The organism is Terriglobia bacterium (assembly GCA_036496425.1).
Taxonomy (GTDB): Bacteria; Acidobacteriota; Terriglobia; order 20CM-2-55-15; family 20CM-2-55-15; genus 20CM-2-55-15.
Genome location: DASXLG010000277.1, coordinates 1 through 57,671, shown reverse-complemented (window position 1 = coordinate 57,671; position 57,671 = coordinate 1). Strand labels below are relative to the sequence as shown.

Below are 57,671 nucleotides of genomic sequence, written 5' to 3'. Positions count from 1 at the left end.
ACTCGATTGCGACCTATCTTCAGAGCGTCTACCCTTCAGATCTGTCCCAGAACTTCGCCTGCCAGTTCAGACTCGTCTCCAGCACCGAAATCGCCACCGAGGAGCAGACTGAACTCGATAAGACGGTCTCCATCTTTCTGCATCGCGTGACCGTCAACGAAAATTTTCGCGCCGCGGGACGATTGCAAAACGCACCCACGAAGCAGCCGGCGATTTTCCTCGACCTCCATTATCTGTTCACTTATTGGGGCACCAGCGCGCAGGCCGAGCAAACGATCCTCGGCTGGACGCTACAGCAGTTGCAGACCGCCCCGATTCTCGACCGCTCCGTGCTGTCGTCGGATGGCGGCTGGGATGCGACCGAAAGCGTTCAACTCGTGCTGGCGGATCTCAGCCTCGAAGATATTTTGCGTATCTGGGATGCGTTAGGCCCGAAGTACCGGTTGAGTGTCGCTTATGTGGCTCGAGTGGTGCGGATTGATCGCACGGTGACTCCGGCTTCCCCTGTGGTCGCTACAAGATTCACATATGAACAGAACGAGGATGCGCAATGACGCCGGGAATTTTGGAATCGGTCGACCGGCGCGTATTGGGCGGATTCATTTTCGTCGACGCGATCACGAACAGCTCAATAGAGAACCCATTGCCGGTAACCAGCGCGCAGTTGGCGGTGAAGGTGAATCGAAGCGGCGTGTATGCGATCTTCAACGGGCCCGGCTTTACGGCGCTGACGAATCAATTCATTCCAGCCACACCCTGGCCGGCGGCGCAAACTCTCGAAATTTCCGTCTCCGATCCGAGCTTGCGCTATCTCGCCCGGCGGGCGCAGATTCAAGCGCCGCAAAGTCTGGCGGGCGTATTCACGCCGCAGCAGGTGCCCTTGTACCCGGGTCCGTCCGGCCCGGTCGAATTGAATTGGGCCGTGGTGCGGGTGTCTGTCGCTTCGAACGCCGGCGTTCCCTTGCCGTGGGCTGTCGTGCGCGTCCTGCTTGCCGATAACAGCGTCGCCGCAACCGGCATGACCGATACGCGCGGTGAAGCGCTGCTGGCCGTAACGGGACTCGGCATCCAAGTGACCAGCACGGCAACCGATCCTGTAACGGAGTCGGCTACTTCCGTTACGGTCCAGGCGTGGTTCGACCCGGGCATGCTGACGCAGCCGCAGGGTTGGATTCCGAATCCGGACGTCATGTTGGGAAATCTATCAAATCCGTCGTTTAAGACGGGTACGCAGACGGGCGCATTGGAGGCCCGGGAAACGCTTTACGCGCAGATCACGATTTCAGTTTGACTACTAAGGAGAACATATGGCGCAGTACCTCGCTCCGGGAGTTTATGTTGAAGAAGTCAGCTTTCGTGCTCCTTCCATCGAAGGCGTAGGCACCAGCACCGCGGCCTTTGCGGGGCTTACGCTCACAGGCCCCGTTAACCAGACTCCGGAATTGCTGACCAGTTTCGGCGATTTCCAGAACATTTATGGTGGATACGACAATCTCTCAATCAAAGGCGCCACGGATGTCCAGAACACGAATTATCTGGCGTTGAGTGTAAAGGGGTTTTTCGACAACGGCGGATCCGAGTTGTACGTGTCCCGCGTGTTCGTGCCGTCATCCACGACGGACGCCGGTGTGGCGTCGTGCGGAACTCCTGCGGACAACAACGTTACGGTGGCAGCGCGCTTTCCAGGCGCGTTCGGGAGTCAGACGGTAACAGTGGTTGTGAAAGCGGTGAAGACGCAGAATGTCGGCGGACTGCCGGCCGGTTCACTCATCGCGACGATTCCGCCGGGCGGCGCTTCGATTGCCGTGCTTAGCGCTGCGGCGGCCTCTGGCGACACGGACATAACGATCGGTTCTCCGTATACCGGCGCGGTTCCCGGCGCCGTGCTTGTCGACAGCGAAATCATGAACGTAACTGCGGTCGATGCCGCGAAAACCAAACTGACCGTCACCCGCGGCGCGGTTGGGACCACGGCTGCTGCGCACGGAAACGGTGCGGCAGTGTTCGCGCCTGTCGCGTCGGTCGCCGCCGCCATCAGCGCGGCAGACACCTCGGTCACGCTGTCCGCACCGATTCCGGGGGGCAACCCGCCCACGATCCAAATCGAAGACGAAATCGTGACGGTGACAGGCTCGGACGCGACGGGCACGAAGTTGACCATCACGCGCGGTTCGGCCGGTTCAACTGCCGCGGCGCACGGGGTAAACGCCCCGGTCTTCGCTCCGGCAAGCATAACCTTCTATACCAACGGCACCGGCGCCGCCTTTATGAACGGCACGAATCCGCTGGCCACCCCCCTGCCGGCGAATCTCTACACACTCACGATGCGCGTTACCGCGAATGGTGCATCGGACTCGCCGCAGGTCTTCGACGGGCTCGGTTTCGATCCCGCGCATCCGAACTTTCTGGGCGCGGCGCTCGGCGCCACCCCACCAAGGCACATCGACGCGCTGCAGAATCAGATCGCCTTCAGCATCGGCAGCACGTTGAATCCGGTAACGCTGTACGAAGCAATCTTCGGTAACGCAGGTTCGCCGCTGGCAAACGGACAAAAGACCTACGCTCTGACGGGAGGGGACGACGGCATCGAGCCGGAGTCGACCGATTACGATAACGCCCTGGCTTATTTTACCGCGCTGGAGGATGTGGCGATCGTCGCCGCTCCCGGATCGGGAGTGTTCGACGCGAGCCAGGACATTATCAATTCTCTCATCACGCATGTGAGCCAGCAGCGCGCCTATCGCATTGCGATTCTGGAGACGCCGCCGAACCAGCTTGCATCCGACAATGAAGATGTCCGGGCGCAGATTGATACCAGCTACGCTGCCCTGTATGTGCCCTGGGTGATCGTGCCCAATCCGCTGGCGCGCTCCGGATCGTCGATTCCCGCCGAGATCGCAATACCACCGTCGGGCTACTTGGCTGGGATTTATGCGCGCAGCGACCAGCAGAACGGAGTCGCCAAAGCTCCTGCAAACGAGGTCGTTCTGGGCGCCTCGCGCTTCGAGCGCAACATCACCTTCAATGAACAGCAACTGCTGAATCCGCTCGGCATCAACTGCCTGCGCTACTTTCCCAATCGCGGATATCGCGTGTGGGGCGCGCGCACGGTCAGCTCCGATACCGAGTTCATGTATGTCAACGTCCGGCGTTACCTGATCTATCTCGAACACTCCATCGACAACAGTACGCAATGGGCGGTTTTCGAGAACAACGGTCCGGCGCTCTGGTCGCGAGTAAAAGAAGCGATCGACTCGTTCCTCTACAACGAATGGAAAGAGGGCAACCTGCTCGGCGATTCCGCGGCCCAGGCTTTTTTTGTGCGCTGCGACCGGACGACGATGACCCAAAACGACCTCGACAACGGACGCATGATCTGCCTGATCGGCGTCGCACTGCTGAAGCCGGCCGAGTTCGTTATTTTCCGAATCGGGCAGAAGACCGCAGACGCGCAAAGTTAACGAACTTTCAAGAACAGGAGAACCGCGATGGCGAGAACCGCACCGTATCCTTCTTATAACTACATCGTTAATCTCAACGGGCCCCGCGATCCGGAGAAACTGCTGGGCGGTTTCTCCGACGTATCGGGGCTGAGCACGGAAATTCATATTTCCGAATATCGCGACGGCAATGAAGCCGAATCACATGTGCGCAAGATCCCAGGCTCACACAAGGTCGGCGACGTGACGCTCAAACGCGGCGTCGTCGATTCCTCCGACCTCTGGGACTGGATCACGCAAACAGAGACAACGGGAATCCTGGCACAGCGTGACGTGATTATCACCTTGCGCGACGAAGCCGCGAATCCGGTGCAGTCATGGAAGCTGCGTAACGTCGTCCCGATGAAGTACACCGGACCGACGCTGGCCGGCAAGGGCGGCGGCGAAGTCGCGATGGAAGAACTGGTGCTCTGTGCCGAGGGCTTCGAGATCGATCCAGCATCGTAACGTGCAGGGACCCGGCAGGTAGGACTCGACAAGAGAAGTCATGAGCCGAATCGTATTCGAAAAAGAACGCCCCATCGCACAGGTGGATCCGGCGCGCGCCGACGTCGCTTGTTTTGTCGGGCTCGCGCGCTATCTGCCGGGTACGACAATTCCCGCGGCCCAGGCGATTCCTCCAGCAATCATGGACTGGCTGAACCTGCAGGGCTGGGTGACCGGGCCGTTCGCCCGCTCGCTTTCCCCCATTTTCGATGTTCCCATTCCAATCGAAAGTTACCTGGCATTTACGTCGTTGTTCGACGCCGGCGGCAGCACGGCGAGTTTCGGAACGGATTATCTCGCGGCATCGGTACGGACGTTTTTCGCGCAAGGAGGCAAGCGCTGCTACATCGTTCGGATGGGCGATCCCGTCGCTCCGTCGGATACGCCAGCGATGAAAGCGGCAACGCTCAGCGTTCTGCTCCCCACTACGGGCGCCGAACTGGACGATCAGCGAAGCTGGCACGGCGCCGGACACTTATCCGGCCTGCCGGATGTTTCCTTCCTTGCAATTCCCGATCTGCCCGTGTTGAGCGCATCCGCGCCGGCCGGCGCACAGGGTCAGGAGCCGGTCTCCCCAGCAGGCCCGGTTCAATTCGAGGAATGCTCGAACGAAGACGTCACGGTTACACCGCCGCTTCAATATAACGCTGCCGCTCCGCGTCTCACACTGGACGACTACACGCGCTGGGCGCTGGCTGTGCAGTCGGTTCTGCAATTTCTTTCGCAAGGCCAGCTGCGCGAAATGTTGCTGGTCGCCGCGTTCCCGATGCCGCAAGACACCGGCGTCGCGGCTGCGCAGGAGAATCCGTCGGCCAGCCTTACTCAGGACATCCATGGTGTCATCGCCGCCGTGATGCCCGAGCCGGCGGGCGACGGTGAAACCGGTCTCGACATCGGAATCTCCAGCGCATTTTTGCAACTCGCTTACCCATGGCTGAAGACAACCAGTTCTCAGGTCCTCCTCGAAGAACTGGAATCGCCGGACGGCGCGCTCGTGGGCATTCTGGCGCGCAATGCGCTCACCCGAGGAACCTTCACGAGCGCGGTCAGAATACAACCGTCGGAAATCTACGATGTCTCCGCCATCCTGCCCGCCCAGGAAACACGAGTATCCGCCACGCCGCTGGTGTGGGGTGACAATTCAACCAAGCCGCTGGTCGAACGCATCAGCCTCTTCGGGCCCTCGCCAAGCGGGCTTGCCTTGCTTTCGGACGTGACGGCCTATGCAGGCGAAAGTTACCGGCCGGGCCGCATTCATCGGCTGGTCGCGGTGATTCTCCGCGCCTCGCGCACGCTCGGCGAGCAGATTGTTTTTCAAGCGAACGGCCCTTTGTTATGGGCGCGCGTGCAAAGTTTCCTGCTCCAGCTCATGACGCGGCTGTGGCAGTTGAACGCGCTGGACGGCGCAACGATTCAGGATGCGTTTTCGGTTCGCTGCGACAGCAGCACAATGACACAGAACGATCTCGATAACGGAAGGCTGGTCGCCCTGGTGACGTTCAATGCCGCCTCGACCATCGAGTTGATTCGCGTGACGCTTGCCCTCGAAACCAGCGGCACCAGTTCACAGGCAAATGTCGTCTTGCAGGAGATAAGCTGATGCCGCTGGTTCCCTTGAACATTTTCAACTTTCAAGTGGACTTCAAGTCCGAGTCGGTCGGTTCGACGAAGCCCGGTGGCCCCGTCAACATTTGCAAGGGCGCCTTCGCCGAGTGCACAGGACTTGAAGCGACCATGGAAGCCAAGGCAATCAAGGAGGGTGGCACGAACTACGGCGTTCCTCAGCGCGCAGGCCCGATCACTTTCGCCACCGTCGTACTGAAGCGCGGCGTCAGCACCAATCGGAATCTCTGGCAGGTTTTTAATACGATCAGCGCCGGGAAATATGCCGCGCGCTTGCAGGTGACCATCACGCTGTTGGATGGCAAGGGAAAACCTTTGATCGGTTGGCAGCTCGATCGCGCGATGCCCACCAAATTCAAGTTTGCAGACTTGAACTCAAAAGGAACCGAAGTTGGAATCGAGGAACTGCACCTCGTGCATGAGGGGCTGTCTGCGGTTCCCGTGAAGTGAACACTTATGGATAACCCGATTCCTGTTACCCAGAAAGCAAAACTGAAGTCTCTCGGTCCGGACCGAACCGAAGTCACAGTGCACTTCAATCCGGCTTCGCTCGTCTATACGATCGAGAATTCGACCAAACAGCAGGCCGCCGACCCGAAGCGGCGGCAATTCGCCGCGCAGTTCTCAGGCAAACTGACGATGGATCTGCAATTTGACACGACTGGCACCGGTGTGGACGTGCGCCAGACAACGAACAAAGTCGCCATGTTTATGCAGGCATCGGCAAACGCCGGAAAAAATCAGAGCAGCGGGAACGCGCAGGCGCAACCGGTACTGAGTTTCCAATGGGGCTCGTATGAATTCAAGGGCATCATGGAGAGCTTTAAAGAGACGATCGATTTCTTTTCCGCCGACGGCGTGCCGCTGCGGGCATTGGTCAGCATCGGTCTGGCCCGGCAGGATCACGTGTTCGACGAGGGTGCCAAGTTTTCAAAGGCTAAAGTCGCCGGTACCCTTGGCACTCCCGGCAGTGTTGTCCCGACCGGTCGCAATAACAATCTTACGTCTTTGTCGACCTTGGGAGGCGATCCGGATGCGGCCCGGCAACTTGGCGCCGACAACGGACTCGACAGTCTGCGCTTCACTGCCGGTGCGTCCTTGAATGTCAGCGCCGGCATTCAACTGAACGCGGCAGCGGACTTTTCGGCCTCGGCATCTGCATCGGCAAGTGCGGGCGCCGGCTTATCGATCGGCGGAAGCGCAGGAGGAGGCCTGTCGCTGGGAGCGGGCGCAGGAGTCGCTGCGACGGCCAGTTTACAAATCTCGGCGGGCGTGGGCGGAGGCGCGTTGTTCGGCGGCCCGGCATCAGCAGGCATTCCCGCAACCGCAAACGCATTCGCTGGACTTGAAGTCGGCCGCGCAACCATGAGTACGACAACGGGACTGAATCCACTGCGAATGCTTCCGGCAACTGTCAGCACCGACGTTTCTACCGGCGTGAACGCCAGCTTCAGCCTGGGCGGCGCGGCGAATGCTGGCTCGGGCTTCTCCACAGACGTCGGAACGTCATTCAATTTCAGCGACCGCCTGGTTTTCGATGACGACTAAATTTGTGACCACGAAATTAAGGAGCGCGCGATGGCAGTAACGATCGACGACATGGAAATTGATGTAAAAAGCGGCGGAACCGCTTCGGCTGCCCAGGCCCCCGCGGCGGCTTCAGCGAAAGAACCGGTCGATCTGCGGCAACAGATGGCGATGCTCTCCGAACGCTCGCAGAGGTTAACAACGGAATAGGCCATGCCCGAACAAGCGCTCACTCAGGACGCAGTTTATAGCGCCATACCCACTGTCCAGGTGGATGGGCAATTCAATGACGTCATCGCCAATCAACTTCTCGGCATGGAAATGCGCGAGCGGGAAGGCGGGATGTCGTCGCTCGAGTTGCGCCTGAGTAATTTCGGATCTTTTCAGGGCGGGCTTGCCGATCTGGCGTTCGAGGACGGACAGATTTTAAAGCTGGGAACGCAGCTCAAGGTTTTTGCGGGCAACGTCAATTCGCCCACCGAAATCTTCCGCGGCAAAATCACTGCGCTTGAGGGACGCTTTCCGCGCAGCGGGCCGCCGGAACTCGTGGTGCTCTCCGAGGATTCATTGCAAGGCGCGCGCATGAAACGGCGCACCAAGACCTGGGATGTTTCCACGCTTGGCGATATCGTGACGCAAGTCGCAAATGGTCTCGGCCTGACGCCGCAGGTTAACGGTCTCGATGCCGGTGTCGGCACCGAGCAGCAGTTCAATGAAACCGATCTCGGATTTCTGCGCCGTCTGCTGGCCCGCTACGACGCAGACCTGCAGGTCGTGGGCGACGAACTGCACGCGTCTCCACGCAGCCAGGTGCAGCGCACGTCGCTTCAACTCGACATGAACAGCCAGTTACGAGAGGTGCGCGTGCTGGCAGACCTGGCGCATCAGGTCACACAAGTCACGGTGACCGGCTGGGATTTCCAGCAGGGACAAACCATTTCTGCCACCAGCCAATCGTCGGATTTCGGCCTGGGTTCCGGTCAAACCGGCAAGGATTGGCTGACGCAAGCGCTCAGCGAACGATCGGAACAGGCCGGACAATTCGCCAATTCAGACCAATCCGAGGCGCAGGCGCTGGCCGATGCCGAATTTGTGCAGCGGCTGCGCAGATTCGTGGTGGCGCATGGATGTGCGGAAGGAAATCCCGGACTGCGTGTCGGCACCTGGCTCAACCTGACTGGACTGGGGCCTCGCTTCTCGAATTATTACTACGTCACTTCGGCAATCCATCGTTGGGATACGGACAAAGGCTACGAAACTGAATTCACGGCCGAAGGCGCGTATCTGGGGAACGCATCATGAGTTTTCTGGTGCGCGACAATTCAGTGCAAATGTTGGGATCGGCCGCATTTCTCGCGACCGTGGTCAATGTGAACGATCCCGCGTCGCGTAATCGCGTACAAGTGCGCATCTACAACACCGATGGCGTCGATGATCAGGACGCGCCGGTGTGGGCGCGCGTCGCAGTGCCTTTTGCGGGCGGCAATCGCGGCGGATTCTTCATCCCCGATGTCGGCGACGAAGTCGTTGTCGTATTTCTGTCCGGCGATCCCCGATTTCCGATCGTCGTTGGAAGTCTGTGGAACGGGCAGGATTCCGCCCCCGAAACGCTAGGCGGTTCCGGCAATTCGGTGGACCGGTGGACCATTACCGGTAAGGCCGGAACCCGCATCGCTATTGTCGAAGAAAGCTCCGGCGAGCCGACGATCACATTCTCGACGCCGGGCGGTCTGACGGGAACGATGACCGACAGCGGTGGCGGGTCGATCGAATTCACCAATTCCGAACAGACATCCGTCAAAATCGACACAAGCGGGGTCACGATCAACGCCCCGACCGGCACAGTGCAGATCACCGCCGCAAGCGAGGTCGATGTTACTGCTCCGACCGTAACCGTTTCGGCCGCCATGAGCACGTTCAGCGGCATCGTGCAGTGCCAGGTCCTGCAGGCCACGACGGTGGTCGCGACAACCTACACCCCGGGAGCAGGGAACGTATGGTAAATCACGACATCCGTGTTCAGGGCATCGCCCTCAGCGGCGTGACGCAGTCCCGGCCCGCGCTGCTGCAGATGAACGACGAGGATTTTCCCGCACGGTTCCTGACGGATCTTTCCGCACTGGCGCCAACTGCCGGTTCCTCGATTACAACATTGGCCACCTCCCCGGCTTCGACCGTAACGCTTTATCAGCCGGTGCAACGCATCGTGCATCTCGCTTTGCTCGATTTAACATGCGACAGCGCCGGGTTCCCGCGGCTCGATCCGAAGCGCGTCGAATCGGCCGGAGTTGTGATTCGGCGCGTGATTCGCAAAGCCGGCGTCGATGATTTTTCGTCACCGCCTTCCGCATGGATGAAATCGGCCGACGGCCAATTTCAGTGGCTCGCGTTGAACAAATTGCAGGAACGGCAGGATCCCGATCCGACAAAGCGGCGGCAATTGCAATCGGGCCAGCCCGCGCTGGATAGCCTTCTCGCACAGCAGACGCTGGCGGCCGCACAAACCGAGGTATTCACACCGGCGTTTGTCGCCCCGCCCGCAGCTTGCGATGCGGCGGGCCGCACGTTTGTCTATGCCGTTATTCCGACGGCAAGTTCAGATGTGACAACAAATCAGCCCGCTGCGCCGCAGTATGACCCCAATATCCTTTCGACCAGCCTGCCGACCTTGCTGCAAGCGGTACCGCATTCGGCGCCTTATGCGGATCAACCTGTCGACAACCGGTTCATGTCGGATGAGTTCGCGAAGGCGCATGGCGCATATAACTTCCCGACGTTTTCGTCGGCCCTGCGACTGCTGTATACGGTCGCTGGAGCGTTTCAGGGCACGCCTCAAGCACAGGCGCTGATTGCCGAACTGAATCAATTCAACGTCTACGACGCAGCAAATTCGGCGACGCCGATGGGTACGTTCTATCAGAACGCAGCTGCAGTTTTGATCGACTACGATCCCGCTAGCGGCGGCCCGGCTCCACAAATCACCATGCCGCATGCCTGGGATCCGTTCTCTGCAGCCGATGCGGCGAAGATTCTCGCGCTGATCACGACGCTGCTACAGAACCGCAGTTCCATTGTCGCCGCGCCGGTCGGCCGTTTTCAGGATGCGACGCGGCTTTATCGTATCCGTGTATTCCTTCGCCTCAAGCCTCATGCGCCCCAATGCCCGTCCGAACTGGTGTGGAGCAAGTTCAGCGACCCATTTCGCATCGCCGCCTGGCACGAAAGCGCAGGTCGTTCGCTGGCGCCGGTGCCACTGCCCGATCCGACCGATCGCAATTTTCTCAAGAATGCCAAGCCCAATTGCGCATTCACCGTGCCCGCATCGCTGATGAACGCCCTGTCGGGCAGCAGCCTTTCGGGTCTTTCGGCAGGCACACCCCCGACAAATTCAGGGATTCAGCTCAATTGGATCTGCGGATTCAGCATCCCGCTGATCACGATATGCGCGTTTTTTGTGCTGAATATTTTTCTGACGCTGCTGAATATCGTTTTCTTCTGGCTTCCGTTCATCAAAATCTGCATTCCATTTCCTTTGCCGACTCCGGCGAATTCAGGAGATACCGATGGCACCTAATACCTATCGAGACCCGATAGGCTGGCCGTTTCTGCCCATGCCGGTGGACGGCGTCATGATCTTCCCCACGCTCGAGCAGAGCGTGCGCGACGCGATCCGCATCATCTTGACGACGCGGCCCGGTGAACAGCTGATGGCGCAGTTCTTCGGCGCGGGTCTGCAGAACTTCCTGGATGAAGGCAACACAGTGGCGATTCGAAGGCAGATTCAGAGCGCCATTCTGGACGCGCTTCAACAATATGAAAACCGGATCACGGTCGATGCCGTCGAAGTAAACACGATTGACGGCGCGCCGGCCGAAATTGCAGTCCAAATTCACTATCGCGAACTGCGTACTAACGCGTCACGGCAAGTCGGCGTGACGATGCAAGCTGGGTGAGGGCCGTGCCACTTATACCACCTGCTCTAGACGATCGATCCTACGACGACCTGGTACAGGAGATGCTCACGAGCATCCCCGCGCACACGCCCGAATGGACCTCGGCACAAACAGGCGACCCCGGGCGCACGCTGATCGAGCTCTTTGCGTGGCTGGCGGACACGATCCTGTATCGGGCGAACCTGATTCCGGAGAGACAGCGCATCGCATTTCTGCGGCTGCTGGGACAGCCTATGCTGCCGGCAGCGGCGGCGGCCTCGATTCTCTCGTTATCCGCGGATCCTTCCGCGACCAATGCTGTCACTCTGGTGCAGGGCGCTTCTGTGCAGGGGCCGCCGGCGTTCGAGACATTAAACGAGCTTGACGTGCTGCCCATCACGGCCCAGGCGTACATCAAGGCTCCGCTGACATCCGCGCAGCAGGCGGCGGCCCTGCCCCTGCTCACCGGGCTCAAATCGCTTTATAGCCTGAGCGCGGTGCCTTCGGGCTACACAACGATGCCCGTCTTCGCGGGAAATCAGGCCGATCCGATCGGCATCGACGTACAAAACGGCTCAATGGATCAATGTATCTGGTTCGCGCTGCTTGCGGGCAAGCCTGCAAACCTGGCAGCGGTGCGCGCGACACTGGGTGGCGCAAGCGGCGAGCGGATTCTGAATCTCGGGTTCGTCCCGTCGCTGCCCGCCGCCGATCCGCTTGCAGGCGCCGGAACACTCGCGCCGGTGCCGGCAACGTGGCAGATCAGCGGCAACTCTCCAGCGGGCCAGCCGGTAACCTACCACTCCCTTTCGGTCGCTGAGGATACAACGAACGGCTTGACGAACCCTGGAGTCGTGCGGCTGGTGTTGCCGCAGGGCGCCGATATCGGAGCGCCCGCAAACGATGTTCGCACCGACTCGCAGGCCGGAGTGGGCGCCAAACCCCCACGCATCGACGATCCGAATATCGACGGCATTCTGGCCGCCTGGATTCGCGTCAACGTACAGAGCGCGCTCACACTGAGTTGGGCCGGTGTGAATGCCGTGGCGATCGATCAGCGCACGACCTTCAGCCTGATCGTGATCGGTGTCAGCAGCGGCGCCGGCGGGCAGGTATTCTCCGTCACCCAAACGCAAATCGATCCGGCTACCTTCATTCTCGAAGTCGACATGCCCGGGCTTGGATACCAGCAGTGGCAGGCAATCGACGATCTGGCCGTGTTGCAAGGGCCCATTCCGGCGTACGTCCTCGACCCGGAAGCGGGAACCGTAACATTCGGAAATCAGATGCAGGGTTTGATTCCGCCGATCGGCCGCCGTATCCGCGTGCGCCAGATGCGCGCCGGAGGAGGCGTAGCGGGGAATGTCCCCGCGGCAACTCTCAACAAAATCACCGGGAAAGATCCCAATGGCGTCACCCAGACAAAGTTTACCGTACAACAACCCATAGCGGCGTCGGGCGGGGCGGACCCGGAAACTCTGGACCAGGCGGAACAGAGATTGCCCGCGCGCCTTCGCCACCAGGAACGTGCGGTCACGGCGAGCGATTATCAGGATCTCGCGATGGAAACCCCCGGCGCGGCCATCGGCAGAGTCGAAGTGCTGCCCTTGTTCAAACCTCAAACACGCGACCTGAACTTTCCAGGGGTCGTGTCTGTCATGACTATTCCGGAAAAGGAAGGCGTTCAGCCACCCTGTCCGCGCGCAGATCGTACTCTGCTCGAAAGCGTATACGCATATCTCGATCCGAGGCGCCCCGTAGGCTCCGAAATGTATGTGATCGGAACGGAGTATGTGGGGCTCGGGATCAGTGCAGCCGTCGAAGTCCGCAGCGGATTCAATCTCCTCCAGGTGAGCAGCCAGGTGGAACTCGCGCTGCGAAATTACATGTGGCCGCTGGCGCCCGGCGGGGCCGCCAATTCCGGATGGCCGTTGGGCCGCCTGGTGCGCAGTCTGGAGCTCGAAGTAATTGTCAGCCAGGTCGCCGGCGTGGTGGAAGTAAACGGATTGCTGTTGTTCCAGGCGCTCGCATCCGGCGGATATCAAGCCGTGCCGGTGGACTCGAACAATCGATCGGAGATAACCCTTCAAAGTTGGCAGTTGCCGGAACTGTTGCAGGTGAGCGTCACTGCGGGACCGGATGGTTCGGGCGTGATGCCGGACACGAGTATCCCCGCGGCTGCCGCGGCCGGGCCGAATACGGTTGCAGTTCCGGTCGTACCGAAGTTGTGTTGAGCGATTTCCAATGGATGCAAACGGACTCAATTTCTGGATGCTGAACACCGCCGCGGATTGGCTTCCGCCCGGCGGTTCGGACACGCTGTACTTCTGTCCGGACAGGCAGCGGCTTCATTTGCGGAGCCTTCGCACCGGAAATCCTCCCGTCGAAGTCTTTGCAACCGCCACGGCAATGGTCGAGCTCACGCCGATGACTCAGGATGCGTTCGGCAATTACGCACGCTGGGATCAAACGGCCTCGACGGTGTTCGCCGGGGGCGTGGTCACAGGCGAAGTCGCCATCTACACGCCGCCGGCCGGTCAGACTGTCACCGATCTGGCAATGGGATTCGACGGTGTCTTGTACATCGCCGTGAGCGGATCTTTGGTGCTGATAGACCGGCGGAATCGCTGGCCCGACTTCACCCTCACGATTCCCGATTTTCACTTCTGGCGGCTGGTCTCGCTTCAAGAAGGCGGCGTGCTGGCCCTCGATCGAACAACTCCGCAGCTGGGCAGGGTTGCCGGGCTACCGCTTCAGGTCGGACCGCTGGATACACCCGATCCGGGCATTCTGCGCTCGTGCAGCCCAAATCCGGATCCACCGCAGATCGTCGCGCGATATCCACTGCCGTCATCGGAAACGTGGATCGCAATTACCGCGATGGCCGGCGGCCAGTTCGCCATGATTTCCTGGGCGGCTAATGACGCGAGCAACACCGCCGCATTCCTTCGAATGTTCAACGAAACAACCGGACTGACAATTCCATGGACATTCTCTGAAACGATATTTCCTTATGGCATTGCATGGATCGGCGCACAACAACTCGCCGTACTTGCAACTTCGCTCAACGAGGCCTTGATTTTCGATTTGCAGGGCGCACCGGTAAAGCTCGTTCCGGCAGGCGATACCTATATCCTCTCCGGCGTCAACTCGGGGCCGTTCGCGCACACGCTCAGTCTGCCTCCGTATTACTCCCGTGGAAGTTCGTTATACCCGCTACTGCCCTTGTCGCTGAATTCTCTCGCGCCGGCCGGAACCACGGATCCCATCGCGGCAAAGATCATCGACAGCGGATCGCCCCAGACCACATGGCATCGCTTGTTCATGGAAGCGATTTTGCCGCCGCGATGCGGAGTACTGGTTTGGCTCGGGGCGTCAAATAATCCTGCGGATTTCACCTCGGGTACGACTTCGGTGACGTGGTATCCGCATATGTTCGGCAACGTCGACCCGACTTCCGTTCCCACTGAAACACCCCAGGGGACCTGGGTTTCGACGCCTTCCGAAGTTGCGTTCGCGAAGCCGATGCTCAGCGGAGATCCGATTCCGAATTCACAGGGACTGTTCATGGTGCTGATTCAACGCGTGGGGACGGCCGTGCGAAACCTGAGCGGACGTTATCTCGCATTGCGTCTTCAGCTCACCGGCGACCGGCGCAGCACTCCGGAAGTTGCGGCGGTTCGCGTCTGGGGATCGCGCTATTCGTACGTCGACCACTATTTACCGGAGCTGTATCGCGAACATAAGTTCGGCCCGGACGCTGATGCGCCTGGATCCAGCACGAGACGCAATTTCTTTGAGCGATTCGTCAATCTTTTCGAAGCGCAGATGACCCGTATTGAGGACCGGATCGCGAACGCGTATTTACTGACGCGGCCCGAATCGACTCCTGACGAAGCCATCTCCTGGCTTGGCGGGTGGATCGGCGTCGATCCCAGTCTTTATCCACCCGATCGTCAGCGAGACTTGCTGCTGGCGGCGCCGGATCTGCATCGGAAGCGGGGCACGGTGGCCGGCATTTCACAAGCAATCGACGTCGCCACCAACGGCCTCGCGACTCGTGGCGCGGTGTTCGTTGTCGAAGCGTTCCGCCTGCGTCACACGTTCGCGACTGTTCTCGGGGCCGATTTGTCGATTACGAACGATCCCTTGCTGCCCGGATTCAGCGGGAACTCGAATTCCTTCGTCGGCGACACACTGTTCCTTGGCGATCCTCACAATCCGGATTTTCTTACTGAATTCGCCGGCACGGTGGAACTCCCTCAGGAACAGGCGCAGGTACAGGCGTTCCTCGACAGCCTGGCCTGGAGAATGATCGTTTTCGTTCACAACCAGGTAGAGCAGGTGGATGTGAATCTCATCCAGCAGATCGTCGAAGCAGAAAAGCCCGCGCACATTGCGGCGTCGATCCAGACCGCCACGCAGCCTTTTCTCATCGGCCTTGCTTCTCTGCTCGGAGCGAACACCTATCTCGCACCGGAGCCACCGGCGGATCCCGTGGTGGTCGACAGCAGCCGTATGGGCCGATATGACGTGGTCCAGCACGCACCCAGCCTCGACCCGCGCTGGGAGAACGGACAGGCCAGTGTATAGATCGACTAGGAGAATTGAAATAGGAGCTGAACATGGCTGACACCTTGAATCCCCCTCCGCAGCCTCTGCGCGTGTTCTATTCCACCGGACGCATGCTCGGCGTGGAAGATTTTCAGGCCGAGCAGGATTATCATCGCGGCCGCCTGGCGCGCGCGCTGTTACAGCTCACCGGCTCAGGCACCGTGTCGGGCTTGCTGGTACAGACCGACGGCAACGCAGATCCCACGAAACTCGAAATTCAGGTCACGGCCGGCATGGCGATCGACCGTGTGGGACGTATCATCGAGGTGCCCCGCATCATTTGCATCGTCCTCCAAGACTGGCTCACGCAGTACGTACAGGCGTGGCAGGCGCAGCAAGCCGGCCAGTCACCCGGGACAGTGGCGATCGCGGACCCGAACACGGCGATCCACGACACGACGAATTTGATGATCGACGTGTTCGCAACATTCGCGAGTTGCACTCGCGGCGTCACTCCGTGTTTCGCTTCGCAAGACGACTACGACGCGACCGACGCGTTTTCGGCGAACCGGCTGCTCGATGGATTCGCAATGCAACTGGTATTGCGCACGGACGCCACTCCAAAGACGCCATTGGATCCCTGGGCCGGTTTGGGCGCGAATCAGCCGCCGCTCGCGTCGCTGCAACAGTCGCTTCTGGCGGGAACGCTTGGGCCGCAGCGACAGCCTGCTGAATATCCGCCCGGCTTCGACCAGACCGCCGTGTTCCTCGCCCGCATTCTCGTTCCCGCGACCGTGGGCAGCGGCGGCAATCCACCGGCGTGGAACCTGAATGGCTTCAATAATACAAACATCAACAATTCGTCCCGACTGTTCGTGATTCCGTCGTCGATTCTGGCGCGCTGGAACGGCCTCGGCTCAGGAACGGAGTCGTGAGGCATCGACCATGGCGAACCTGAATCTTACGAGCATCACCAGCGTGAAGCCGGTCAGCCTCAGCCTGATCAAGCTTCCGGGCCTCACGATCAAGCCGCAGCCCGCGCCCGTGCCGCTGCCTGTGCCGGTGATTTCGCTGACGCCGTTGGGCAACAATTCCGTCGTACCCGGCAGCAGCCGGACGCGGCCCCTTTGGTTCGACGGCCGGCTCCTCGCTGCGCCGGATCTGCAGCGCGATCAAAACTATTTCCTGCAAGGGCAGGCGACGCTCGGCCAGGCCGCAGGCTTTGGAGTGATCCACGGCCTCACAGTCACTCGTGTGCTGAATGGCGGCGAAGCAGATGCCGAAACCATCGTCATTGGCGCCGGACAAGGCAACACGCCGGGCGGCAATCTGGTGATGCTTGCGGCCGATCTGACTGTGCGGATCTCCGACCTTGCGGAGGAACAGGATCTCAACGTTCAATTCGGACTGTCAGAGATGCCAGTGGCCGTCGAGCGCACGCGTAGCGGCCTGTATGTGCTTGCCCTGCGGCCGGTGCAGTTCACGGCGAATCCCATCACCTCATATCCGAGCGACATTCAAGGCAGCCGCACGACTCACGACGGCAGCATTATTGAAGCCACAGCCGTGTCGCTCGTTCCGTATCCGATTCCCGCGGCGAACTTCGATTCGACCTGGAAAAACGCCGCGGCGGCGCGGCAGGTGTTCGTGGAAAATAATCCGGGAACGCTGTCGGATTCACTGCTGCCCATCGCGATGATCAGCATCGACCGCAACACGATTCAATGGCTCGATGAGTGGATGGTTCGACGCGATTCCGGCCCGGAGCCGAACGGCCTGCGGTTCGGGCTTGCCGATATTGCGACGCAACAGGCCTACCTGCGGCAGTTCGACGCCCAACTTCAACAGATCGCCGGTCCGATGGTAACCGCGAAACAGACGCCGAATTTTCCTGCGGCTGCGTACTTTCAGGCTCTCCCGCCGGCCGGCCGATTCCCTTTCGCGAGCATCGACACCGTAGCGCTGACGCAAAATTTCTTTCCGGCGCAAACAAACGTAACCCTGAGCCTGGTTCCGGAAGACGAACTGGCTGCGCTGATCGAAGACAGCATGTCCCTGGCGCCGATCGACCTGACTCTTACCGCGAACGCGTATGCAGATCTTGCGATCCTGATGCTGGTTCCCGTCGCGCGCAAAGATTTCGGCAACCTTGCCGCGACGCTGCAACCCATAGGGCTTTCAAGTAAGGTGCCGCTGGCCGTCAGCATTCAAAGTCCGCTGGACCTGCTGCGGTTTTTCCAGCTTGCTCCAGTCATAGCGCCACCTGCTGAAGGAATCACGTGGCAGTCGGCGATCGGACAGAAGACATTTGGATACTTCGTTCGCCGGCGGTCGGTCCCCGCATTTGTGAGCTTCACGCTGGCGCAGACGACAACGGCTCTCACGGCGTCGGCCGTTACGGGCGCGCAGGCGACACAATATAGCGCGACTGTGACACCTGCGGCCGCGACCGGCGCCGTGGTCTTTAAAGACGGAACCACCGTCCTCGGAACGGCCGACATTCACTCCGGCGTCGCGACGCTGGTGCTCCCGGCCCTTGCTGCAGGCGCGCACTCCTTCACAGCCTCTTATCTGGGCGACACGAACTATGAGGCCAGTACCAGCCTGGCCGTCACGACTTGAGGATTCCTCATGGCGAATTTCACACAAGGCGATACAAGACCCGTTCTTCAGCCAGACGATCTCGCGCGTTATCAGAACAACGGGTCGGCGGTTGTGGACACCCGGCGCACACGACCACTCTGGTTCGATGGCCGCTTCCTCGCCGCGCGCGACCTCGAGCGCGAGCAGGATTATTTTCTGCAGCGGCAAGCCGACCTGGGCCGCGCTCCCGGATTTGGAGTACTGCGAGGTTTGCTGGTCAGCATCGTCTCCACGAACGGACAATCATCAGATATCATCACCATCACCGCAGGTAGCGGCATCACGCCGGCGGGAGAACAGGTATTCGTTCCATCAAACCTGACGTTTCACCTTGCCGGCATTGCACTGCAACCGAATCTCGACCTGAAATTCGGCATCGCCACGGAACCCGGCCCCGCGCCCGCAAATCGCACCGGGCTATTCGCAATCGGGCTGCAGCCGGTGCAGCTTACGGGCAATCCGATCGCCGGGTATCCGACGACGATTCAAGGAACACGATCCACGCACGACGGCGACATCATCGAAGCAACATCGATCGCGCTTTTTCCGTATCCCGATCCGATCAACTCGAGCGATGCGACCACCAAACAGGCGGCGCTGGCCCGGCAGATTTTCCTGTCGGGCAACCAAGGCCAACTCCCGAATTCACTTCTACCGCTGGCGCTCGTGAGTCTTCAAAACGGAGTGATTCAATGGCTTGATACCTACATGCTGCGCCGCGCGGCGGGCGCCGGGTTCAGTGGGGTTCGATTCGGCCTCACCGATCCGGCGACGCAGCAGGCCTACTTGCAGCAATACGACTCCCAATTACAGCAGGCAGTGAACACTTTCATTCGCCAGAATCTTCCGGCGAGATTCGCCGCGACGGATCATTTTCAAGCGCTGCCGCCCGCAGGCCGCTTTCCTCTTTCGGGCATCAACACGGACGGCTTTACACAGCTCTTTTTTCCTCCCCAGGCGGATGTGCGGTTGAGCATCGTTCCGGACGACGAACTCCCGGCGTTAATCGAAGACAGCTTGTCGCTGCCGCCGATCGATCTGACCCTCGACGGCGGCGCATACACGGATTTAACGATTTTCGCGATGATTCCCGTTCCGCGCAGCGGCTTCTCGGCGTTGTCGAATCGCCTGCCGGAAGTTCCCATTACCAGCACGCTTCCGCAGGTGCTCAGCAGACGCCAACCCATCGATCTGCTGCGCTTCTACCAGGGGGCAACCGGCATCGTGCTTGCGCCGGCCGCCGCCAATAACAGCTGGCAGGCGATAATCCAAAGTCAAACCTACGGGTTTTACATTCGACGCAAGAGTTCCGCGGCCGCTATTCGTTTTGCGACACCGCCGCCGCCCGTGACGACGACCACGACGACTGCGTCTCCGGCGACAACTACAACGACCACGACAACCACGACCCCACGACCCGCCACAACGACCGCCGCTCCAACAACGACGACGACCACACCGTCACCGACAACTACTACCGCAGTTCCAACAACCACAACGACAACCCCGCGTCCCACCACAACGACGCCCGCGCCAACAACTACGATCCGAACGACGCTTACCCTCCGCCCGACTACGCCTCCGGTTACTTTACGACCCCCATTAACGACCTTGCCTCTGACCACGCCGCCGCTCACCATACGGCCGCCGTTGACGATCAATCCTATCCTGACGGTCGCGCCGGTCACGGCCATCCCGCTACGGCCGAATATCGTCGAACCGGAAAACACATAGAGAGAAGCGCATTATGGCCACAACACAAATTCAAGACGCTCTGCAAGGTGAAAGCCTCCTCGCAATTGAACCGGAACTCCTGCAACAGGTCGGCGCGGATTGGTTGCAGCGCCTGTCCTTGTTTACGGGCCGGACCCTGAGCGATACGGCGCTCACCAATGAGCAAGCCTATCGGGCGGGGCGTCTTACGTTGCTTGGTCAGGCGGTGACGCAGGGCACGGTGCAGGGGCTGAATTTGTCGATAGATTTGACGGTGGCCGACCCTGCATTGAACCTGAGCCCCGGTTACGGAATTTCAGCGTCGGGACAGGATGTCACGCTGGTGCGGGCGATGCAGACCACGTTGAGCGGGCTCGCCGTGATCGACGGTGCGACAGGAACCTACATTGCCGACTTCAGCAAGTTCGCCGGGCCGACGCAGCCCTGGGCAGGTGTGTTTCTACTGCAGCCCATCGTTGCGGATGTCGCGGGATCGGAAGTCGACACGGGTTCAGGCAACCTGATCGTATCCGGCAATCTCGACACCTCCTGTGACCAGGACCCGGCGGAGGACGCATTCGACGATTCGCAGATCGTCGACGGCGCGAGACTGGTGCTGGTCACCTGGCCGCCGGTCAACACCGCACTGACACTTCCCGCGGCAACGCCTGCAACTACATGGCGGAATCGCCTCGCGTATACGATCTTCAACGCAGAGCTTGCGCTCGACGCCGACAATTATCTGCCGTGGGAGTTTTTCGGAGTTCCGCTCGCGCTCGCCGCCTTCGATGCCACATCGAAGCTGCTGTTCGCGGATCGGTCCGCGGTCGTGCGCGCCGGAGGCTTGCCGCGACGCCGCTATCTTCGGCCTTTTCAGGACAGTCTGGCCGAGGTGCAGCCGGCGCTGGCCAGCGCGCGGGTCAATCAACTCGCGGAACAACTCGGCGATGATCTGACGCCCTCCTCACCTCCGGGCTTGATTGCGAACGAATTCGTATTTCTTCCGCCGGCTGGAGTCTTGCCGTCCTACACGATGGACTTCGCGAACAAAACCGCCTTGTGGGGTCCCTCGAACTGGTCTGTTACTGCCGCACCGATTTTCGCAGCGGAACTCGAAGGCGCGGTTCAGGCTTCGATGACGGCTGCCCCGCTCGAGACGGCGCAGAACGAAACCATCGAGATTCTGGTTCCCCTGCCCGACGCGGTATTCGATCCGGACATCCTGGTCACGGAAGTACCTGGTCCCGAGTTTCAGGCGGAGGTGGACGCAGCGACGCTGACGCGCAACATCGTGCTCCAGCATCGCTTCATCATCCAGCAGGAAGAAAATGCTCTGGCGCCTTTGCTCAATGAACCATTAATTGATCCAAAAGCGGGTTTGACGGACGATGAAGCCGGCGAACTCACGGCAACGCCGGTGTTTTCCCCGCTGGCGGGCGAAAGCTTCGGCACCGCGGTCTCCGCTGGCAACTATGTCTCGACCGATCTGCAGTCACTCCAGAACACCGCCGCGGCAGCGCCATATACCGTCACCGCCAATGGCGTCCAGATTCCGCTGTTTAACGCGGCGGATTGGACCGATCTCGAGACCAACGGTATTCAGCACTTCATCGATCTCGTCACCGCCAGACTGAATAAGGCAAACGATCTGCTGGACCTCGCGTTTCTCACGGCCCAAACCGATATCTACCGGTATCGCCAGAATGTGCTGAACACCACCGACGCGAGTCGCCTCGCCGTTTCGCCGATTCTTGCCAACATCGCTTCCGGCGACACGGCTGCCGCAACAGCACAGAATATTCGCGACTACCTCAGTTCGCTTCAGCCTCCTCCATCAGCCCCGGCGGCGGCGGCAACGACGACCACGCCGCCGCCGAGGCTTGGCAGCATAAGCTCGGTTTTGACCATCCAAAAGGTAGCCAGCCTCAGCCCGGTCCCACCGCCCACGTTCCTCAATACACAGAAGCTGAACATCGCGCAGAACATCGCGCAACAAGTGACCACAAAGCCGATCGCGGCGGAAGCCCTGACCGCATCTTCAGCCGCGTTCACGGCGGTAAACCTGCAACAAGTGGTGCAGGCCCCGGTCACGCAGGTGGATATCACGCAGCAGGCTCCGATTGTCGGAGCGCAACTGAATCTGCGGACGCTGACCATCGCCGAACGTCTCGCGCCGTCACCCGCGCAGGAAGCGATGTTTTACTCCATAGGCAACCGCATGGCTGTCCTGCAGCTCCTTGCGGCTCTCGAAATCACCATCGATGATTTGCCGGTTCTCGTCGACAATCTTCCGTCCACCACAACTCCCTTCGTCGTAGCGGATCTGCGCAGCACGGCCGATCCGAATCGCGCGGCGCAGTTGTACCAGTTCGTCAACAACCCGCAAATCGCGACGCCTTCGGCGCTCAGCACCAACCCTGACGAATCGACGCTGTTTTCAACAGGCGTGCACGTCCTCGAGCAGAATACGCAGCTGCTGCGGGCTGTGGAGGCGCGCATCCAGCAATATCAGGATTTCCTGTCGCTTGCGGCCGCCGCCCTGACTCGAGTTCAAGCGGATATGAATTCCGCGCAATCGCTCCTGGCACAGCTCGGCAATGATCTGACGCAGGCGCGGCAGAATCTGTCCTTTGTGCAAGCCTTGTTCGCCGACGAGCAGACACGAGTCGCAAATGTCAATGCACAGCGGACAAGCGTGCTTCAGCAGTACGTGACGTTCGTCGCATATGTTCGGCCGCGCACGGTGATCACAGGAGAGGACGCCCCCAGCCGCCAGCTGGTTCCGGCCAATGTCGCAAGCCCCGTTCCGGCTTGCCTCAAGCAGTCCATCGCAATTCCGCCCGAGCTCCGCGAGATCGTAGCGTTGCTGCGCGAAGCACCGGTCCGATGGTTCCCGCCGATCCTGACACAGCTTACGAAATTGGAGCGGCCGAGCCTGGTGCAGGATCTTGCCGTAAGCACGCAGGCCCGCGCCGCACTGCAATTACAGCTGCCGGCAGCGGTTTCTTCCGCCGAGTCGGCAACGGGCGTCTTCGCCTCCACGATTTCCAATATCTTCTCCGCAAATCAGCAAACCATGCGGTCGATACAGACCACGCGCGCGAGCTTCAATCCCGCGATGCTGGTCAATCAAAGCTGGTCAGCGCAGGTCACGGTGATGAGCAGTGTTGCTGCGGTTGGCGACCTCCTGAGCGCGGCGGCAGTTCACCCGGAGATCACAACGGCGGCGTCGCGCTCACTGCAACAGATCTCGAGCGTGGCGACCTGTCTCTATACGCGTGTCGGGCAGGCCCTTCCGGTGGATCGCCTGCAGTGGGCGAATTTCCTCAACGACGGTACGGTAAGCCTCCAGAATCTTGCCGTCCTGCCGGGCTGGAACACGCAGAATTACACGGACCGCCAGCAGATGCAGCTTCTGGTCGACTGGCTCTTTCAGCAAATCGATAACAACGACTCGACTGCGGTGTCGCTGATGAACGATTTGATTGCAACGGCGATCCTCCTGGCAAGCCAGGCGCCGGTCGACGACATCATTGCGGGCGCCGTCGCTTTGCGGACAACGCCGGTGATCGGAAATCCGATTCGCCTCACGCTTCCTTCCGATCGAGTGGCGCACGGCATGTCGGTCCAGCTCTATAGCGGCGGCGACCTCGCGGCGAGAGCGGTCGTCAGCGATCTTGACGGCTCGGGGGTGAACGCAACCATCACCGACATCTACAAACCGAACGTCGCTCTTGAAGCCAGTGACGTCGCCCACTTCACTGCGCTGGATCAAAACGCGGTCGTGTATAAGGCGTTTTCGCGTTAAGGATACGTATGACAGGATTTGCCCGCCGGCAGCTCGGACGAACAGATCGCTACGTGCAAAGGGGCCGTTTGCGCCTTGGCGCCCATGCGCCACGCAACAAACTCGCTTTCATCGTCGAGGAATCGCTTCGCTTGTGCACTCTTGCCGGCGAAGACGAAGGCCGCGTTTACTATTTTCGGCGTCTGCGGGTCACCGAATTGCCTGAAGACGGCGATCGTGGTGCGTGGCTGAGTGCATTCCAGCACGCGATGGAGGAGCAGGCTTCGCAAGCGATTCACGGATTGCACCCGCGCGCCGCGGCGGCGGACGCGGTCTACTTCAACAACGAGCAGGAGGCGTGCGAATCCTTACTCATGCTCTACGCCGTGCGGCGCCCAGCGGCGGCATGGTATTGGCCGCACGTCAGCGGCGTGAGCCAAAGCGCGGGCGTGCCCGCGCAAATCACAGGCCTGATCGAACGGCTTCTGGCAACTCCGGCCGGCTGGACGGCCGCCGCGGGCGCAGTCCTTTCGGTGATGTGCCAACACGATGTCCTCAGCTTGATCACGTTGCTGCCCGATGAAGCAATCGGACACTGGTTGCGCGAGATGGGTGCGAGTGACTCTACGTACCCTCCTCCAATTCGTTTTTCCGAACTGGTAACCGCGAACAACTCCGGCTCGCAGGCTCCATTTCGCTTTTCCGAACCGATAGCGGCCATGCTGACGCGGGCAACCGCCGTCTTCGGACCCGATGCGCCGAAGGTGCTCTGGCTCGCAGCACTGGCGGTAATTGCGATTCAACCGTCGAGTGCCGATAGCCGGTCGGCGGTGCAGATCGCCCGGGCGAGTTTGCACACGATGCTTGCGCATGACACATCGCAGCCCTCAAAGAAGGCTGCGCGCCCGGCTCCGCCCCCGGCCCCTGCGGGCGAGACAGACGCAGCCCTGGAGCTATCGCCGGAAACGGCGCCGCCCGGCGATGCGCAAGCGATCGAACGTTCGCTCGACCTGGACCACTCCGGCGCGGCGCCGCGCGCCCGCGAGGAGGTTTTCTTCGGCGAACCGACGGCCGGAGCCGGCCTCTACTTTCTTCTTAACGCACTTCGTCAACTTCAAATCGAAGAGCAACAATTCAGTTTAGTGTTCCTTGCGCGATTGTTTGTTCGCATCGCGGCTCATGCGGGAATCGAGGCGGGCGATCCGGTCCTGCGCTGGCCGGGCATAATCGAAGACCAGAGCACGCCCGAAGAAATCGACGAACGTCTCCTTCGTATATGGTTCCTCAAGGTAAGACGGTGGTGCTGGCGTCACGGCCGCATCACTGTCCGTGAGATTGTGCAGCGAGCCGGATATATCACTCTCACACGCACCGACCTCGACGTCAGCTTGTCCATCGATTCCGCCGACGTTCGTATCCGGAAAATCGGCCTCGATCTCAATCCCGGATGGCTGCCGTGGTTCGGACGCGTGGTGCGTTTCCATTACCGGTATCGCGGAGGTCCTCGTGGCTGAATCTCCAATTCAGGGCGGCCTGCGTTCCTTCGCGCTGGCAAAGCTGGCGGCGGGGCTGCCTATCGACGATCAGTCGGCCGAAGGACGCTTCCTGCGATCGTTCGGGCCGCCGGGGAAAATTGAAACGTATCTGAATGCGCCAGCCGAAAACGATCACGCGCTGCTCGCGGTCGCTCGAGAACTGGAGCTGAATCACGTTGAGATTCTGGCGACGGCAATTGCGGCCGGTGTCGAAACCGAGCCGATCTTCGGCCGAGCGATCGCTTACTTGCAGCGCCCTGTGGGCGGTTCGCGTCCGACCATCGGATTGCTTTGCTCAGGGCTCGCCGATCTGGCTGACGACGGCAATGTCATCGGCGCGCTTCTGTCGGGGGCTGCGATCGAATCCGGATTACTTCAGGTTCTGAACGAAAACGCGCCTCTTGCCGAACATGCTCTCGCAGTACCCGTGCCGATTTGCCTGGGGTTGGCGTCGCGAAAGAACGATCGCGCCTGCATCCCGTGGCCCGGCACGGCACTCGACAATGGCGGTGCCCCGTCAATTCCACTCCCCGCATCGATCCTGATCGAAGCCGAAAAGCACAGCAAAGCGCTTGCCGCCGGCTTGCAGCGCTCGCTGGTGTTGCGCAGCGGATCGCCGGCTGAAGCGCGAGCGGCGGCGGCCGAAATCGTCAAGCTTCTGGGACGTCAGGCGGTCTTTGTCGAAAGCGGAAAAGATGGACGGCCGTTGCCTGTGGCGCCGGGCCTGGGTCCCTGGCTGGTCCTTTGCGATCGCATTCCCGTCTTCTGCTTCGAACTCGGACCGGGGGAACGACAAGCCCTTCCCATATTGCCGCGTTATCGCGGGCCGCGGCTCGCCACGTGCGGGCTCGAGGGCACGCTCGAATCCCGCGGCGAAACGATCCCGGGCTGGACGCTCCCCGTGCCGCCGAAGGCCGAACGGGAGCGCCTGTGGGAGGCGTCGGTCGGAAGCCGGTCTCTGGCGAGAAAATTGGCCGGCCACCGCCACGGCAGCGGACGGATCGCACAGCTCGGCCGGCTCGCGCGCTATCAAAGCGTGCTGGACGGGCGCGATCGCGTTCAGGTTCAAGATGTCGCCACGGCGTCATGGACAACGGAAGGCGCGGGACTCGAAGCGCTCGCGCAACCACTGACTCATCGGATCCCGGACGACGCTCTGGTGATGACGACCGGACTCCGCGGGGAATTGCACCGTCTGCTGCAGCGTTGCCGGGGACGAGAGGGATTGGGGTATGGACTCGGCATCAGCGCCTCAACACGCTACCATCCCGGTGTTCGTGCGCTGTTCTGCGGGCCCTCGGGAACCGGTAAAACGCTCGCTGCGGGATGGCTGGCGACACACCTGGGACTGCCGCTGTATCGCGTCGACCTTGCTTCGGTAACGAGCAAATATATCGGCGAAACCGAAAAGAATCTCGCGCAGCTGCTCGCCCGGGCGGAACACGCCGAAGTCGTCCTGCTGTTCGACGAAGCCGATTCGATGTTTGGAAAGCGCACGGACGTCAGAGAATCCAATGACCGATTCGCCAACGCGCAAACGAACTACCTGTTGCAGCGCATCGAGAGCTTCGACGGCATCGTGCTGCTCACCAGCAACAGCCAGTCGCGATTCGATCCCTCATTCTTCCGCCGCCTCGACGCGATCATCGAATTCCCGGCGCCCGGTCCCCTGGAAAGACGTGCGCTATGGCAATCCCACTTGGGCACGAATCACTCGCTGAGCCCGCGCGAGATGAATCAGCTCTCGGCCTCCGTCGATTTGTACGGCGGCAATATCCGTAACGCAGTACTGGCAGCGGCGGTGCTCGCCCGTGCCGAAAGCCGGCGGCTGACGTATCAGGACGTTCTGCAGGGACTGAGCGACGAATATCGGAAGCTCGGCCGCCAACTGCCCGCGGATCTGATCAAGACCGCCGAGGCGGCAAAAAGTCCTTAACAAAGTATGAAGCCTAAACTCACCATCGGCATGGCGACCTATGACGACTACGATGGCGTCTACTTCACGGCGCAGAGCATCCGCCTCTACCATCCGGAGGTCGCCGCCGAGACCGAAATCCTGGTAGTCGACAATCATCCCGACGGCCCATGTGGCGGGGAGCTCAAGACTCTCCAGGATTGGATCGCGGGATACCGCTACTTTCCCTGGAATCGAACCTCCGGAACATCCATTCGCGATCTTGTTTTTCGTGAGGCTGCGGGCGATTACGTGCTGTGCGTCGATTCGCACGTGCTTTTCGTGCCGGGAGCCCTGCGCAAGCTGCTGGATTATTTTCTCGCAAATCCCGGCACGGCCGACCTGTTGCAGGGTCCGCTGCTTTATGACGACTTGAGAAATATTTCATCGCATATGGAGCCTCGCTGGTCCACCGGGATGTTCGGCGTCTGGGGCAACGATCCGCGCGCCGACGATCCCGGCGCTCCTCCGTTCGAAATCGGCATGCACGGGCTGGGAGTGTTCGCGTGCCGCCGCACGGCGTGGCCCGGATTCAACCCGCGCTTGAAAGGCTTCGGTTCGGAGGAAGGCTACATTCAGGAAAAATTCCGCCGCGCCGGCGGCCGCACGCTGTGCCTGCCGTTTCTGCGTTGGGTGCACCGGTTCGCGCGGCCGATGGGAGTGCGTTACCGGAACGATTGGGAAGACCGCATCCGCAATTACATGATCGTGGCGAACGAACTGGGAGGCGATCCGTCGGGCGCCGCTGAACACTTTCGCCAGTATATCGGCGCCGAAGCAGCGGACCGCATCATCGCATCCGTCACCGAACAGTTGCGTAATCCTTTCGATTTCTTCGACGCCATTTACTGTATCAATCTCGATTCGGCGGCAACTCGATGGGATTCGGTCATGGCGCGCTTCGCAAATATTGGCATTGCCTCGCGCATCCGCCGCTTCTCTGCGATTCATACGCCTGAAAACCGTCATGTCGGTTGCGCGTTGTCACATCGCGCAATCGTCGAAGAAGCGCAGCGTCTCGGCTTGAAAAATGTTCTGGTATTCGAAGACGACGTTCTCTTCACAACGGACGCAAATGCGTACCTCCAGACGGCGATTCGCGAGCTCGAAGGCCGCGACTGGGGCTTGCTGTACTTGGGAGCTTGCCGCTGGGAACATACGTTTCCCCTGGTTGAAGGCTGCACACGCCTGGAACAGGCCGGACCGGTTACAACCTGTCACGCCCTCGCATACCATGAGTCCGCGTATCGGCGCCTCCTTGACGATATTCCATCGGATGCGGCGGCCATGGAAGCGTGGCTGCAGAACTATCGCGGAATCGATCAATATTATGCATCTTCGATACTGGAACGAAAATTCCTGGTCTCGCCGGTGATCGCGACCCAGGAAAACCTGCTGCCCTACGAGTCTTCGGAGGTCAGGCAGCGCATTCCGTCGTAGTTTCGGCGAATAGCGGTAAACCATGGGAGAAGGAGTCACTGTCGAGCGGAAGTCCAAGCGCAAGGCAGAAGTGTCGGCTGAGCATGCCGAAACTGCTGCTTCGGCTGCTGATCCGGCATCCGTCTACGGCGCACCAGCGGGCATGCCGCTGTTCCTCGCCCAGGGTGTGCAACGCAAGCCGGCAGTCGGCGCGGTGGATGATCCCTCGGAGCGCGAGGCCGATCAAGTCGCTGAGAAGGTAATGGGTTCCGTTGACGGACCCTCTGGCGCCGGACCGATGGTTCCGATACAGAGGCAAGTGCAGGACAAAAACGAATCTGCCCCGGCCCCTCGAGTCAGCCCGTCGGCGCCATCGAACGTACGCGCCCTGGACGAAAGGGGCAGCCAGTTGCCTCCCGCCACACGCACTTTTTTCGAGTCGCGGTTTGGTGCGGACTTCAGTCAAGTGCGGGTACACACCGACGCGCATGCTGCCGGCACTGCAAAGGCGATAAATGCAAAAGCCTTTACTGCCGGGCGGAACATCGCTTTTAGCGCAGGTCAATATGAGCCTGAATCGAATGAGGGACGGAGATTGCTGGCTCATGAGCTGACGCATGTCATACAGCAGGAGCATACCGCCCACGTTCAACGCAAGGTGTTCCACAGCATCCTGAAGGACGGCACGGACGAACTCTCGGTCTGGATGCTGTTTCGGGGAGAGTACCTCGGCATCGATCTGCGGCCCGACGCCGAAACAGGCTCCCGCTTCGACACCGATCCCGGGCTCCTCGATAAGCTTGACACGGCGATGACCGCCGCGCTCGCGCCGGCGGGCGTACCCGTACCCGAGACGAGGGGGTTTCTCGTAGGCCCGGTGGTGCGCAGGCTGGTGGAGAACGATCTGCCGGGCTGGGTCGATGCGCCGGATTCCAGCCTCTCCGGCCTCGTGAGTGTCCTCAACAAGCGCGCCGCAGAATTCCGGAAGCAAGCGGTGCGTGCAGACCTCGAGGCGTACCTCGGCGTGGATCCGGGCACGATCGACTGGCCTGCGGTCCTGCCTGGCATTCACAGCGACTTCGACGCGAAGGGGGAACAATCGCTCCACTGGAAGTCGCTCAGCGATCGCGCGGACTTCGTCCTCTTGGTACTCGAGACCGAGGTGGCGACCGCACCGGCCGTCGTCGGCGGTGTTGTCCCGCCGAAACTGAGTGACTCGGTGTGGGACTTCGCGATGTCGTTCAATCTTGCGCCGGGCACGTCGCCCAAAGCGTTCAGCGAGAAGTACCTCGGCGAGTACGTCCAGATGATTGCGGCGCTCGAGTTCGTCCCCCCCGGTTTCGACCTGACGCGCTACAAGCCGAGCGGCGCCGATCTGGCCGCGGACCGGAGGCACGTGATCCTCGACACGTGGATCGCCGCGAATGCGGTGGAGGCGACGACCCGGTTCGTGCTCGACGATTGGACCATGAGCGGCCTCGACTTCAAGGTCTACCTCTCCGCGCTCGATCTTGACGCAAAGAAGTCCAGGATCCTCGACAAGCTCACCGACGCCTTCCTGATGGCGTCGAAGAGCGATCCGGAACTGAACAGCGCGTTGGTCCGCATGGCGGACCGGCAGGCGGCATATGAGCTCCTCGCCAAACTCGTCACGACGGGCCATGCTGCGGAGAAGAGCAATCGCGAGTTGGTCGCCGCGATCGATGATCCCGAGGAGCACCCGGAACTGGACGACCTCGCCGGCGATCCCCGGACGATCTATGAAAGCGAGTTCTATCTCGCGCAAGGTATCAACACGGTGCTGTCGCACGTCGGAGGGGGCGCGCGAGTCGATGTCGAGATTGTTACCAACGCGGTCGCGATTGCGGGCAAGGCCGATTTTCCTCCGAACTTCGGCCTCGGAGCATTTCTTCTGGTCCTGCTGACCGAGCTTAACGCGCTCGCCGCGGCGAAGGACACGGAGCGCGCGCATGCGCGTGCGGAAATTGCCGAGCGCGTCGATCTAAGCTGGGAAGCAATCAAGAAGATCATCGACAACCGCGGCAAGGAGGCCGATAAGTTCCTCGACGGGACGTGGATCCCGATGCTCAAGACGATTGCGAACGAATGGGTCGACGCAAACTACAAGGAGCTGAAGGATGCCTACGATAATTTCAACACGTGGGCGCCGCAGAACAGCGGGCGCTACAAGCTCGCCGCGTGGATGATCGAGGACGTCGCGAACAAGCTCGAGACCGGCGAGATCAAGTCGTCGACGATCAACGGCGCAACCGTGACGATTGATAACGTCGAGGAGTTGCGCACGGCGGTGACAGTGCTTCGCGGAAAGGCCGCGGAGCTGGACTCGCCCAAGGGACGCGCCGACAAGCGCGAGGAGTTGCAGAAGGCGATTGACGCCTACGGGAAGGTGAAGGCAAACATCGCCGACGGTAGCTACAAGCCGGAGAACTATGGAGAAGCTGTCGTGGTCGAGGCGAAGACGCGCCTGAAGATCGGGCTCTTCGAATACACCTCGCTCTGGCAGCAGGCGACGCGCCAGGTGGTGGTCCGGGATAACCCGTTCCAGGCCTATACCATCGCGATGTGGCGGGTCACGGACATCATCGACACCGCCGTCGCCAATCTACTGATGGGCTTCCTGCGCGGCGCCCTGCTGATCGGCTCGCTGATCGTGCCGGGGGTCGGTGCTCTCATTCTCACGGCGATCGATATCGGCATAGGCGTCTACAGCTCGGCGAAGAACCTCGGCGAGGCGAGGCGCCGGCTCGACCTGGCACGGCTCGACACCCAGCTGCAGATCCAGGGTGTCACGGTCGAGGCTGCCGAGCACGCGCTGACCATGGCGTGGGTCTCATTCGTCATCGAACTGGCGACTGCCGGCCTGTTCGGTGCGCTTGTCGGCAAGCTGGCGTTGAAAGGGATTCGCGCGATGCGGCTTCCCGCTTTGACGAAGCTCGCGGAGACGGACGCGGCGCTGGCGGCGAAGCTCGTCGAGCGGATTGGCGATGCCAAACTCACCGACACCCTGCTTGGACACTTCTCAGGCGACGGAAACAAGCTCTTCGAGGCGCTCGCTTACGTGAAGGACGGCAAGTCGCTCACGGCGCTGATCGGCAAGGTCAAGGACGCCGAGGTGCTGTCGAGCCTGCTCATCAGTGCGGGCTCGGACACGAAGCTTTTCGAGTTGCTCGACAAGTTCAAGAACGTGAACAAGCTCGACACCATGCTCGGCGTGGCTTCGCGCCAGCAGTTGCTGCGCCTGATCGCCCTCACGAAGGACGAGACGATGGTTGCCAGGCTGGTCGAGGGTATGGGACCGGGCCGGGCGCTGAGCCTGATGGACGCCGGCCTCACCGCCGAACACGCGATCACGCTCGACCGGCTCGGCGAAGATGCGGTGAGGGCCTTCAGTAGCATCGCAGCGACGGGTGACGCCGAGGCGATCGAAGGAGCCGCCGAACTGCTTCGCCTCAATCAGAAGGGCGTGTACAGCAGCCAGGCCGCAGCCAGCGCGCTCGTGAAGACAGCCGAATTCGGCGAGAAGTACGCCGGGCGCGTCTCGGGCGACTTCGTGTCGCGCTTTGCACGAGTTGCCAAGGAGGAGGCCAACGTCGCGAAGATCCAAGGGAGCATCGCCGCGGCGGGCAAGGGCACGACGGATAGCGCGAAGGCACTCGCCCGTGCCCAGGCCGCCCTCGCGCGCGCGAAGGCGGAGACGAACGCCGCGACCGACATCCTCGAAGGGAGGACGGTCTTCGGAAAGGACCGCTCTGTCCGCGCAATTCCGGAGAGCGACGTCAAGGGCGTCGAGACGCCGGAATTCAGCGTCACCGGCGGCGGCAAGCCCGATGCGCTCGCGGAGGTGAAGGCGATTGGAGATGAGGCGGGAAAAATAGGGAAGGATGCGATCAAGCGAAACTTTCGCAAGGCCGCCTCGCAGATCAGCGGGCATGCGGCAAAGGGCCAGAGCGGCGGGCTCGTCCGGCTCGACGCGGGCAGCGGCACGTTTCCACAGACGAATGCCGACATCGTCGCCGAGGTCAGGGGCCAGTGGCTGGACTCGATCAGGGCTAATCCGGAGCGCGCTAACGACGTCGGCTGGGTCGAAGTGCTCGACAAGGGGGCGGCAGGCGAGTCGCGCCGGCTGCTCTTGAAGGTGGACGGCGGGGCAGTTACCATCGATGTCGCAGGAACGACACGACTATGAGCACGAACGCCCCAGACAACGACGCAGCTTCACGCGAGGAGATCGCCGATACCTGGCGCTGGAAGCAGGACGCCGCCAGTTGGCAGGCCAACCTTGCATTCCCGGGCGGCGATGCGGCCGCCGTGAACCGCTGGGTGGCGGCCACGGTCGACGGCCTCCTCGCGGATTTCGCACCGCTCGCGCGCGTGCGTACCGCAACGCTCCTCGCCGGCGACGGTCCGATACGCCTCACGCGGACGGCGGACGAGCGGGCCGAGCAGTTTCGCGCGCGCCTGCTGGACGCAATCCGCACGCATCCGTTGCCCGTGACCTCCGTAGAGCTCGGCCTGGACATACGCGTCTGGGTGCGCACGACTGATTCTCCGGACCGTCCGGAACTCGCATGGCTCTCGTATCCGGGGATCGAGCTCAGACTGCAGTTGCTTCCCACGGAAAGCCGCGCATGGGTCGACTTCTCGATCGAGAACACGCTGTTCAGCGCGTTCACGTATCCGGACGAGGACCCGAACCCGCTCTACCCGCTCAACCAGCCACTGCTTGAGGCTGCATTGCGCCGGCTGCGTGCTCGCGCAACCGACCCCCTCGATCGGTCAGGTGAGCTCAAAGGCGCATGCGAGTTCGGATTCTCGCCCGACCGTGACGACTATTAGCCCGACGTTCCTGTCGGTGTAAATTTGGGAGTTCCGGATGGTAATACGACAAGGCGACAAAGGGGATGATGTAAAGGTTCTGCAGCGGGGCCTGAATAAAATCGGCCAAATGCTGCTCATTGATGGCGACTTCGGCAGCGGCACTGGCGAGGCTGTGGGAGCTGTTCGCGAGACACTGAAAATACCTGGATTGTCGACCGAGGCGGATGATGCCCTGCAGCAGGCACTGACAAATATCGCGGATCCGTTTCCGCCGCTGACCGCAGCCGGCGTCACGTTCATCGCCCGCCAGGAGATTACGGATGCCCGAACTTACCGGACTCAATACAAAACGCCGGCGGTCCCGCCCGCTCCGAGCGGCGTCACTATCGGCATCGGCTACGATTGCCGGTTTCCCACTCTCGCACAATTTCGTGCGGATTGGGGGGACCTGCTGTCCCCGGATGCTCTCGCACAGCTTGAGGCAGTCCTTGGAAAGCAGGGAACGCCCGAGTTGAAGGCGCAAGTTGCAGGAGTCACCGTTTCATTAGAAGCAGCCATGCGCGTTTTTGTAAATCGGAACCTCCCCGATTTCCTGTCACAGACCCGATCCATTTATCCCCAGGTAGATAATTTGTCACCGGCACGCCGTACCGCGCTCGTCAGCCTGGTCTATAACCGTGGCACGGATTTGGATGGCGACAGCCGCAAAGAAATGCAAGCCATTCGCGACTTGCTTTCATCGAATCGGCTGGACGATATTCCTGCGCAGTTCGAGTCGATGACTCGACTATGGGATCCGGCTACCGCCCCGGGTCTGATCGCGCGGCGGCGTGCAGAGGCAGTACTGTGGAAGTCGGATTTCGCGGCTCTCATCCTGGACTAGGTCCATTCTATTTGCGCTCGTTACCCGAACCAGATTTCAGCAGGTGTTAAAACATGTAAAACCCGCGATTCCGAAATGTTAGGATACGGGCCATACTTCCGGGGAGGTTCACCTTATGATGAAACGTCTGCTCCTGTTCGCTTGCGCCGTAACGACCGTTTTCGCCCAGGGCCGGGGCGGCCCACCCAACCGCGAAGCGCCGGTGACGCCGGTGCCCTTCGAGCGTATCCTTCACTCGAATCAGGAGCCCCAGAATTGGTTGACCTACTCCGGGAACTTCAACAGCCAGCGGCACAGCGGCCTCACGCAGGTCAGTCCGGAAAACGCCTCGAATCTCGTCCTCAAATGGGTCTTTCAATCGCGCTCACTGGACAAGCACGAGGTCACGCCGCTCGTCGTCGACGGCGTCATGTATACCATCCAGAGTCCCAATGACGTTATCGCGCTCGATGCCAGGACCGGCAAGCCCATCTGGCAGTATGCTCATAAGCCGGTCGAAGGCACGCGCAATCCCTGCTGCGGCAATCTCACGCGCGGCGTCGCCATCCTCGGCGACAAGCTTTTTCTAGCCAGCCTCGATTCAAGAATGATCGCGCTCGATGCCAAGACCGGCAAAGAGCTGTGGAACGTCGAGGTCGCCGACCCCAAGCAGCAGTACGCGATGACCGTCGCACCGCTCGTTGTCAAGGATAAGGTGATCACCGGCATCGCCGGCGGCGAACACGGCGTCCGCGGCTTCCTCGCTGCCTACGACGCCAATACCGGCAAGGAGGTCTGGCGCTTCTACACAGTTCCCGGCCCCGGCGAACCGGGGTATGAAACCTGGCTGGGAAAGGACGGCAAACCCAACGACTCTTACCTGCATGGCGGAGCTCCGATATGGGTGACCGGCTCTTATGATCCCGATACGAACCTCACCTTGTGGGGCACCGGCAACGCCGGTCCCGACTATAACGGTGACAACCGCCTGGGAGACAACCTCTATAGCTCCTCCGTCATCGCGCTCGATGCCGACACCGGCCGGCTCAAATGGCACTATCAGTTCTCTCCGCACGACGAATTCGATTGGGATTCGACCCAGGTTCCGGTTCTCGCCGACGTCGCATTGAACGGCAGTCCCCGCAAAGTCATGATGCTGGCGAACCGCAATGGCGTTTTCTACGTGCTCGACCGCACCAACGGGCAGTTCCTTTCGGGCACCTCTTTCATCAAGACCAACTGGCTGACCGGCTTCGACGAAAAGGGCAGGCCGGCGCGAGCCCCCGGAATCCTGCCCACAACCCAAGGGACTCTGGTGTATCCCGGCAACCAGGGTGGAACGAACTGGTACAACCCCTCGTTCAGTCCGCTGACGGGATTGTTTTATATCCCGGCGTGGGAAAACAGCTCCAGTGTTTACCGCAAAGCCGAAGCCCCTCCCGAATTCCAGAACGGCCAGACCTTCACCGGCACAGGCCCCGGCCGCGGCGGCGCAACCGATGAGGTATTCAGCTCCATCATTGCCATGGATCCCAACACCAGAGAGCGCAAGTGGACGTTCCGTATGTCCGCGGCGTCGACCGAAGGCGGCATCCTCACCACGGCTTCAAATGTGTTGTTCGCCGGCGGCCGCGACGGCCAGTTCATCGCCCTCGATGCCCGCGACGGCAAGCTCCTGTGGGAGACCAATCTCGGGCCCTCCGTTTCCGCCGGCCCCATGACTTTCATGGTCAATGGAAAGCAGTATGTGAGCATCCAGGGCGGGACGTCGCTGTATACCTTCGCACTGAAATAGAACTGCTATAAAAGGAAAAAGCGCGTGCTTATGCACGCGCTTTTTTTGTTGTCGTTGAAGAGCTAATCCATTCTCAATGGCGACGCCGGCCTTTTCTCGATGTACCGCCAGATCTGGATGAGATCGGCCGCGGCCTCCGGCGCAAGAATGTAGCTCGCCGAATTGAAATTAAGCCTCTGCGTTATGGTAGTTTGGGTTTGTATGGTAAAGATGACCTTTACGATCGACGAGACGACAGCTGAGACTCTACGACGGATCGCCGAGCGGGTGCGCCGGCCGCAGAGTCAGGTATTGCGCGAAGCCATTCGTTACTACGAGCCGCATGCGGGGCAGCTCAGTGTGGAAGAACGCCTAAAACGTGTGAAGCTTTTCGACCGGGTCATCGCTCGAATTCCGGAGCGGCCTGCGGCTGAAGTAGACAGCGAACTCCGTGAAATCCGGCGCTCACGCCGGCAGGGTTGGCGCGGAAAGAATATTCCTCGCGGATGATCCACCTGGACGCCTCTGCATTGATTGGAGCGAAACGCTCTGCACCGCGGCTGCGAGAACTTATGGCAGGGCCCGAGCCGCTCGCAATCAGCAGCATCGTTCTTTTCGAATGGCTTCGCGGACCAAGACTCAAAGAAGAGATCGAAGCCCGGGAGATCATGTTCCCCAGAACGGATGTGGTTTCCTTTGCGGCAGTCGAAGCGGAGTTCGCGGCCGACCTCTACAAAACCGTCAAACGTCCTCGCGGAAGGGAGGCGGATATCGCTATCGCCGCCTGTGCCCTCGCTCACGGCGCTGATCTCTGGGCGCTGAACAAGGCCGATTTCAAAGATATACCAGGCCTTCAGCTCCTCACTTGACGCATCAAGGCCCTCGCCACCAGGGCTTAGCCCTGTGCATGACCGAGGGTATAAAGCAATCAGCCGCAAATCGGTACTGTTGTTCAGTATTTGTTCAAACGCGGGAACATTCGACGTACCAGAGACACCCACAACATATCAATTCTCGGTCGGCTTCTGCTCCACGTGATCGATTACCAAAACGGGAGCGGGTCTCTTTTCCAACTCCAGCTTCAATCCGAGTTGCTTGCTGATAGCGTCGGGAAGAGGGAGGGCGCCAGTCGGATCCGCCGCGGCGCCGGCGCCGGCGCCGGGCTGGCCGGGCCCCGGGCCGCCATTTTGGACAATGCCGATTGGGCTGAAACTCAGCGTGAAATCGTAGGCGTCGGTCAAACCCGTTTTATCCATCACGGTAGAGTGTACGTATCCGTTCGCCTGTCGAGGAAGCTGGTCTGCGAACTGCACCATCGTCATGTTGCGGCAGTAAAGCAGTCGCGAGAGCAGCGGGGTCGAGACTCTGGGATCTTTCCCATCAGGACCGGGCCCCTCATAGCAACCGGTGCGCGTCGCAGGATCGGCTTTAGCCATCTTCGGCTTGACCGAGGACAACGTGTACGCGGGGACCACCCGGTCTTCGAAGTGCATCTTCAGCTTAAAGCGATCCTCCAGCAGCTTGGTGATCAGCTTGGTTCGCGTGTCGGGATCGGCCTGCGGGGGCTGCCCCGGGTCGGTTGAAACCATTTTCCCGGTGATGTCCCAACGGTCTTCCTCCATGAACTTGGGCGCGCCCTGCACCATGTCGGGAGTGATGTCGTAGAACGCCTGGAGCAGGATGCTGAGCGTCGCGCCCTGGATATTGATTCGGTCTGCCTGAAGCTGCATCCGTGTACCTTTGAAATCCGGATTCGTGGGTTTGATCACCGCGACCTCGAACTCCACAGCCGGAGGCGGCGGCATCAACTTCGCGATGTCCGGGGCATTCGGCGTCGGCACTTTGTTGACGCTGTCGACGAAAAGGACAGGTTGCGGAACCTTGCCCGCCTCGAGCTTGAGTCCGAGCTGGTTGTCGACCGCGTCGAAGATGGTGATGCCCTCCGCTCCGGCGCGCGCGAGCGCACCCGGTGGGGTCCACTTGATCGTGAAATCCCATTTGCCTTCGAGACCGGTTTTATTCAACGCGCGGCCATTGGAGTTCGCCATATTGACAACAATGCGCGCGAAATCGTCCATAGACAGGCTGCGGCATTCGACGACTTGTTGCGGGACCGAGTCCGGGCCGCCAGTCTGCGGTTGACCTTGGCAATTCGGCCCGGCAGCGCTGTCGGCCGCCGGCTTCATCTTGGGCTTGCCACTGCCTGCGGAGAGCACGAACCCCGGCATCTCCTTCGTATCCTTGTGGAACTTGAGACTGAACCGCTCCGCAAGCAGCGTCTGAAGCATCACCTTCGACTGGTCTTGAGTGCTCCCCGCGGCAGCCCTCGCCGACACGTCGAAACGATCTAAGTCGAGCCAGTTTGGTCCGGCCAGAATCTTATCGTTGTCGACATCGTAGGCATAGTTGATCAAATCCACCATGGTCGCCTGGCGCACCAGAAAACGAGTACCGCGCAAACCACCGAAGGCCGGATTCGGCAGCTTGACCTTGGGGCTGACATGCACATCGGCGGCATCAAACGCGAACGCACCGGTTTCAGAAACCGGGCTTCCGGTCTGGCCGAATACCGCCCCCAAAAATAGTAAGACGAGACCTATACTTGTGAACGCTCGGGTCATTGTATTCTCCTTTCGTTCAAATACGTTTGGACGAGGAGGACGGTTCCCTCGACACGCCACAAATCAGACGCGCGAAACCCCAAAATCGTTGACATGATTCCTATAATATCGCCGTCCGCCGCCTATTCCCGCCGGTCTTATTCCGACCGCATGGCCACCATGGGTTGGACTGAGGCGGCACGCCGGGCCGGAGCAAGGCTCGCGGCGATCGAGATGAGTATGGCAACTCCGCCGCCCGCGACGTACGCGAGGTTCTCCACATTGCTGAGCGGGATACCCATTTTTTCGCCGTTGAGACGGATGAACGCGGCCGTGAAAATGACTCCGGCGACTACGCCGGGAAGTACGACTTCCGGAGCGATGCCCGCCACGACATACGGAAAGTCGTCCAGTGTGAGCGTCTTGCCGATGACTCGCCAACGGTTTTCACTTGCAGGTTGATTTCGACCGACAGCGGCGGATGCAAGTTTTACCCAATGCTGCGTATAGGAGATGCGTCCGGTGCCGCTCTTGACAGCCCGGTGGTTCAGGAGATCCGCACGATGCTCCAGAACGCTGCGACAAAACACTAGCTTTAAAGTGCGAAAACTCTTTTTCAAATAAGTAGCGTCTTTTTTGAATAAGTCGCTGAAGTTTTCAATTTGTAGTTACTTTTTCAAAACTTAAGCGTCTTTTTTGAATCGTCAGCTATTGTTTTGAAAGAGAAGCTGAAGATTTGAAACTTCAGCTTCTTTTTCAAATAAGTGGCGTCTTTTTCAAATCAGTCGCTGAACTTTTCAGTTAGTAGCTGCTTTTTCAAAACTTAAGCTTCTTTTCTGAATCGTCAGCTATTGTTTTGAAAAAGAAGCTGAAGATTTGAAACTTCAGCTTCCTTTTCGAATAAGTGGCGTCTTTTTCAAATAAGTCGCTGGACTTTTCAATTTGCAGCTTCTTTTTCAAAACTTAAGCTTCTTTTCCAAATAAGTAGCGTCTTCGGTTTTTTGGCAAAAAAAACGAACCTGATATAGCATCCCCAGGGAAAAACTCGCTTCGACAAATATTGAACAGCGCTTCGATGGCTATCGCGTCCGAAAATGAGGAAAATGAAAGGCGGCAGTGAGCAGTTTCGCACGTGAAATTGTCACGATTCGTCTTCAGGAAGCGCGCCGATGAAAAAGCCACAACGCAGGACAAAGATCGCGTCTGGCCCGATCATACATTCGTATTATGAACCGGACGGATGTCCCTTCGTGTTCGCCGATGGTATCTGGTATGACGATGTCCAATATTGGCCGGTCATCACTTCCTGGCGCAAGGGCACCATGGACGACGCGTTCTGCGCGGTCCTGCCTGCACCGCAGGAAGAAGCAATCGATGCCGCAACGATCGCCAGATCCGCGATTGAACATCTTGTCGACTGGGCCGCAGGGCTTCGCACGAGATCGGAGGTGAGGAAACTCGTATCGAAAGCCGGTCTCGCCATACGGCCCAAGCTGGACCCGGAAGATGTCACGCCGGTCGAAGCCGTCCTATGGGAACTCGAGGAGGAGGAGGCCGAGATGCCATCGCTCTTCTCTGCCGACCTTGAGATCGATGAACCCAAGAGCTGGCCGGCGCGTCCCTTCCTGATCGCCGCCATCTGGCACCACGTTAAAAGATATTGGCCCGTCCTCACGTTTGGGCCGGAGGATCCCACACAAGACCCGATCTGCGCCGTCAAGAATGAATCACGGAGAAGACCCACCAAGGCAGCGCTGATCGCGTTGATCGACCTTAAGCAGACCCAGCTTTTACTGGAACCGATTTGCACAGACACGCAGGCACGGCAGTTCATGACAACAAAGGGTTACACCGTGCGGCCGGATGTGGACGTATCGGATGTTACGCCGGCAGATGACGTCAGTGAGCCCGATGAGTTCGGGATGAACCTCCTGGCTCTCGCAATGGATAGGGAAGTTGAAGAGTATATCCGCATCGGCGATCCGCCGATCTTCAAGGAAACATCGGAACGCCTGATCGGCATCGGTCTTTCCGACGATGAGGCTATTGGTCTGATGTGCAAGGCTCTCGTCGAGGAATATTCCTGGGACTCGAACCACGAGATCACTCCGGAATCGCTCGATCGAATCGTACAGATTTTGTCCCGGCTGCCGGACCTTCAGGACAACTGAACCTGACTCCGGCTAAATTCGCTTTGAAAATCATCTTAAGTCCACTAGCTGATCTGCGAATGCAGGAAAATAAAAGGGCGGGAGGGGCGGAGGAACCCTTATAAAGTTGCATTACGTAAACAGGCCGGGGTGGGCGCCCAGGAATCCAAGCTTATTTTGAGGTGGGAAGAGGTTTTTTCGGGGTGGGGGGCTTCTCGACTGCATTGAGAAGGTAGAGTCGCTACGCCTCTGCTTCGGAAGTCGATCAGATGGCATTCGTGCCCAATGACAAGATCAGGAAGGACGATTCCGTTGCGACACCAAACCTCTCGATCCGGACTCGTTCGAATCTTAGCAATTCTTCGATAGCCTTCGTCCCGGCGTTACCCACATCGAGCCACACAATTTTTGGCGGAGCACCATCGACGGCACTGCGGTCCCGAAAATCCGTATCTTTCGACACGATCGCAAACCCATGCGCTCGGGCGAAGTCCCAAATCTTCCTGTCGCTCGCCCCACGCAAGTGGATGGCTCTGACATGGCTGCTGTCTGGAAACTCGTCGGAAAGCAAGCCGACAAGGCGATCACTGATGTTCTCGTCAAAGAGTAATTTCACGCCACGGAGTTCGTGAGCCGGCGCTCACGGGCGGCAGCAAAAGCGAGACAAGCACGGATGTCTTCGCGTGTCAGGTCCGAAAAATCCGCCAGTATCTGCTCTTCACTCATTCCGCCTGCGAGGTACTCCAGTACGTCATAAACCGTAATCCGTGTGTTCTTAACACAAGGCTTGCCGCTCCGCACCTCAGGGTTTACGGAAATTCGTTCTTGCCAGTTCATGCATGGATTATACCTCTCATGGGCCTGGCGGGGGCGCACACCTGAATTCTCGCAGGGTCATGCGAGCCGTGTATAGTTTGCCTGCCAGGAGCTTGAAAAGAATCGCGCTGAAGGAGTAGATAGTGGAACAGATAGGCGACGCCTTTGCGCATGGTCACCCACTCGGCCTGGCTCTTGCCGTGGCGTGTGACCCGTTTGCGGACTTTGAATTCCGCCGGGCTGTTGATGACGGTTTCGACCCGGAGGACGAGAGCGGATTTGTCGACCATTTTGATCCAGTTCTCTTTCACACGATGTTTGATGCGCGTTCCTCCCATGCGGCGGCAAACGAAACTGGACAGATCCGAAACAATCTCTCCTTCAAAGTTGCCGCGCAGCTTCCTTCCCACGTTGGGCGGTCAAAGACTGGCTGGTTTTTCTGGAACTTATTGTGTCTGTTTAAGTTCTGGGGGATTCCCAACGATGGATGACACAATCCGCAGAACCGCCTAAAATGTGTTTAGGTTGCTTATGACGATATCCCTGAGTCCGGAACATCAAAAACTGATTGACCAGAAAGTTCAAACCGGAGAATTTCCAAGTGCCGAAGCGGTCGTGGAATTTGCATTGAATCGCCTTCTCGGTACCACGGGCCGCCGTGATCCGACTCTTCCGGTTGAAGAGCGCGTAGAGGCGCTTGATGCATTCTTTGCAGAAGTGGACCGTGATCCAGGCTCGGCTTCCAAAGCAGTGCCAGCCGAGGCGCTGCGGCGCCGAAGCCTTTACGACGATCGCCGTAACCGGCGCTGATTGAATTATCTAATCGATACGAATCTGCTTGTTCGCGCCGTAGATCGCAAAGACCCTGATTGCCGGACGGCGCGCGATGTCGTCAGAAAGCTTCTGGCCGATCGGCACGCACTATACGTTCTTCCCCAAATCACGGCTGAATTCTGGGTGGTCTGCACGAGACCCAGAAAGCGGAATGGACTTGGTTACGCGCCGGCGCGGGTCCGGCGCTACATCACCCGGTTCGAATCGTTCTTTTTCCTGGTTCTCGAAACCGAGGAAGTCTACCGCGAGTGGAACCGACTTGTGAGCGCTCATTCGATAACCGGCCCCGAAGCACACGACACGCGGATTCAAGAGCCGATTCCTGTCCGATTCTTGAATATTGAGTGATTGCGTCTTCGGTTTTTTGGCAAAAAAAAGGGAACCTGACCAATTCGCATTGGTCAAGTTCCCTGGAGTGACTATCTAATTAACGGGGCGCGATCGTTTCGGTCGGGCTCCAGTCGGAATAACCGAGCACGCCGAGAGCCTGCACCTGAAACCCGTACATTGTCAGGGGCGTCAGGCCGGAGATCGTGATCGCCTTCTGTATCGAGGCTGCCGGGACTGTGGTCCACGGCCCGGGTGTCGTCCCGTTCATTACCGCATAACGGATGAAATACGACTTTGCACCGGCTACCTTCTTAACGGAGACAGCGATCTGACCGGAATTTGCACCGAAATCCAAGGAACGGAATGACGGCACCGAAACCGGTCGAGGAGCGGACTTTCCGGTCGCCTTCGGAGTAAAACCGCTCCTCGCGAAGATCACCGGATCGTCATTGGAAACATTCTCGACAAACACCGCAAGCAGGTTGAGATCTTGAACGACCAGCTTACGTTGCTGCTTCACCACTGCCTTCGCAGTCTTACCACCATCCATGGCGGCGATGACCGCTTCAGTCAATGTGTTGCCCGACTCATCCAGCGCATTCGGGTCGATCGGCGGGTTCGGGAAATACATCGGATTACCACCGATTCCCTTCGCCACCAGATGCGCCGTATTGGCCAGCGTGTTCGGATCGAGCGTTCCGAAGCCCTTGATCGCCCTGAGCGATGCGGGCTTCTTGGTTGTGGGCGCCGGCGGCGGAGTGGACGTCGTTGTTGCCGACGTTGTGGCCGCAGCCGGGGTTGACGGCGTGGAAGCCGTCGTGTTGGGTTCATTTGTGGACATGGGTACACCTCTTTCTGAAATTTGAAATTTGAATTTGGAATCGAAATTGCCTTAAAAATCAGCGCTCTCTCTTCCTAAGGCGCAAAAAGGGTGTGACTCCAAACCATAACTGGCTGATAATCAGCGACATCCAAACACGAAAGGCTAGTTATGGAAAAAAGGGAGCGACAACGTCAGATCGAGCAGGATTCCGTGCGCGACGGCTGCGTTCGATGGTGCCGGAACACGGAATTTCAGGAGGCGACCGACACTAAACCGTACCGGAATTTGCTGGCGATCGTGCTGATGTCGCTTGCGGATGCGATCCGCGCCGAACAGGAGATCCTCAAGACATCGAAGAAAACCCTTCCTGCCTGGGGACTGGCGATTTTGTCTCTCAGCGCGGAACAAATGGCGCTGATCACAATCGGCACGCTATTCAACATGATCACTCGAACCGAGTATGAGACTTGCCTTCCTGCGCGCATCACTCCGATCGCCTACGACATCGGCCAGCGTTGCCGGATCGAAAGATTCTCCGATCTGGCGAATCAACGGGCGATGGATGTTGCCGGGCTATTGAGGGGCCGCAACCTGAGCCGTAACGCGGCAAAACGCGCGGCAGAATGGGCTGCACTGGTCGATGATCCATACGACTGGGCAAGCAATAATCGGGCTCATCATCTGGGCGAAAAACTGGTCTCGTTGGCCCGCCGATTTGCCGTTTTCGAGGGTAAGCCGATCTTCGAATTGAAAAGCGGCCTCGAAGGTTCCGGCGAAAACTTAACGACAATGCGATCTATCGGGCTGACGGAATTTGCCGAAGCCTGGATCGCCGAACAGACGCCGGAGGCGCTGGACTTGTTCAGTCCGATTTATGTCGCGATGATCGTTGAGCCTCGCCCGTGGACGTCGCTTTCGGACGGCGGCTATCTGACGATTCCGATGACGTTTTGCAAACGTCAGGCCGGCAAAAAAGCGCAAAAACATCTCGAAAAGGCAGACCTGTCCCAGGTGTACGCGGCCATCAACGCGATGCAAAACACACCTTACCGGATTCATGGGACTATCTTTCAACTCCAGCAGGAGGCGCGGGCTGCCGGCCTCCCCTTTTTCCCATTGAAGAAAGAGGAACAACGAAAAGGGCTCGAAAAAACCATCGCGTTCCGCTTTGCTCAGGCCGTGCGGCTCATTCCAGACGAACGGTTCTACTTTCCATGGCAGGTGGATCACCGCGGACGTGCCTACCCTGTGCCGCCAACGATGCATCCACAGTCCGACGACGCCGGACGGGCGCTGCTCGAGTACGCCGACGGCAAGCCACTGGGCGAACGCGGCGCTTACTGGCTGGGTATCCACCTCGCCAACTGTTATTGGAAAGGCAAGAAGGTCTCCTTCAAGACGCTGCTCGACTGGGTTCGGGAAAACGAAGCGGAGATTCTGGACTTCGCCTCCAATCCTCTTCGGTCCCATCGCTTCTGGACGGAGGCCGACCACCCGTGGCTGTTTCTGCGCGCATGCCTCGAGTGGAAACGCTACAAAGAGGAAGGGCCGGAGATGATCTCGCATCTGCCGATCAGTATGGACGGCTCATGCAACGGCTATCAGCATCTCAGCGCGATGGGCCTGGATCCGATCGGAGGACGGGCGACGAATCTGATGCCTTTTGAAGAGCCGCAGGATATCTACCAACAGGTATCGGACCTGGCTTGCGGGCGGATGGCAATCGATGCCGCGGGAAGAGGACCAAACGCCGAGTTCGCCCGGCAACTGCTGGCCATCATGAATCGCAAACTTGCCAAGCCTGCGACGATGACGATTCCTTACGGCGCTACCCTCCGCAGGATTTTCGAAGATTTGTGCGAAAACGTTCCGGAGAACTGCGCGATGTATCTGGCGAAGTTACTGGTGGAGTGCATTCCCGAAGTCGTGGTGGAGGCGAGCCGCATCATGGAATGGCTTCGCGACGTGGCCGGCATTATCGCGAAGGCGAACCGCGGGATGAGCTGGGTCACCCCCGCGGGTTTTGTCGTCATCCATGAAAACCGCGTACCGAGAGAGGTGCGCCTGGCTACGGCGGATGCCATGATCAAGATCCACCAGCTGGATGAGAAACGGAAGATCGACGTGAGGAAGCAGATGGACGGCATCGTCGCACACCTGGTTCACTCGATGGACGCGGCTCACATGATGCGGACGGTCAATCGCCTGTATGCCTTGGGACTGCGTCACTTTGCGATGGTTCACGACAGCTACGGCGTCCATGCCTGCGACGTGGACCTGCTGAATCGGGTGCTGAGAGAGGAGTTCGTCGCACTCTATTCCGAGCCGGTCCTGCAGAATTTTATCGGGCAGCAGCGGAAGGCCCACCCCGGGCTCGAGTTGCCGGACCCGCCGCCAACGGGAGACCTCGATATCCGGCAGGTCCTCGAGTCGCAGTACTTTTTCGCGTGATCCCCTGTAGCGGCGGTCTATGACATTCGGCTCTTGTTGGAAGACGTGCGCGTGTTGAAGGAAAAATCGGGGCGAGAGGATTCGAACCTCCGGCCTCTTGGTCCCGAACCAAGCGCTCTACCAGGCTGAGCCACGCCCCGAGAACAGACGGGAGACAAACAAAAGACAAACCCAGATAGTGTAACACGAGAACTGATGTGTGTCGTGTCGTTGCAACGCTCTCGGGCGTGTGGTACCTTCCGAGATTCGGTTTCGAGTCGGGTACTGAATATATGTTCCCGCATTTCGCCCATAACGATAAAAACAAAAGGGCGGATCAATCATTAAACCTCGAGCGGAACTTTTATCGGCAATTGTGGAGACAAGTCTTACCGAGCCGCAGAACACGCGCATTCGCAGTTTAATCGGCCTTCTCTTTCTGGGAATGCTCCTTTTCGGTTGCGCGCAGCCGAACGTCCCGAAATACTCGAACAACACAGTCGATCCTTACATGGCAAAGCGGTGGAGCGCGCCTCAGTTCACGACGGCGCACTCCAGCCTCAATGAGGCGGTCCGGCATTTCTTAAACATTAAAACGACCCCGCAGCAGCCGATCGATTTCCCTCATAAGATACATACGGCCGATATCGGAGTCGGATGCACGGACTGCCATCTCGGGGCCGAGAAGGGCGCCCGCGCGGGCATTCCGAGCGTGAATATCTGCATGTCGTGTCATGAGGATCTCGGGGATCCCAAGGATTCCCGCATCCAGACGCTGCGAGCCTATGCCAAGCGCGGAGAAGATATACCGTGGCAACGGGTCTACGGTTTCAACCAGGAAGCCCATGTGCGGTTCAATCATGCGCCGCACATCCGCGCGAAGGTCGACTGCGCGACGTGCCACGGCGATCTGACTCAGATGACGGTGGCGCAGCGGGTAGTGGACCACAGCATGAATTTTTGTATCAGTTGTCATAAACAGAAGGCCGCGTCGAACGACTGCCTGACCTGTCATTATTAATATGAATCGCCGCTCTTTTATTAAGTTCTCCGCGCTCACCGGAACCAGCGCAACCCTCGCGAGTTGCGGCAATCCGGAATATCACCTGATCCGTTTCATCCCCGAAGACCGGCTGGTTGCCGGAATCGCGGTCTGGAAGCCCAGCATCTGCCCGCTGTGCTCCGCCGGCTGCGGACTGACCGTCCGCGTCATGGAAGGCGACGCCGAAGTCATTCGCGACGGCAAGCTCGGCGTGACGAAGATGGGCCTCGCGAAGAAGCTCGAAGGGGACCCGCAAAATCCGATCAATCAGGGAAAGCTATGCACCCGCGGGCAGGCGGCAATGGAAGTCACGTATCACCCGGACCGCCTCGGGCATCCGCTAAAGCGGGCCGGCTCGCGCGGCGACGGCAAGTTCGAAGAGATCACCTGGGATCAGGCGATGGCGGAACTGACCGGAAAACTCGATGCGCTGGCCGCCGCCGGCAACCAGAAGTCGCTGGCGATCCTGACCCGGCCGCAACGCGGGGCGCGCGGCGCGGTGCTCGCCGAGTTTGCAAACAGGTTCGGGGCTGCGGCGCCGCTGGCCTTCGAATTCTTCGGAAACGACGTCATCCGCCGCGCCAACGAAATGAGCTTCGGCAAAGCACAGCTGCCGACGCTCGATCTCGCGGAATCGCAGTTCGTGATTTCCTTCGGCGCAGATTTCCTCGGCACGTGGAACTCGCCCGTCGCCCAGAACGTCGGATACGGGCAAATGCGCCAGGGCCGGCCGGGTATGCGCGGAAAGTTCGTGCAGGTCGAGTATCGGATGTCGCAGAGCGGCGCAAACGCGGACGAATGGGTACCCGTGAAGCCCGGAACCGAAGGCGTGCTGGCGCTCGGCATCGCGAATGCGATCATGAAGCAGGGGACGCGAAAGGCCTCCGATGCGGGGCACGCCGGAACTCTTGTCGACGGCTGGATGACGGGGCTGGCAGATCACACGCCGCAGGAAGTGGAAAAGAAAACCGGGGTGACGGCGGCGCGGATCGAAAGACTCGCGAAAGAATTCAGCGGGCAAAAGCCCGCAGTAGCGATCATCGCAGGCGCAGCCGTCGCTCAAACAAACGGATTGTTCAATGCGCTGGCTGTCAATGCATTGAATGCCCTGGTGGGAAGCGTGGAGACGGCGGGGGGAATCTACTTCACGCCTCAACCGGCCAACCTGGGGACAGGAACCAATTTCGCAAAGAACGGCGAAATCGGCGCTGGTGCCCAGGTTTTGTTCGTCGATGGCGCGAACCCGGTGTTCGCGTCACCGAAGGCCTGGAAAGTGAAGGAAGCGATTTCGGCGGTGCCGTATATCGTGAGCTTCGGAAACTTCATCGACGAAACCAGCGTGATGGCGGACCTGATCCTGCCGGATCACTCGTTTCTGGAGTCGTGGGTTCAATCGGCTCCCGAGTCGGGGGCGAAGACTGCGGTATCGATGATGGCGCCGCCGGTAATGCGTCCGCTGCACGACACACGAGCGACGGGCGATGTGCTGCTCGAAGTTTCAAAGAAGCTGGCGAAACCGCTGAATATGCCGTGGCAGAAGTTTGAGGATGCGGTGAAGGAACAGCCGGGTGGAAATGCGGGGCGCTCCCCACTCCCAAAACCCGCGCCGGCGCAGGCGGCGAAGTATGCGGAGCCGCAATTCGACGGTGATGCCGGTCAATACGGCTTTCACTTCCTGCCGTATCCGTCGATCGCGTTTCTGGATGGATCGCTGGCGCATTTGCCGCTGCTTCAGGAGCTCCCCGATCCGATGTCGAGCGCGATCTGGAGCAGTTGGGTCGAGATCAACATGCAGACGGCGGACAAGATGGGAATCCGGCAGGGCGACCTTGTCGAGATCACATCCAGCCAGGGATCGATTCGCGTGCCGGCATTTCCTTCGCCGGGAATTGCGCCGGACGTCATCGCGATGCCGGTCGGACAGGGACATGAAAACTACACACGGTACGCGAGCGGGCGCGGAGCGAACCCGATCGAGATTCTCGCTCCCGTGAAAGAGCCGGAAACCGGGTCGCTGGCATGGGCGGCGACGCGCGTGAAGATTGCAAAGGCCGCCGACGCGGACGGACGGCTGGTTCTGTTTGCCGGATCGTTGAGGGATTATCCGCCCGAGGGGATGCATAGATAAGATGAGCGGAGCGAATGCAAGCGCGGCAGCGCGCAGCGAGTATACAAAATGACACATCGATGGGGAATGGCGGTGGATCTGGACCGCTGCACGGGCTGCGAAGCCTGTGTGACGGCATGCCGCACGGAAAACAATGTCCGCATCGCAGGACCCGAGGAGTCCGCAAAGGGCCGCAGCATCGCGTGGATTCGCGTGGAGCGGTACTACGAAGGGGACTTCCCTGACGTCCGCGTCAAGTTCCGACCGGTGATGTGCCAGCAGTGCGACGCGGCGCCGTGTGAGCCGGTGTGCCCGACATATGCGAGCCATCATTCAGAGGAAGGTTTAAACGCGCAGATTTACAACCGGTGCATCGGCACGCGCTACTGCGCGAATGCGTGCCCGTATAACGTCAGGTTCTTCAATTTCGGAAATCCGGTGTGGGACAGGCCGTTAGACCTACCGCTGAATCCGGATGTCTCGGTGCGGGAAGTTGGGGTAGTGGAGAAGTGCACGTTCTGCACGCAGCGGATCTCGGCTGGAAAAGACCAGGCAAAGGCGGAAGGCCGGGAACTGCGCGACGGTGAAATCAAGCCGGCATGCGTACAGTCGTGCCCGACATCGGCGCTGGTATTCGGAGATTTGAATGATCCGGAGAGCGCGGTTTCAATGCTGTCGAGGTCGTCGAGAGGCACGAAATTGATGGATGACCTCGGGACGCAGCCGAAGGTGACGTATCTGAAAAAAGAGTACTGATGACGCTTCAAGAAGAACAAAAGATCAATGCGGATCTGCTGCGGCCGTTGCAGCGGACGACGGTCTGGTTTTACCTCCTTGTCGCATTTCTTGGCACGATTGTCCTGTGCGGCGGCGCGGCATGGATCTATCAGATGTGGTACGGCATCGGCGTTGCAGGCATCCGGTGGCCGATATTCTGGGCCTTCTACATCACGAACTTCGTTTTCTGGATCGGCATCAGCCACGCGGGGACGCTCATCTCCGCCATCCTTCGTCTGGTCAACGCGACGTGGCGGCGCCCCGTCACGCGCTGTGCTGAAGTCATTACCGTATTCGCACTGATGATCGGCGCGATGTTCCCGATCATCCATCTCGGCCGGCCGTGGCTGTTCTTCTGGTTGATCCCCTATCCGAGCGAACGGGAGATCTGGCCGAATCTGCGCTCGCCGCTGGCGTGGGATTTCTTCGCCATTTCCACATACCTGACCGGCAGCACGCTGTTCCTGTATCTTCCGACGATCCCTGATTTCGCATTGCTGCGCGACCAGTTGACAGGCTGGCGCAAGAGAGTCTACGGCGTGCTTGCTCTCGGCTGGCAGGGCACGACGAAACAATGGCACCGGTTGGAAGCGGCGATGCAGATCATGGCGATCGCGATCGTGCCGGTGGCGATCTCGGTTCACACCATCGTGTCGTTCGATTTCTCGATGTCGCCGGTTCCGATGTGGCATTCGACGGTTTTCGGCCCTTACTTCGTGGCCGGCGCGATCTTCAGCGGAATCGCGGGGCTGATCATCGCCATGGCGGTGCTGCGCAAAGTCCTGCACCTCGAGGATTATCTCCACCCGGTACACTTCGAAAATCTCGGGAAACTGCTGTTGATGATGACCCTGCTCTGGGGCTACTTCACTTTCATCGAGCGGCTCACGGTATGGTACGGCAACTCGTCGGCGGAAATGGCCGTCTTCTGGGAGACGCAGAGCGGCTCGTACTCACCGCTTTTCTGGACGATGGTGATCTGCAACTTCGTGATTCCCTTCCCGATTCTCTCGATAAAGAAGCTGCGGACGATAACCGGGTGCGTGATCGCGTCATCCACGATCGTGGTCGGTATGTGGCTCGAACGCTTTCTGATCGTCGTGCCCTCACTGGGAACCAAGTTCCTGCCCTACTCCTGGGGCTCGTACCGGCCGCAACCGGTCGAAATTCTGATCACGGCCGCAACCTTCGCGGCCATGGTCCTTCTTTATGCGCTCTTCGCGAAAGTGGTGCCGATGATTTCGATCTGGGAACTGAAGGTCGGCGGCCACGGCCGGCCGCATATGATCACTGCCGCGGAGGATGAGGAGCAGCGCGCACTGTGGAGGGCCCGGCCATGAAGGCGATCTACGGTCTCTATTCGGATCCGGACTCGGCGCAGTTCGCCGTCGATGAATTGCGCCGCTCCGGAGTCGCGGACCGATCCATCACGGTGATCGCATCGCAACCTCACGAAGAATACGAATTCAGCCATCGTTACAAACAGACGTGGCTGTTCTGGATAGCGGCCGGCGGCGGAATCATCGGGCTGGGCACCGGCCTGGGGCTGGCGCTTATCACCGAAACATTCTGGCCGCTGGTGACGGGCGGCATGCCGATCATCGCCTGGTGGCCCAACATTATTATTATGTTCGAGCTGACGATGCTCGGCGCCATCCTGGCCACGGTGGTCAGCCTGCTCATTATGACCAAGTTGCCCACAGTGGAATCCCGAGTATACGATGTGGCAGTTTCGCAGGGCAAGATCCTGGTCGCGGTGGAACATCCGGCGAACGCCGATGCCGTAGAATCCACCTTCAAGACAACCAACGTCGACACCATAAAAAGAAATTAGCCACAAAAAGCACAAAAAGAATGTTTCCTTTTGTGCCTTTTGTGGCTAATTTCCCCCAGTCGGGACGAGAGGATTTGAACCTCCGACCACACGCACCCCAAGCGTGTGCGCTACCAGGCTGCGCTACGTCCCGATGCGTCCACTTTAGGTTTTCCGCTGGAGCAAAGTCAAGATGTCCCGCAGCTCGTTGCGGACCCGGAGCAGCACCTCGTCGCGATTCTGTTTTCTGGTACCGCGTGCCTTCGACAGCTGTTTACGGGCGCCGGCGATCGTGAATCCGCGATCGTACAGAAGTTCCTTCACCCGCAGAATATTCTCGACGTCCTTCCTTTTATATACGCGGTGGCCGGCTTTGGATTTTTCGGGGGCAAGGCCGGGGAATTCGGTTTCCCAGAAGCGGAGGACGTAAGGCTCAACACCGACGATGTCGCACACGTCACTGATCTTGAAGAAAAGCTTATCGGGGATTTCGGGCGTCGGCATTTTTCAACCGCTGCTTGATTATAATCGGCGTTCCCGGGAATGGAAATCGCTCGCGGATGCGGTTTTCGATGAAGCGCTCGAACGAGAAGTGCAGTTTCTTCAGTTTGTTGGAAAACATGACGAAAGTCGGCGGATCGACCTTGACCTGGGCGATATATCGGATTTTGACATCCGAAGGCAGGCCGCCGCGGGAGAGCGTCTCCTGCTTCAGGAACTCGTTCAAATCCCGGGTTGCAATCCGGACAAACCTTGCCTTATGAACCTCATTGATCGCTCCATATAGTCTCTGGACGCGCTGTCCGGTCTTGGCAGAGATGAAGACGATGGGCGCAAAGGATAGAAACTTCAGTTTCTCCCGGATCTCGGTCTCGTAATCGGCCGTAACACGATAGTTTTTCTGGACGGCGTCCCATTTATTGACGGCGATGATCACCGATCTTCCCGCTTCGTGGGCATAGCCGCCAATGTGAGCGTCGAGGGCCGTCACGCCCTCCACCCCGTCGATCACGAGAATGGCGACATCGCTGCGCTCGAGGTGACGGCGGGCCATGACCACGCTGAGCTTTTCAGCCCGGAGCTCGGTCTTCCCTTTTCGTCGAATTCCAGCTGTATCCACGAAACGGATGGTCAGATCCTCATGCCGGACCACACTGTCCACCGCATCCCGGGTGGTACCGGCGATGGGCGACACCATGGCCCGTTCCTCGCCAACCAGCTTGTTGAGCAGCGTGGACTTACCCACATTCGGCCGGCCGATAATGGCGACCCGGATCTCGCCTGAAGCGTCGTCTTCGGTCTCTTCAGGGGCTGGTATTGAAATTGCAACCTCGTCCAATAGTTCGGTGATCCCGCGGCCATGTTCGGCTGAAATTGGAAAGACATGGTCGATGCCAAGGCGATAGAACTCGGACACGTCGGACGCCTGCTTTGCCGAATCGATTTTATTGACTACGAGGAAGAGGGGCTTGCCCGTACGGCGTAGAAGCCGGGCGAGTTCCAGATCTGGGGATGTAATGCTGGTCCGGCCATCCACGATGAGAAAGATGAGAGCGGCGTTCTCGATAGCAATTTGCGCCTGCTCGAAGATGCGGACGGGGATCTCGGTTTCTTCGCCGGGAACGATGCCGCCGGTATCGACAATTTCGTAGGAACGGCCGTGCCAATCGACAGTTCCGTAGATTCGATCCCTTGTGATGCCGGGCTCGTCGGTGACGATGCTGCGGCGCTCGCCGATAAGGCGATTGAATATAGTGGATTTGCCGATGTTCGGTCGTCCAATGATGGCAATGAGTGGTAATGGAGATGGCATGAAATCGTCGCTTTCCTTTTGCACGATAGCACATCAAATGGTATTGGACCTGAACTGTCTGCCGATGATTTATAGTAGGATCATCAAATCAGACAGGACTTTTGAAAACCAGGTGATCGGAAGCGGTCCGGGGCTCTAGTTTTTCGGCTTCAGGGTTTCTTCCGATTTTTTGTTGGCAGATTAATAGGTGAAATGTATGCAAGACCAGGCAGGAACCATAAATATTCTCAGCGCGATCGAAAACCTTCAGAGTGCCCAGGAATATCAGGAACTGAATTGGGAAGGGTCCTTAGAGGATTATCTCCGGCTCGTTCAGGATAGCCCGAGGGTGACGCGGAACGCATTCCAGCGGATCTACGACATGATTGTCTCGCATGGCGTGGAGGAATACGTCGAGCACAAGAAGAAGATCACACGATATCGCTTCTTCAAGGACTACGCGCACGACGGCCGGGACGCCGTTTACGGAATTGAACAGAGCCTGACGCACCTGGTCGACATCTTCAAGTCGGCCTCCCGTAACTACGGAACGGAACGCCGCGTTATTCTGCTGCATGGTCCGGTCGGGAGCGCGAAAAGCACAATGGTCCGCCTCCTGAAGAAGGGTCTCGAGGAGTACTCGCGCAAGCCGGAAGGCGCCATGTATACCTTCACGTGGACCAACATCGCGAACGACGTCGAGAAGGAAGTCTTCGCCCTGGTCAACGATGAACTGCCGTGCCCGATGCGCGAAGAGCCGCTTCACCTGATACCTGTCGATCAGCGTGGCAAGCTGATCGACGAATTGATGCGCAACAGCAGCGAACCGGGCTTCCAGATCCAGATTGAAGGCGATCTCTGCCCCGCCTGCCGCCAGATGTATCGCGAGCTGACGCGGCGCTACAAAGGCGACTGGTTCAAGGTCATGGACCATGTGAAGGTTCGCCGCCTGGTTTTGTCCGAAAAGGACCGGAACGGGATCGGCACCTTCCAGCCCAAGGACGAGAAGAACCAGGATTCAACCGAACTCACCGGCGACATCAATTACCGGAAGATCGCCATCTACGGTTCCGATTCCGACGCCCGGGCCTTCAACTTCGACGGTGAATTCAATGTCGCCAACCGCGGCATCATTGAATTCATCGAAGTTTTGAAGCTCGAAGTCGCGTTCCTTTATGATCTGCTCGGCGCCAGCCAGGAACACAAGATCAAACCGAAGAAGTTCCCCCAGACCGATATCGACGAAGTCATCATCGGTCATACCAACGAGCCCGAGTATCGCAAACTCCAGAACAACGAGTTCATGGAAGCGCTCCGCGACCGCACCGTGAAAATCGATATTCCTTACATCACCAAGCTCGGCGACGAGATCAAGGTCTACGAAAAGGACTACAACGCCGAAAGGATCCGCGGCAAGCATATCGCTCCGCACACGGTCGAGATGGCGTCCATGTGGGCGGTCCTGACCCGGCTGGAAACGCCGAAGAAGGCGAACCTCACGCTGCTCCAGAAACTCAAGCTGTATGACGGGAAGACGCTGCCGGGATACACCGAAGATTCCGTCAAAGAACTGCAGCGCGAAGCCAGCCGCGAAGGCATGGACGGCATCTCGCCGCGCTACATCCAGGACAAGATCTCGAACGCGTTGGTCAACGAACAGTTCGCCGGCTGCGTGAACCCGTTCATGGTCCTGAACGAACTCGAGAACGGCCTGCGCCATCATTCGCTCATCAAGTCCGACGAGCAGCGGAAGAACTTCCGGGAGCTGCTCTCCGTCGTCAAACACGAGTACGAGGACATCGTGAAGAACGAGGTGCAGCGGGCGATCTCGGCGGACGAGGAAGCCATTTCGAGGCTGTGCTCGAACTATATCGACAACGTAAAGGCCTACACGCAGAAGGAACGCGTCAAGAACAAGTACACCGGGCAGGATGAGGAGCCGGATGAGCGCCTGATGCGATCGATCGAAGAGAAGATCGACATTCCGGAAAGCCGGAAGGACGACTTCCGCCGCGAGATCATGAACTACATCGGCGCCCTGGCCATCGAAGGCAAGCACTTCAATTACAGGACGAATGAACGGCTGTACAAGGCTCTGGAGCTGAAGCTGTTCGAAGACCGCAAGGATTCGATCAAGCTCACCAGTCTGGTTTCAAATGTGGTCGATAAGGAAACGCAGGAAAAGATCGATGTGGTGAAGAGCCGTCTGATCAAGAACTATGCGTATTGCGACGTCTGCGCCACAGACGTTTTGAATTACGTCGCAAGCATCTTCGCCCGAGGAGATGCCAAGGAATAGGGTAGCCCCGTGATTCTCAATATTGAGCAGGATTATCTCCGGTTCCGGCAGATCGTCCGGGGCAAGATCAAGCAAGACCTGAAGAAGTACATCTCACAGGGCGAGCTGATCGGCAAGAAGGGAAAGGATTTCGTCAGCATTCCGATCCCGCAGATCGAAATGCCGAACTTCCGCTTCGGCCGCCGGAATACCGGCGGCGTCGGCCAGGGGGAAGGCGAGCCCGGCACTCCGCTGGCACCAGGCGACGTCGACGAGGACGGCAGCGGAAAAGCCGGCAACGCCCCGGGCGGCCACATCCTCGAAGTCGATCTCACGATGGAGGAGCTCGCGCAAATTCTTGCGGAGGAGCTCGAACTGCCGCGCATCCGGCCCAAAGGCAGCGCCCGCATCCGGACCGAACGCGACCATTATTCGCAGGTTTCCAAGGTTGGCCCCGAATCACTGCGTCATTTCAAGCGCACCTACAAGGAAGCGCTCAAACGCCAGATCACGGCCGGCACTTACGATCCGCTGAACCCGTACATCGTGCCGATCCACGAGGATAAGCGCTATCTCTCCTGGAAAACCAAGCAGAAGCCGGAGAGCAACGCGCTCATCCTTTACATGATGGACGTCTCGGGCTCGATGGGCGACGAGCAGAAAGAAATCGTGCGCGTCGAGTCGTTCTGGATCGATACCTGGATCCAGACGAACTACAACGGCGTGGTCACCCGATACATCATCCATGACGCGGTCGCGCAGGAAGTCGACAAGGAAACCTTTTTCCATACCCGGGAGAGCGGCGGAACGGTCATCTCATCGGCATACGAACTGTGCAACAAGATCATCGAGGACGAATACCCGCAGGAACTGTGGAATGTCTATGTCTTCCATTTTTCCGACGGCGACAACTGGTCGGGCGGGGACACCGACCGCTGTATCCATCTTCTGAAGATAGACCTTCTCCCCAAGGTTAACTTATTTGGCTACGGCCAGGTCGAGAGCACATACGGAAGCGGACAGTTCATCCGCGAGCTGGAAAACAACATACAGGACATCGACAACATGGTCCTGTCGCGGATCGAGAACAAAGACGACATTTACCAATCGATCAAGGATTTCCTGGGAAAGGGCAAGTAGCCACATTATGTCGATCACCGTTCAATCCCGAAGGCAAAGCCTGACACCGGAACTGACGCGTCTCAATCAGGAAATCGAGGTGCACGCGCGCGAATACGGACTCGACTTCTACGAGACATTCTTCGAAATCCTCGATTTCGAGGAAATGAACATGGTCGCCGCCTACGGCGGATTTCCAAATCGTTACCCCCATTGGAAATTCGGAATGGAGTACGAGCGGCTGAACAAGAGCTACGCCTACGGCCTGCACAAGATTTACGAGATGGTCATCAACAACGACCCGTGCTATGCCTACCTGCTCGAGTGCAACCATCTCGTCGACCAGAAAATCGTCATGGCCCACGTCTACGGCCATTGTGATTTCTTCAAGAACAACATCTGGTTCTCGAAGACCAATCGCAAAATGATGGACACGATGGCGAATCACGCCACGAAAATCCGGAAGTACATCGACAGATACGGACTGGATGCCGTGGAGGCATTCATCGACACCTGTCTGTCACTGGATGACCTGATCGATCACCATTCCGTATTCATCGAACGGAGGTCCAAACATAAACAACCTGCAGAAGAAGAGACTCCGGTCGTCAG

47 protein-coding genes and 2 tRNA genes (1 of these 49 running past the window's edge) are annotated in these 57,671 nt (G+C 59.3%); 40 read left to right on the top strand and 9 right to left on the bottom strand.

What is annotated here, in order from left to right:
* From VGK48_20225 to VGK48_20095, 27 genes are all read left to right on the top strand, one after another.
* Nucleotides 1-554, top strand: the 3' portion of a protein-coding gene (locus tag VGK48_20225; GenBank protein HEY2383507.1) for a DUF4255 domain-containing protein. 34 nt of this gene lie to the left of the window's left edge; 554 of the gene's 588 nt are visible here — the last part of the coding sequence; its start codon lies off the left edge, out of view; its stop codon occupies nt 552-554.
* Nucleotides 551-1,291: a hypothetical protein gene (locus VGK48_20220; GenBank protein ID HEY2383506.1), complete on the top strand. Its 741-nt coding sequence runs from the start codon at nt 551-553 to the stop codon at nt 1,289-1,291. The genes VGK48_20225 and VGK48_20220 overlap by 4 nt, the downstream gene beginning before the upstream one ends.
* Nucleotides 1,292-1,307: 16 nt before the next feature.
* Nucleotides 1,308-3,461, top strand: coding sequence for a phage tail sheath subtilisin-like domain-containing protein (locus VGK48_20215; GenBank protein HEY2383505.1), 2,154 nt, complete (start codon nt 1,308-1,310; stop codon nt 3,459-3,461).
* A 27-nt stretch (nt 3,462-3,488) separates the two neighbouring features.
* A complete protein-coding gene (locus VGK48_20210; protein ID HEY2383504.1) occupies nt 3,489-3,947 on the top strand; it encodes a phage tail protein in 459 nt (152 codons plus the stop codon).
* A gap of 40 nt (nt 3,948-3,987) precedes the next feature.
* Nucleotides 3,988-5,586 carry a phage tail sheath protein gene (locus tag VGK48_20205; GenBank protein HEY2383503.1) on the top strand — a complete coding sequence of 533 codons (1,599 nt, stop codon included), beginning with the start codon at nt 3,988-3,990 and terminating at the stop codon, nt 5,584-5,586.
* Complete coding sequence (locus VGK48_20200) at nt 5,586-6,059, top strand: phage tail protein (protein ID HEY2383502.1); 474 nt, start codon at nt 5,586-5,588, stop codon at nt 6,057-6,059. Before VGK48_20205 ends, VGK48_20200 begins: the two co-directional genes overlap by 1 nt.
* Before the next feature lie 6 nt (nt 6,060-6,065).
* Nucleotides 6,066-7,157, top strand: coding sequence for a hypothetical protein (locus VGK48_20195; GenBank protein HEY2383501.1), 1,092 nt, complete (start codon nt 6,066-6,068; stop codon nt 7,155-7,157).
* Between the two features lie 30 nt (nt 7,158-7,187).
* Nucleotides 7,188-7,346 (top strand): hypothetical protein, encoded by a 159-nt coding sequence (locus VGK48_20190; protein HEY2383500.1) that lies wholly within the window; start codon nt 7,188-7,190, stop codon nt 7,344-7,346.
* A gap of 3 nt (nt 7,347-7,349) precedes the next feature.
* A complete protein-coding gene (locus tag VGK48_20185; protein HEY2383499.1) occupies nt 7,350-8,438 on the top strand; it encodes a contractile injection system protein, VgrG/Pvc8 family in 1,089 nt (362 codons plus the stop codon).
* Nucleotides 8,435-9,139, top strand: coding sequence for a phage baseplate assembly protein V (locus VGK48_20180; GenBank protein ID HEY2383498.1), 705 nt, complete (start codon nt 8,435-8,437; stop codon nt 9,137-9,139). Before VGK48_20185 ends, VGK48_20180 begins: the two co-directional genes overlap by 4 nt.
* A complete protein-coding gene (locus tag VGK48_20175; GenBank protein ID HEY2383497.1) occupies nt 9,133-10,710 on the top strand; it encodes a hypothetical protein in 1,578 nt (525 codons plus the stop codon). The genes VGK48_20180 and VGK48_20175 overlap by 7 nt, the downstream gene beginning before the upstream one ends.
* The gene (locus tag VGK48_20170) at nt 10,700-11,089 is read left to right on the top strand and encodes a GPW/gp25 family protein (protein ID HEY2383496.1); all 390 of its coding nucleotides are present in this window, start codon (nt 10,700-10,702) and stop codon (nt 11,087-11,089) included. Before VGK48_20175 ends, VGK48_20170 begins: the two co-directional genes overlap by 11 nt.
* 5 nt (nt 11,090-11,094) lie before the next feature.
* Nucleotides 11,095-13,302, top strand: coding sequence for a putative baseplate assembly protein (locus tag VGK48_20165; protein ID HEY2383495.1), 2,208 nt, complete (start codon nt 11,095-11,097; stop codon nt 13,300-13,302).
* A gap of 10 nt (nt 13,303-13,312) precedes the next feature.
* Nucleotides 13,313-15,661: a phage tail protein gene (locus VGK48_20160; protein ID HEY2383494.1), complete on the top strand. Its 2,349-nt coding sequence runs from the start codon at nt 13,313-13,315 to the stop codon at nt 15,659-15,661.
* Nucleotides 15,662-15,693: 32 nt separating this feature from the next.
* The gene (locus VGK48_20155) at nt 15,694-16,557 is read left to right on the top strand and encodes a hypothetical protein (GenBank protein ID HEY2383493.1); all 864 of its coding nucleotides are present in this window, start codon (nt 15,694-15,696) and stop codon (nt 16,555-16,557) included.
* A gap of 10 nt (nt 16,558-16,567) precedes the next feature.
* A complete protein-coding gene (locus VGK48_20150) occupies nt 16,568-18,244 on the top strand; it encodes an Ig-like domain-containing protein (GenBank protein HEY2383492.1) in 1,677 nt (558 codons plus the stop codon).
* A gap of 9 nt (nt 18,245-18,253) precedes the next feature.
* Complete coding sequence (locus VGK48_20145; protein HEY2383491.1) at nt 18,254-19,999, top strand: hypothetical protein; 1,746 nt, start codon at nt 18,254-18,256, stop codon at nt 19,997-19,999.
* Between the two features lie 13 nt (nt 20,000-20,012).
* A complete protein-coding gene (locus tag VGK48_20140) occupies nt 20,013-23,786 on the top strand; it encodes a hypothetical protein (GenBank protein ID HEY2383490.1) in 3,774 nt (1,257 codons plus the stop codon).
* Between the two features lie 8 nt (nt 23,787-23,794).
* Nucleotides 23,795-25,279 (top strand): hypothetical protein, encoded by a 1,485-nt coding sequence (locus VGK48_20135; protein ID HEY2383489.1) that lies wholly within the window; start codon nt 23,795-23,797, stop codon nt 25,277-25,279.
* The gene (locus VGK48_20130) at nt 25,272-27,236 is read left to right on the top strand and encodes an ATP-binding protein (protein ID HEY2383488.1); all 1,965 of its coding nucleotides are present in this window, start codon (nt 25,272-25,274) and stop codon (nt 27,234-27,236) included. Before VGK48_20135 ends, VGK48_20130 begins: the two co-directional genes overlap by 8 nt.
* 6 nt (nt 27,237-27,242) lie before the next feature.
* Entirely contained in the window at nt 27,243-28,694 is a 1,452-nt protein-coding gene (locus VGK48_20125; GenBank protein ID HEY2383487.1) for a glycosyltransferase family 25 protein, read from the top strand.
* 22 nt (nt 28,695-28,716) lie between these two features.
* Nucleotides 28,717-32,880 carry a DUF4157 domain-containing protein gene (locus VGK48_20120; protein HEY2383486.1) on the top strand — a complete coding sequence of 1,388 codons (4,164 nt, stop codon included), beginning with the start codon at nt 28,717-28,719 and terminating at the stop codon, nt 32,878-32,880.
* Nucleotides 32,877-33,530, top strand: a complete 654-nt coding sequence (locus VGK48_20115; GenBank protein HEY2383485.1) for a hypothetical protein — start codon at nt 32,877-32,879, stop codon at nt 33,528-33,530. Before VGK48_20120 ends, VGK48_20115 begins: the two co-directional genes overlap by 4 nt.
* A 37-nt stretch (nt 33,531-33,567) precedes the next feature.
* Nucleotides 33,568-34,395, top strand: a complete 828-nt coding sequence (locus VGK48_20110; protein HEY2383484.1) for a hypothetical protein — start codon at nt 33,568-33,570, stop codon at nt 34,393-34,395.
* A gap of 115 nt (nt 34,396-34,510) precedes the next feature.
* On the top strand, nt 34,511-36,169 hold the full coding sequence (locus VGK48_20105; protein HEY2383483.1) for a PQQ-dependent dehydrogenase, methanol/ethanol family: 1,659 nt from the start codon (nt 34,511-34,513) through the stop codon (nt 36,167-36,169).
* 201 nt (nt 36,170-36,370) lie between these two features.
* Nucleotides 36,371-36,658 (top strand): ribbon-helix-helix protein, CopG family, encoded by a 288-nt coding sequence (locus VGK48_20100; protein ID HEY2383482.1) that lies wholly within the window; start codon nt 36,371-36,373, stop codon nt 36,656-36,658.
* Nucleotides 36,655-37,017 (top strand): type II toxin-antitoxin system VapC family toxin, encoded by a 363-nt coding sequence (locus VGK48_20095; GenBank protein HEY2383481.1) that lies wholly within the window; start codon nt 36,655-36,657, stop codon nt 37,015-37,017. Before VGK48_20100 ends, VGK48_20095 begins: the two co-directional genes overlap by 4 nt.
* Before the next feature lie 138 nt (nt 37,018-37,155).
* Here the strand turns inward: VGK48_20095 and VGK48_20090 are convergent, their stop codons facing one another.
* Nucleotides 37,156-38,769, bottom strand: coding sequence for a TIGR03435 family protein (locus VGK48_20090; protein HEY2383480.1), 1,614 nt, complete (start codon nt 38,767-38,769; stop codon nt 37,156-37,158).
* 137 nt (nt 38,770-38,906) lie between these two features.
* Nucleotides 38,907-39,338: a hypothetical protein gene (locus tag VGK48_20085; protein ID HEY2383479.1), complete on the bottom strand. Its 432-nt coding sequence runs from the start codon at nt 39,336-39,338 to the stop codon at nt 38,907-38,909.
* A 660-nt stretch (nt 39,339-39,998) separates the two neighbouring features.
* Between VGK48_20085 and VGK48_20080 the strand changes: the two genes are divergently transcribed.
* Complete coding sequence (locus tag VGK48_20080; protein HEY2383478.1) at nt 39,999-40,919, top strand: hypothetical protein; 921 nt, start codon at nt 39,999-40,001, stop codon at nt 40,917-40,919.
* Between the two features lie 244 nt (nt 40,920-41,163).
* Here the strand turns inward: VGK48_20080 and VGK48_20075 are convergent, their stop codons facing one another.
* Together VGK48_20075 and VGK48_20070 are read right to left on the bottom strand one after the other, a co-directional pair.
* A complete protein-coding gene (locus tag VGK48_20075) occupies nt 41,164-41,514 on the bottom strand; it encodes a DUF5615 family PIN-like protein (GenBank protein HEY2383477.1) in 351 nt (116 codons plus the stop codon).
* Nucleotides 41,511-41,735, bottom strand: a complete 225-nt coding sequence (locus VGK48_20070; protein HEY2383476.1) for a DUF433 domain-containing protein — start codon at nt 41,733-41,735, stop codon at nt 41,511-41,513. The genes VGK48_20075 and VGK48_20070 overlap by 4 nt, the downstream gene beginning before the upstream one ends.
* A 122-nt stretch (nt 41,736-41,857) precedes the next feature.
* On the opposite strand from VGK48_20070, the gene VGK48_20065 reads away from it, so the two are divergent.
* From VGK48_20065 to VGK48_20055, 3 genes are read left to right on the top strand one after another with little or no spacing between them, the layout of a single operon-like run.
* On the top strand, nt 41,858-42,205 hold the full coding sequence (locus VGK48_20065) for a hypothetical protein (protein ID HEY2383475.1): 348 nt from the start codon (nt 41,858-41,860) through the stop codon (nt 42,203-42,205).
* A 40-nt stretch (nt 42,206-42,245) separates the two neighbouring features.
* Nucleotides 42,246-42,524 (top strand): hypothetical protein, encoded by a 279-nt coding sequence (locus VGK48_20060; GenBank protein HEY2383474.1) that lies wholly within the window; start codon nt 42,246-42,248, stop codon nt 42,522-42,524.
* Entirely contained in the window at nt 42,525-42,896 is a 372-nt protein-coding gene (locus VGK48_20055; protein HEY2383473.1) for a PIN domain-containing protein, read from the top strand. It begins immediately after the preceding gene.
* Nucleotides 42,897-42,975: 79 nt separating this feature from the next.
* Here VGK48_20055 and VGK48_20050 read toward each other — a convergent pair whose 3' ends face one another.
* On the bottom strand, nt 42,976-43,719 hold the full coding sequence (locus VGK48_20050) for a fibronectin type III domain-containing protein (GenBank protein HEY2383472.1): 744 nt from the start codon (nt 43,717-43,719) through the stop codon (nt 42,976-42,978).
* Between the two features lie 150 nt (nt 43,720-43,869).
* Between VGK48_20050 and VGK48_20045 the strand changes: the two genes are divergently transcribed.
* Nucleotides 43,870-46,152, top strand: coding sequence for a DNA-directed RNA polymerase (locus tag VGK48_20045; GenBank protein HEY2383471.1), 2,283 nt, complete (start codon nt 43,870-43,872; stop codon nt 46,150-46,152).
* Between the two features lie 66 nt (nt 46,153-46,218).
* Here VGK48_20045 and VGK48_20040 read toward each other — a convergent pair.
* Nucleotides 46,219-46,292, bottom strand: a tRNA-Pro gene (locus VGK48_20040).
* A gap of 215 nt (nt 46,293-46,507) precedes the next feature.
* On the opposite strand from VGK48_20040, the gene VGK48_20035 reads away from it, so the two are divergent.
* From VGK48_20035 to VGK48_20015, 5 genes are read left to right on the top strand one after another with little or no spacing between them, the layout of a single operon-like run.
* Entirely contained in the window at nt 46,508-47,152 is a 645-nt protein-coding gene (locus tag VGK48_20035; protein ID HEY2383470.1) for a cytochrome c3 family protein, read from the top strand.
* Between the two features lies 1 nt (nt 47,153).
* Nucleotides 47,154-49,301, top strand: a complete 2,148-nt coding sequence (locus VGK48_20030; protein HEY2383469.1) for a molybdopterin-dependent oxidoreductase — start codon at nt 47,154-47,156, stop codon at nt 49,299-49,301.
* Between the two features lie 48 nt (nt 49,302-49,349).
* A complete protein-coding gene (locus VGK48_20025; protein HEY2383468.1) occupies nt 49,350-50,036 on the top strand; it encodes a 4Fe-4S dicluster domain-containing protein in 687 nt (228 codons plus the stop codon).
* Nucleotides 50,036-51,397, top strand: coding sequence for an NrfD/PsrC family molybdoenzyme membrane anchor subunit (nrfD, locus tag VGK48_20020; GenBank protein ID HEY2383467.1), 1,362 nt, complete (start codon nt 50,036-50,038; stop codon nt 51,395-51,397). Before VGK48_20025 ends, nrfD begins: the two co-directional genes overlap by 1 nt.
* Nucleotides 51,394-51,891 (top strand): quinol:electron acceptor oxidoreductase subunit ActD, encoded by a 498-nt coding sequence (locus tag VGK48_20015; protein ID HEY2383466.1) that lies wholly within the window; start codon nt 51,394-51,396, stop codon nt 51,889-51,891. Before nrfD ends, VGK48_20015 begins: the two co-directional genes overlap by 4 nt.
* A 59-nt stretch (nt 51,892-51,950) precedes the next feature.
* Here VGK48_20015 and VGK48_20010 read toward each other — a convergent pair.
* The 3 genes from VGK48_20010 to der form a co-directional block, all read right to left on the bottom strand.
* Nucleotides 51,951-52,024, bottom strand: a tRNA-Pro gene (locus VGK48_20010).
* 11 nt (nt 52,025-52,035) lie between these two features.
* Nucleotides 52,036-52,374, bottom strand: a complete 339-nt coding sequence (locus tag VGK48_20005; protein HEY2383465.1) for a MerR family transcriptional regulator — start codon at nt 52,372-52,374, stop codon at nt 52,036-52,038.
* On the bottom strand, nt 52,349-53,707 hold the full coding sequence (der, locus tag VGK48_20000) for a ribosome biogenesis GTPase Der (protein HEY2383464.1): 1,359 nt from the start codon (nt 53,705-53,707) through the stop codon (nt 52,349-52,351). Before der ends, VGK48_20005 begins: the two co-directional genes overlap by 26 nt.
* Before the next feature lie 172 nt (nt 53,708-53,879).
* Between der and VGK48_19995 the strand changes: the two genes are divergently transcribed.
* The 3 genes from VGK48_19995 to VGK48_19985 all read left to right on the top strand — a co-directional run.
* Nucleotides 53,880-55,961, top strand: a complete 2,082-nt coding sequence (locus tag VGK48_19995; GenBank protein HEY2383463.1) for a serine protein kinase — start codon at nt 53,880-53,882, stop codon at nt 55,959-55,961.
* Nucleotides 55,962-55,970: 9 nt separating this feature from the next.
* A complete protein-coding gene (locus VGK48_19990) occupies nt 55,971-57,080 on the top strand; it encodes a DUF444 family protein (protein HEY2383462.1) in 1,110 nt (369 codons plus the stop codon).
* 7 nt (nt 57,081-57,087) lie between these two features.
* The coding region (locus VGK48_19985) for a SpoVR family protein (GenBank protein HEY2383461.1) at nt 57,088-57,671 on the top strand (584 nt) is incomplete at its 3' end.

Excerpts from the sequence above, each read along its gene's own strand:
- VGK48_20220 (HEY2383506.1), top strand. The coding sequence starts at position 551 with ATGACGCCGGGAATTTTGGAATCGGTCGACCGGCGCGTATTGGGCGGA.
- VGK48_20215 (HEY2383505.1), top strand. The coding sequence starts at position 1,308 with ATGGCGCAGTACCTCGCTCCGGGAGTTTATGTTGAAGAAGTCAGCTTT.
- VGK48_20210 (HEY2383504.1), top strand. The coding sequence starts at position 3,489 with ATGGCGAGAACCGCACCGTATCCTTCTTATAACTACATCGTTAATCTC.
- VGK48_20205 (HEY2383503.1), top strand. The coding sequence starts at position 3,988 with ATGAGCCGAATCGTATTCGAAAAAGAACGCCCCATCGCACAGGTGGAT.
- VGK48_20200 (HEY2383502.1), top strand. The coding sequence starts at position 5,586 with ATGCCGCTGGTTCCCTTGAACATTTTCAACTTTCAAGTGGACTTCAAG.
- VGK48_20195 (HEY2383501.1), top strand. The coding sequence starts at position 6,066 with ATGGATAACCCGATTCCTGTTACCCAGAAAGCAAAACTGAAGTCTCTC.
- VGK48_20190 (HEY2383500.1), top strand. The coding sequence starts at position 7,188 with ATGGCAGTAACGATCGACGACATGGAAATTGATGTAAAAAGCGGCGGA.
- VGK48_20185 (HEY2383499.1), top strand. The coding sequence starts at position 7,350 with ATGCCCGAACAAGCGCTCACTCAGGACGCAGTTTATAGCGCCATACCC.
- VGK48_20180 (HEY2383498.1), top strand. The coding sequence starts at position 8,435 with ATGAGTTTTCTGGTGCGCGACAATTCAGTGCAAATGTTGGGATCGGCC.
- VGK48_20175 (HEY2383497.1), top strand. The coding sequence starts at position 9,133 with ATGGTAAATCACGACATCCGTGTTCAGGGCATCGCCCTCAGCGGCGTG.
- VGK48_20170 (HEY2383496.1), top strand. The coding sequence starts at position 10,700 with ATGGCACCTAATACCTATCGAGACCCGATAGGCTGGCCGTTTCTGCCC.
- VGK48_20160 (HEY2383494.1), top strand. The coding sequence starts at position 13,313 with ATGGATGCAAACGGACTCAATTTCTGGATGCTGAACACCGCCGCGGAT.
- VGK48_20155 (HEY2383493.1), top strand. The coding sequence starts at position 15,694 with ATGGCTGACACCTTGAATCCCCCTCCGCAGCCTCTGCGCGTGTTCTAT.
- VGK48_20150 (HEY2383492.1), top strand. The coding sequence starts at position 16,568 with ATGGCGAACCTGAATCTTACGAGCATCACCAGCGTGAAGCCGGTCAGC.
- VGK48_20145 (HEY2383491.1), top strand. The coding sequence starts at position 18,254 with ATGGCGAATTTCACACAAGGCGATACAAGACCCGTTCTTCAGCCAGAC.
- VGK48_20140 (HEY2383490.1), top strand. The coding sequence starts at position 20,013 with ATGGCCACAACACAAATTCAAGACGCTCTGCAAGGTGAAAGCCTCCTC.
- VGK48_20135 (HEY2383489.1), top strand. The coding sequence starts at position 23,795 with ATGACAGGATTTGCCCGCCGGCAGCTCGGACGAACAGATCGCTACGTG.
- VGK48_20125 (HEY2383487.1), top strand. The coding sequence starts at position 27,243 with ATGAAGCCTAAACTCACCATCGGCATGGCGACCTATGACGACTACGAT.
- VGK48_20120 (HEY2383486.1), top strand. The coding sequence starts at position 28,717 with ATGGGAGAAGGAGTCACTGTCGAGCGGAAGTCCAAGCGCAAGGCAGAA.
- VGK48_20115 (HEY2383485.1), top strand. The coding sequence starts at position 32,877 with ATGAGCACGAACGCCCCAGACAACGACGCAGCTTCACGCGAGGAGATC.
- VGK48_20110 (HEY2383484.1), top strand. The coding sequence starts at position 33,568 with ATGGTAATACGACAAGGCGACAAAGGGGATGATGTAAAGGTTCTGCAG.
- VGK48_20105 (HEY2383483.1), top strand. The coding sequence starts at position 34,511 with ATGATGAAACGTCTGCTCCTGTTCGCTTGCGCCGTAACGACCGTTTTC.
- VGK48_20100 (HEY2383482.1), top strand. The coding sequence starts at position 36,371 with ATGGTAAAGATGACCTTTACGATCGACGAGACGACAGCTGAGACTCTA.
- VGK48_20095 (HEY2383481.1), top strand. The coding sequence starts at position 36,655 with ATGATCCACCTGGACGCCTCTGCATTGATTGGAGCGAAACGCTCTGCA.
- VGK48_20090 (HEY2383480.1), bottom strand. The coding sequence starts at position 38,769 with ATGACCCGAGCGTTCACAAGTATAGGTCTCGTCTTACTATTTTTGGGG.
- VGK48_20070 (HEY2383476.1), bottom strand. The coding sequence starts at position 41,735 with ATGAACTGGCAAGAACGAATTTCCGTAAACCCTGAGGTGCGGAGCGGC.
- VGK48_20060 (HEY2383474.1), top strand. The coding sequence starts at position 42,246 with ATGACGATATCCCTGAGTCCGGAACATCAAAAACTGATTGACCAGAAA.
- VGK48_20050 (HEY2383472.1), bottom strand. The coding sequence starts at position 43,719 with ATGTCCACAAATGAACCCAACACGACGGCTTCCACGCCGTCAACCCCG.
- VGK48_20045 (HEY2383471.1), top strand. The coding sequence starts at position 43,870 with ATGGAAAAAAGGGAGCGACAACGTCAGATCGAGCAGGATTCCGTGCGC.
- VGK48_20030 (HEY2383469.1), top strand. The coding sequence starts at position 47,154 with ATGAATCGCCGCTCTTTTATTAAGTTCTCCGCGCTCACCGGAACCAGC.
- VGK48_20025 (HEY2383468.1), top strand. The coding sequence starts at position 49,350 with ATGACACATCGATGGGGAATGGCGGTGGATCTGGACCGCTGCACGGGC.
- nrfD (HEY2383467.1), top strand. The coding sequence starts at position 50,036 with ATGACGCTTCAAGAAGAACAAAAGATCAATGCGGATCTGCTGCGGCCG.
- VGK48_20015 (HEY2383466.1), top strand. The coding sequence starts at position 51,394 with ATGAAGGCGATCTACGGTCTCTATTCGGATCCGGACTCGGCGCAGTTC.
- VGK48_20005 (HEY2383465.1), bottom strand. The coding sequence starts at position 52,374 with ATGCCGACGCCCGAAATCCCCGATAAGCTTTTCTTCAAGATCAGTGAC.
- VGK48_19995 (HEY2383463.1), top strand. The coding sequence starts at position 53,880 with ATGCAAGACCAGGCAGGAACCATAAATATTCTCAGCGCGATCGAAAAC.